Source organism: Pseudomonas sp. BE134, assembly GCF_031456105.1.
Taxonomy (GTDB): domain Bacteria; phylum Pseudomonadota; class Gammaproteobacteria; order Pseudomonadales; family Pseudomonadaceae; genus Aquipseudomonas.
Genome location: NZ_JAVDUA010000035.1, coordinates 1 through 55,412, shown reverse-complemented (window position 1 = coordinate 55,412; position 55,412 = coordinate 1). Strand labels below are relative to the sequence as shown.

54 protein-coding genes and 2 pseudogenes (1 of these 56 running past the window's edge) are annotated in these 55,412 nt (G+C 59.1%); 28 read left to right on the top strand and 28 right to left on the bottom strand.

All coding sequences use genetic code 11. From position 1 onward, the window contains the following. The 13 genes and pseudogenes from J2Y56_RS24695 to J2Y56_RS24635 all read right to left on the bottom strand — a co-directional run. Window positions 1-1,295: the beginning of a hybrid sensor histidine kinase/response regulator gene (locus J2Y56_RS24695; RefSeq protein ID WP_007945220.1), read on the bottom strand. Its footprint begins 1,483 nt before the window's first position; only the first 1,295 of its 2,778 coding nucleotides appear in the window; its start codon is at window positions 1,293-1,295; its stop codon lies beyond the left edge, outside the window. Between the two features lie 100 nt (window positions 1,296-1,395). Beyond that, window positions 1,396-2,691, bottom strand: coding sequence for a phosphoribosylamine--glycine ligase (purD, locus tag J2Y56_RS24690; protein WP_007945219.1), 1,296 nt, complete (start codon window positions 2,689-2,691; stop codon window positions 1,396-1,398). Between the two features lie 169 nt (window positions 2,692-2,860). Beyond that, window positions 2,861-4,468 carry a bifunctional phosphoribosylaminoimidazolecarboxamide formyltransferase/IMP cyclohydrolase gene (purH, locus tag J2Y56_RS24685; protein WP_007945217.1) on the bottom strand — a complete coding sequence of 536 codons (1,608 nt, stop codon included), beginning with the start codon at window positions 4,466-4,468 and terminating at the stop codon, window positions 2,861-2,863. A gap of 82 nt (window positions 4,469-4,550) precedes the next feature. Beyond that, window positions 4,551-4,871 carry a DNA-binding transcriptional regulator Fis gene (gene fis, locus J2Y56_RS24680; RefSeq protein WP_007945216.1) on the bottom strand — a complete coding sequence of 107 codons (321 nt, stop codon included), beginning with the start codon at window positions 4,869-4,871 and terminating at the stop codon, window positions 4,551-4,553. Next, window positions 4,868-5,878 carry a tRNA dihydrouridine synthase DusB gene (dusB, locus tag J2Y56_RS24675; protein WP_007945215.1) on the bottom strand — a complete coding sequence of 337 codons (1,011 nt, stop codon included), beginning with the start codon at window positions 5,876-5,878 and terminating at the stop codon, window positions 4,868-4,870. The genes fis and dusB overlap by 4 nt, the downstream gene beginning before the upstream one ends. Window positions 5,879-6,062: 184 nt before the next feature. Next, a complete protein-coding gene (locus J2Y56_RS24670) occupies window positions 6,063-7,280 on the bottom strand; it encodes a DUF3426 domain-containing protein (RefSeq protein WP_007945214.1) in 1,218 nt (405 codons plus the stop codon). 30 nt (window positions 7,281-7,310) lie between these two features. Next, a complete protein-coding gene (gene prmA / locus J2Y56_RS24665; protein WP_007945213.1) occupies window positions 7,311-8,189 on the bottom strand; it encodes a 50S ribosomal protein L11 methyltransferase in 879 nt (292 codons plus the stop codon). Between the two features lie 328 nt (window positions 8,190-8,517). Beyond that, on the bottom strand, window positions 8,518-9,876 hold the full coding sequence (gene accC, locus J2Y56_RS24660; protein WP_007947647.1) for an acetyl-CoA carboxylase biotin carboxylase subunit: 1,359 nt from the start codon (window positions 9,874-9,876) through the stop codon (window positions 8,518-8,520). A gap of 17 nt (window positions 9,877-9,893) precedes the next feature. After that, complete coding sequence (gene accB, locus J2Y56_RS24655) at window positions 9,894-10,358, bottom strand: acetyl-CoA carboxylase biotin carboxyl carrier protein (RefSeq protein WP_007947648.1); 465 nt, start codon at window positions 10,356-10,358, stop codon at window positions 9,894-9,896. A 24-nt stretch (window positions 10,359-10,382) separates the two neighbouring features. Further along, on the bottom strand, window positions 10,383-10,838 hold the full coding sequence (aroQ, locus tag J2Y56_RS24650) for a type II 3-dehydroquinate dehydratase (protein ID WP_007947649.1): 456 nt from the start codon (window positions 10,836-10,838) through the stop codon (window positions 10,383-10,385). Between the two features lie 131 nt (window positions 10,839-10,969). Beyond that, window positions 10,970-12,715 (bottom strand): protein-disulfide reductase DsbD, encoded by a 1,746-nt coding sequence (locus J2Y56_RS24645; protein ID WP_310353257.1) that lies wholly within the window; start codon window positions 12,713-12,715, stop codon window positions 10,970-10,972. 190 nt (window positions 12,716-12,905) lie between these two features. Then, window positions 12,906-13,412 (bottom strand): annotated as a pseudogene (locus tag J2Y56_RS28565) (methyl-accepting chemotaxis protein); the annotation flags it as partial. Between the two features lie 1,492 nt (window positions 13,413-14,904). Further along, window positions 14,905-16,575, bottom strand: coding sequence for a PleD family two-component system response regulator (locus tag J2Y56_RS24635; RefSeq protein ID WP_007947652.1), 1,671 nt, complete (start codon window positions 16,573-16,575; stop codon window positions 14,905-14,907). Between the two features lie 323 nt (window positions 16,576-16,898). Between J2Y56_RS24635 and J2Y56_RS24630 the strand changes: the two genes are divergently transcribed. The 10 genes from J2Y56_RS24630 to J2Y56_RS24585 all read left to right on the top strand — a co-directional run bounded on the left by J2Y56_RS24630 (window position 16,899) and on the right by J2Y56_RS24585 (window position 26,539). Then, window positions 16,899-18,050, top strand: coding sequence for a DUF2515 family protein (locus tag J2Y56_RS24630; RefSeq protein ID WP_310353252.1), 1,152 nt, complete (start codon window positions 16,899-16,901; stop codon window positions 18,048-18,050). Continuing rightward, a complete protein-coding gene (locus J2Y56_RS24625; RefSeq protein ID WP_310336669.1) occupies window positions 18,047-18,730 on the top strand; it encodes a hypothetical protein in 684 nt (227 codons plus the stop codon). The genes J2Y56_RS24630 and J2Y56_RS24625 overlap by 4 nt, the downstream gene beginning before the upstream one ends. Window positions 18,731-18,744: 14 nt before the next feature. Further along, window positions 18,745-19,251 (top strand): Hcp family type VI secretion system effector, encoded by a 507-nt coding sequence (locus J2Y56_RS24620; RefSeq protein WP_007947655.1) that lies wholly within the window; start codon window positions 18,745-18,747, stop codon window positions 19,249-19,251. 65 nt (window positions 19,252-19,316) lie between these two features. Further along, entirely contained in the window at window positions 19,317-19,724 is a 408-nt protein-coding gene (locus J2Y56_RS24615) for a hypothetical protein (RefSeq protein ID WP_310353250.1), read from the top strand. Window positions 19,725-19,876: 152 nt separating this feature from the next. Next, complete coding sequence (locus J2Y56_RS24610; RefSeq protein ID WP_007947658.1) at window positions 19,877-20,944, top strand: DUF2333 family protein; 1,068 nt, start codon at window positions 19,877-19,879, stop codon at window positions 20,942-20,944. Between the two features lie 3 nt (window positions 20,945-20,947). After that, window positions 20,948-21,505 (top strand): NUDIX hydrolase, encoded by a 558-nt coding sequence (locus J2Y56_RS24605; protein WP_310336678.1) that lies wholly within the window; start codon window positions 20,948-20,950, stop codon window positions 21,503-21,505. A gap of 177 nt (window positions 21,506-21,682) precedes the next feature. Next, a complete protein-coding gene (locus J2Y56_RS24600; protein WP_310353246.1) occupies window positions 21,683-22,054 on the top strand; it encodes a translation initiation factor Sui1 in 372 nt (123 codons plus the stop codon). 221 nt (window positions 22,055-22,275) lie between these two features. Beyond that, a complete protein-coding gene (gene speA / locus J2Y56_RS24595) occupies window positions 22,276-24,189 on the top strand; it encodes an arginine decarboxylase (protein ID WP_007947661.1) in 1,914 nt (637 codons plus the stop codon). A 233-nt stretch (window positions 24,190-24,422) separates the two neighbouring features. Beyond that, complete coding sequence (locus J2Y56_RS24590; RefSeq protein WP_310353242.1) at window positions 24,423-25,745, top strand: contractile injection system protein, VgrG/Pvc8 family; 1,323 nt, start codon at window positions 24,423-24,425, stop codon at window positions 25,743-25,745. Continuing rightward, window positions 25,742-26,539, top strand: a complete 798-nt coding sequence (locus J2Y56_RS24585; RefSeq protein WP_310336681.1) for a DUF4123 domain-containing protein — start codon at window positions 25,742-25,744, stop codon at window positions 26,537-26,539. Before J2Y56_RS24590 ends, J2Y56_RS24585 begins: the two co-directional genes overlap by 4 nt. 24 nt (window positions 26,540-26,563) lie before the next feature. On the opposite strand, the gene J2Y56_RS24580 is transcribed toward J2Y56_RS24585, so the two are convergent. Next, complete coding sequence (locus tag J2Y56_RS24580; RefSeq protein WP_310336683.1) at window positions 26,564-27,904, bottom strand: MATE family efflux transporter; 1,341 nt, start codon at window positions 27,902-27,904, stop codon at window positions 26,564-26,566. Between the two features lie 96 nt (window positions 27,905-28,000). Then, on the bottom strand, window positions 28,001-28,294 hold the full coding sequence (locus J2Y56_RS24575) for a hypothetical protein (protein ID WP_007947665.1): 294 nt from the start codon (window positions 28,292-28,294) through the stop codon (window positions 28,001-28,003). 241 nt (window positions 28,295-28,535) lie between these two features. Here J2Y56_RS24575 and J2Y56_RS24570 point away from each other — a divergent pair, with 241 nt between their 5' ends. The 4 genes from J2Y56_RS24570 to J2Y56_RS24555 are packed head-to-tail and all read left to right on the top strand — an operon-like array spanning window position 28,536 to window position 30,834. Next, complete coding sequence (locus J2Y56_RS24570; RefSeq protein WP_150779746.1) at window positions 28,536-28,838, top strand: MazG-like family protein; 303 nt, start codon at window positions 28,536-28,538, stop codon at window positions 28,836-28,838. After that, window positions 28,838-29,587: a methyltransferase domain-containing protein gene (locus J2Y56_RS24565; RefSeq protein WP_007947667.1), complete on the top strand. Its 750-nt coding sequence runs from the start codon at window positions 28,838-28,840 to the stop codon at window positions 29,585-29,587. Before J2Y56_RS24570 ends, J2Y56_RS24565 begins: the two co-directional genes overlap by 1 nt. 12 nt (window positions 29,588-29,599) lie before the next feature. Next, window positions 29,600-30,223 (top strand): DUF4136 domain-containing protein, encoded by a 624-nt coding sequence (locus J2Y56_RS24560; protein WP_007947668.1) that lies wholly within the window; start codon window positions 29,600-29,602, stop codon window positions 30,221-30,223. Window positions 30,224-30,267: 44 nt separating this feature from the next. Further along, window positions 30,268-30,834 carry a DUF4136 domain-containing protein gene (locus J2Y56_RS24555; RefSeq protein WP_310353237.1) on the top strand — a complete coding sequence of 189 codons (567 nt, stop codon included), beginning with the start codon at window positions 30,268-30,270 and terminating at the stop codon, window positions 30,832-30,834. A gap of 105 nt (window positions 30,835-30,939) precedes the next feature. Here the strand turns inward: J2Y56_RS24555 and J2Y56_RS24550 are convergent, their stop codons facing one another. Both J2Y56_RS24550 and J2Y56_RS24545 read right to left on the bottom strand, forming a co-directional pair. Then, window positions 30,940-31,809, bottom strand: coding sequence for a MaoC/PaaZ C-terminal domain-containing protein (locus J2Y56_RS24550; RefSeq protein ID WP_007947670.1), 870 nt, complete (start codon window positions 31,807-31,809; stop codon window positions 30,940-30,942). A gap of 2 nt (window positions 31,810-31,811) precedes the next feature. After that, window positions 31,812-33,164 (bottom strand): 3-oxoacyl-ACP reductase, encoded by a 1,353-nt coding sequence (locus J2Y56_RS24545; RefSeq protein WP_007947671.1) that lies wholly within the window; start codon window positions 33,162-33,164, stop codon window positions 31,812-31,814. Between the two features lie 275 nt (window positions 33,165-33,439). On the opposite strand from J2Y56_RS24545, the gene J2Y56_RS24540 reads away from it, so the two are divergent. The 3 genes from J2Y56_RS24540 (at window position 33,440) to J2Y56_RS24530 (ending at window position 36,946) form a co-directional block, all read left to right on the top strand. Then, on the top strand, window positions 33,440-34,717 hold the full coding sequence (locus J2Y56_RS24540; protein WP_310353235.1) for an acetyl-CoA C-acetyltransferase: 1,278 nt from the start codon (window positions 33,440-33,442) through the stop codon (window positions 34,715-34,717). 192 nt (window positions 34,718-34,909) lie between these two features. Beyond that, the gene (locus J2Y56_RS24535; protein WP_310353233.1) at window positions 34,910-35,701 is read left to right on the top strand and encodes a helix-turn-helix transcriptional regulator; all 792 of its coding nucleotides are present in this window, start codon (window positions 34,910-34,912) and stop codon (window positions 35,699-35,701) included. Window positions 35,702-36,052: 351 nt separating this feature from the next. Next, window positions 36,053-36,946, top strand: a complete 894-nt coding sequence (locus J2Y56_RS24530; protein ID WP_310353231.1) for a PA4780 family RIO1-like protein kinase — start codon at window positions 36,053-36,055, stop codon at window positions 36,944-36,946. 106 nt (window positions 36,947-37,052) lie between these two features. Here J2Y56_RS24530 and cueR read toward each other — a convergent pair whose 3' ends face one another. The 3 genes from cueR to J2Y56_RS24515 form a co-directional block, all read right to left on the bottom strand. Further along, the gene (cueR, locus tag J2Y56_RS24525) at window positions 37,053-37,466 is read right to left on the bottom strand and encodes a Cu(I)-responsive transcriptional regulator (protein WP_007947676.1); all 414 of its coding nucleotides are present in this window, start codon (window positions 37,464-37,466) and stop codon (window positions 37,053-37,055) included. Next, window positions 37,463-39,856, bottom strand: coding sequence for a heavy metal translocating P-type ATPase (locus J2Y56_RS24520; RefSeq protein ID WP_007947677.1), 2,394 nt, complete (start codon window positions 39,854-39,856; stop codon window positions 37,463-37,465). Before J2Y56_RS24520 ends, cueR begins: the two co-directional genes overlap by 4 nt. Before the next feature lie 203 nt (window positions 39,857-40,059). Then, complete coding sequence (locus tag J2Y56_RS24515) at window positions 40,060-40,443, bottom strand: hypothetical protein (RefSeq protein ID WP_007947678.1); 384 nt, start codon at window positions 40,441-40,443, stop codon at window positions 40,060-40,062. A 147-nt stretch (window positions 40,444-40,590) separates the two neighbouring features. Here J2Y56_RS24515 and J2Y56_RS24510 point away from each other — a divergent pair, with 147 nt between their 5' ends. Continuing rightward, the gene (locus J2Y56_RS24510) at window positions 40,591-40,788 is read left to right on the top strand and encodes a cation transporter (RefSeq protein WP_007947679.1); all 198 of its coding nucleotides are present in this window, start codon (window positions 40,591-40,593) and stop codon (window positions 40,786-40,788) included. Between the two features lie 123 nt (window positions 40,789-40,911). Continuing rightward, window positions 40,912-42,108 (top strand): multidrug effflux MFS transporter, encoded by a 1,197-nt coding sequence (locus J2Y56_RS24505; protein WP_007947680.1) that lies wholly within the window; start codon window positions 40,912-40,914, stop codon window positions 42,106-42,108. Between the two features lie 8 nt (window positions 42,109-42,116). Here J2Y56_RS24505 and J2Y56_RS24500 read toward each other — a convergent pair whose 3' ends face one another. The 3 genes from J2Y56_RS24500 to J2Y56_RS24490 form a co-directional block, all read right to left on the bottom strand. Continuing rightward, on the bottom strand, window positions 42,117-42,287 hold the full coding sequence (locus J2Y56_RS24500; RefSeq protein ID WP_007947681.1) for a hypothetical protein: 171 nt from the start codon (window positions 42,285-42,287) through the stop codon (window positions 42,117-42,119). Window positions 42,288-42,437: 150 nt separating this feature from the next. After that, a complete protein-coding gene (locus tag J2Y56_RS24495; protein ID WP_310336701.1) occupies window positions 42,438-43,451 on the bottom strand; it encodes a zinc-binding alcohol dehydrogenase family protein in 1,014 nt (337 codons plus the stop codon). Between the two features lie 33 nt (window positions 43,452-43,484). Then, the gene (locus tag J2Y56_RS24490) at window positions 43,485-43,778 is read right to left on the bottom strand and encodes a putative quinol monooxygenase (protein WP_007945919.1); all 294 of its coding nucleotides are present in this window, start codon (window positions 43,776-43,778) and stop codon (window positions 43,485-43,487) included. A gap of 118 nt (window positions 43,779-43,896) precedes the next feature. On the opposite strand from J2Y56_RS24490, the gene J2Y56_RS24485 reads away from it, so the two are divergent. Both J2Y56_RS24485 and J2Y56_RS24480 read left to right on the top strand, forming a co-directional pair. Then, complete coding sequence (locus J2Y56_RS24485) at window positions 43,897-44,826, top strand: LysR family transcriptional regulator (RefSeq protein WP_310353226.1); 930 nt, start codon at window positions 43,897-43,899, stop codon at window positions 44,824-44,826. 315 nt (window positions 44,827-45,141) lie between these two features. Next, window positions 45,142-45,876, top strand: coding sequence for a helix-turn-helix transcriptional regulator (locus J2Y56_RS24480; RefSeq protein WP_007945917.1), 735 nt, complete (start codon window positions 45,142-45,144; stop codon window positions 45,874-45,876). Between the two features lie 64 nt (window positions 45,877-45,940). On the opposite strand, the gene J2Y56_RS24475 is transcribed toward J2Y56_RS24480, so the two are convergent. From J2Y56_RS24475 to J2Y56_RS24465, 3 genes are all read right to left on the bottom strand, one after another. Further along, on the bottom strand, window positions 45,941-46,894 hold the full coding sequence (locus J2Y56_RS24475) for an adenosine deaminase (protein ID WP_310353224.1): 954 nt from the start codon (window positions 46,892-46,894) through the stop codon (window positions 45,941-45,943). A gap of 81 nt (window positions 46,895-46,975) precedes the next feature. Further along, the gene (locus J2Y56_RS24470; protein ID WP_310353222.1) at window positions 46,976-47,941 is read right to left on the bottom strand and encodes a 2-oxoglutarate and iron-dependent oxygenase domain-containing protein; all 966 of its coding nucleotides are present in this window, start codon (window positions 47,939-47,941) and stop codon (window positions 46,976-46,978) included. 136 nt (window positions 47,942-48,077) lie between these two features. Then, on the bottom strand, window positions 48,078-49,160 hold the full coding sequence (locus tag J2Y56_RS24465) for a BMP family ABC transporter substrate-binding protein (RefSeq protein WP_310353221.1): 1,083 nt from the start codon (window positions 49,158-49,160) through the stop codon (window positions 48,078-48,080). Between the two features lie 298 nt (window positions 49,161-49,458). Between J2Y56_RS24465 and J2Y56_RS24460 the strand changes: the two are divergent. Beyond that, window positions 49,459-49,785, top strand: a pseudogene (locus tag J2Y56_RS24460) (calcium:proton antiporter); the annotation flags it as partial. A 551-nt stretch (window positions 49,786-50,336) separates the two neighbouring features. Continuing rightward, window positions 50,337-51,257 (top strand): DUF808 domain-containing protein, encoded by a 921-nt coding sequence (locus J2Y56_RS24455; protein ID WP_310353219.1) that lies wholly within the window; start codon window positions 50,337-50,339, stop codon window positions 51,255-51,257. Window positions 51,258-51,331: 74 nt separating this feature from the next. Here J2Y56_RS24455 and J2Y56_RS24450 read toward each other — a convergent pair whose 3' ends face one another. Continuing rightward, on the bottom strand, window positions 51,332-51,835 hold the full coding sequence (locus J2Y56_RS24450) for a helix-turn-helix domain-containing protein (RefSeq protein ID WP_310353216.1): 504 nt from the start codon (window positions 51,833-51,835) through the stop codon (window positions 51,332-51,334). A gap of 322 nt (window positions 51,836-52,157) precedes the next feature. Between J2Y56_RS24450 and J2Y56_RS24445 the strand changes: the two genes are divergently transcribed. The 5 genes from J2Y56_RS24445 to J2Y56_RS24425 all read left to right on the top strand — a co-directional run bounded on the left by J2Y56_RS24445 (window position 52,158) and on the right by J2Y56_RS24425 (window position 54,714). Then, complete coding sequence (locus J2Y56_RS24445) at window positions 52,158-52,628, top strand: hypothetical protein (RefSeq protein WP_301157951.1); 471 nt, start codon at window positions 52,158-52,160, stop codon at window positions 52,626-52,628. Between the two features lie 17 nt (window positions 52,629-52,645). After that, window positions 52,646-53,374 (top strand): metallophosphoesterase family protein, encoded by a 729-nt coding sequence (locus J2Y56_RS24440; RefSeq protein ID WP_310353211.1) that lies wholly within the window; start codon window positions 52,646-52,648, stop codon window positions 53,372-53,374. A gap of 42 nt (window positions 53,375-53,416) precedes the next feature. Beyond that, window positions 53,417-53,818, top strand: a complete 402-nt coding sequence (locus J2Y56_RS24435; protein ID WP_310353209.1) for a DUF6957 family protein — start codon at window positions 53,417-53,419, stop codon at window positions 53,816-53,818. A 52-nt stretch (window positions 53,819-53,870) separates the two neighbouring features. Next, a complete protein-coding gene (locus J2Y56_RS24430) occupies window positions 53,871-54,227 on the top strand; it encodes a hypothetical protein (protein ID WP_310353206.1) in 357 nt (118 codons plus the stop codon). A gap of 187 nt (window positions 54,228-54,414) precedes the next feature. Further along, window positions 54,415-54,714 (top strand): hypothetical protein, encoded by a 300-nt coding sequence (locus tag J2Y56_RS24425; RefSeq protein ID WP_310353203.1) that lies wholly within the window; start codon window positions 54,415-54,417, stop codon window positions 54,712-54,714. Between the two features lie 50 nt (window positions 54,715-54,764). Here the strand turns inward: J2Y56_RS24425 and J2Y56_RS24420 are convergent, their stop codons facing one another. Beyond that, on the bottom strand, window positions 54,765-54,926 hold the full coding sequence (locus J2Y56_RS24420; RefSeq protein WP_310353202.1) for a type II toxin-antitoxin system CcdA family antitoxin: 162 nt from the start codon (window positions 54,924-54,926) through the stop codon (window positions 54,765-54,767). Window positions 54,927-55,412: the final 486 nt, after the last annotated feature.

Genomic DNA, 55,412 nt, shown 5'->3' with positions numbered 1-55,412 from the left:
TGCTTGACCGACAGTGGCGTGCCCAACAGCAACTCGGTCATGCCCAGAACACCATTCATGGGGGTGCGGATTTCATGGCTGATTTTCGCCAGGAATTCGGCCTTGGCGTTGATCTCTGCGTTGCTGGCGGCCAGGTCGCGACTGACACTGAAGCGATCTTCCGTGATGCTGCGCTGGCGTTCGCTCAGGGCGATGCTCATCAGCAGGCCGCTGATGCAGATGAACACCAGCAGCGTGATGATCAGGCCTTGCGGCGCGACCAGCGTCAGTCCCAGCAGTGCGGGCAGCATGATCAGGGCGCCAATGTTGAATACCACCATCGCCGCGACGAAAAACCGCGCCGGGCGATAACCTTTTTGCCAGTGATAGGCGCTGACGAAAAGCATGCTCAGCCCTGCCAGGGCAACCAGGGCGTAGGTAATGATGTTCAGCGGCAATGTGTTGACGAACAACAACAGCAGGCCACAGGCAACGATGAGCAGAATGTCCGCCAGCAGCAGTTTGTTCAGCGGGTGAGGGCCGAGCGGGGCGAAGAAGCGCCTGGCGAGCATCAGGCCGCTCGGCGCCGTCAGCAATAATGCGAGGTAGGCGCCAGGGGTCTGAACAGCGTGCCAGTTCGGCAACCATGGCCCGGCCAGGTTCAGTAGCAACAGCACACTGAGCATCAACAACCCTTCACACCAGGCTAGCCATAGGCTACTGCGCGAACGCGTGTAGGCGTAGCGCACAAAGTTGTGCAGGATCAGCATGCCCAGGCAACCGAACAGCAGGCCGTAAATCAACGTCTGGTTCTGATCGGCCGCGGTGGTGATTGCCGATTGCAGGGTGATGTAAGGCCGCAAACGATGGTCGGAGACCAGTCGCAGGTAGACGTCGAGGGGCTTGTCACTTTGCGGCAGCGGCAACATGAAGTCGCTGCTGGGCAGAGGGCGGTCAGCCTGTGGCTGTCCGGTACCGGTGTTCATATGCTCGATCAGCGTATCGCCGTCGAGTACATACAGATTGAGCGCCGACAGATCGGGTGCGAACACCCGCAGCAATTGTTCGTGCTTGCCGGGGGCCAGCCTGAAACGCAGCCATAACGCGCCATCGGGCTCGGCTGCCGTGAGGCGATCGAGTTCGATGGGGCTGAATTGATTGGTATAGCGAGCGGAACGGATGTCGTTTAGCTGCAGGTCGCCCTGTTCGTCGAACAATACTGCCCAGCCACTGCCTTGCGCGGCCTGGGCCGGGAGCATGCAGAGCAGGGTCAGCAGAGTGACGGTGAGGCTTATGGCAATCCTGAGCCAGCGCACGGCGAAATCCCTTCGTAGGTTGATGCCAGATTATAACTATGCGCGGTGCCGCAATAGTGCGGCAAGGACCAGCGGCCCTCGCCTCGCCGAATGAATGGCCTTATTCCTGGCTTTCGCCACGTTCACGGGCAATGGCACGGTAGCCAATGTCCTTGCGGTAGAAACAGCCTTCCCAATCAATCTTGTCTGCCAGCTTGTAAGCCTGCTGCTGAGCCGCATCGACACTGGCGCCCATGGCGGTGGCGCAAAGCACACGGCCACCGGCCGTTACCACTTGACCGTCCTTGAGCGCAGTGCCCGCGTGGAAGACTTTGCCTTCCAGTGCGGCGGCTGCATCCAGGCCGTTGATGGCCACGCCTTTGGCGTAGTCACCCGGGTAGCCACCCGCGGCCAGTACGATACCGACGCTCGGTCGTGGATCCCATTGCGCTTCGACCTTGTCCAGCGCCTGAGCCAGAGCGGCTTCAACCAGCAGGACCAGGCTGGACTGCAAACGCAGCATCACCGGTTGGGTCTCAGGATCGCCGAAACGGCAGTTGAACTCGATGACTTTTGGGTTACCAGCCTTGTCGATCATCAGGCCTGCGTACAGGAAGCCAGTGTAGACGTTGCCTTCCTCGGCCATGCCGCGAACGGTCGGCCAGATCACCAGGTCCATGGCTCGCTGATGCACTTCGGCCGTCACGACCGGGGCCGGGGAGTAAGCGCCCATGCCGCCGGTATTCGGGCCGGTGTCGCCGTCGCCGACGCGTTTGTGGTCCTGGCTGGTGGCCATCGGCAGCACGTTCTTGCCGTCGACCATAACAATGAAGCTGGCTTCTTCGCCGTCCAGGAATTCTTCGATGACCACGCGCGAACCGGCATCGCCGAACGCGTTGCCCGCGAGCATGTCGCGCACGGCCTCTTCGGCTTCTGCCAGAGTCATGGCAACAATCACGCCTTTACCGGCGGCCAGGCCATCGGCCTTGATCACGATCGGTGCGCCTTTTTCACGCAGATAAGCCAGGGCTGGCTCGATCTCGGTGAAGTTCTGGTAGTCGGCGGTCGGGATCTTGTGGCGCGCGAGGAAGTCCTTGGTGAAGGCTTTCGAACCTTCCAGCTGGGCCGCGCCAGCGGTCGGACCGAAGCAGTCCAGGCCACGGCTGCGGAACAGATCGACCACGCCTGCCACCAGCGGCACTTCCGGGCCGACGATGGTCAGGGAAACGTTTTTCTCGGCGAAATCTGCAAGCTGCTCAAGAGCCAGTACGTCGATAGCGACGTTCTCGCACTTGGCTTCGATGGCGGTGCCGGCGTTACCGGGTGCCACGAACACTTTCTGTACCCGCGGATCCTGAGCCACTTTCCAGGCCAGAGCGTGTTCACGGCCACCGCTGCCAATGATCAAAACGTTCAAAGAGAGACTCCTTCGGAGAAGCTACAAGCTACAAGCTGCAAGTTGAGAGCAATCTCTATCGCTCTGAAGTGCGGCGTGCGGCTCTGAATTAGTGAGGCTGCAAGTGGCAGCAAGAGCGACGCAGGTCGGCTTTTACTTGTCACTTGCAGCTTGAGGCTTGTCGCTGCACTCAGTGCCTGAAATGGCGCATGCCGGTGAAGACCATGGCGATGCCGGCTTCATCAGCGGCAGCAATCACTTCGTTGTCACGCATTGAGCCGCCCGGCTGGATCACCGCAGTGATGCCGACCTTGGCCGCGTTGTCGATGCCGTCGCGGAACGGGAAGAAGGCATCCGATGCCATGACCGCGCCCTGCACCTGCAAACCGGCGTGTTCGGCCTTGATCGCCGCGATACGGGCGGAGTTCACACGGCTCATCTGGCCGGCGCCGACACCGATGGTCTGACGGTTCTTGGCGTAGACGATAGCGTTGGACTTGACGTACTTGGCCACTTTCCAGGCGAAGATCAGGTCGTTGATTTCCTGTTCGGTCGGTGCGCGCTTGGTCACCACTTTCAGGTCATCGGCGCCGATCATGCCGATATCGCGGCTCTGCACCAGCAGGCCACCGTTGACGCGTTTGTAGTCCCATGCAGCGGCGCGATCAGCCGACCATTCGCCGCAGGCCAGCAAGCGCACGTTGGCTTTGGCTGCAACGATGGCGCGGGCTTCTTCGCTGACGCTTGGGGCGATGATCACTTCGACGAACTGACGCTCGACGATGGCCTTGGCGGTTTCAGCATCCAGCTCGCGGTTGAACGCGATGATGCCGCCGAACGCCGATTCGGTATCGGTTGCATACGCCAGTTCGTAGGCCTGGCGGATACCGCCTTCGGCGTCCGGGCTCACGGCCACGCCGCACGGGTTGGCGTGCTTGACGATCACGCAGGCCGGCTTGACGAAGCTCTTCACGCATTCCAGCGCGGCGTCAGTGTCGGCCACGTTGTTGTACGACAGTTCTTTGCCTTGCAGTTGGGTCGCGGTGGCGATGCCGACTTCGGCCGGCTTGGCTTCCACGTAGAACGCCGCGCTCTGGTGCGGGTTCTCGCCGTAACGCATTTCCTGGGCCTTGACGAACTGGCTGTTGAAGGTGCGCGGGAACTCGCTGCGACCTTCAGTGCTGAGGGTGTCAGCGGCCTGGTTCACGGTGCCCATGTAGTTGGCGATCATGCCGTCGTAGGCGGCAGTGTGTTCGAACGCCTTGAGCATCAGGTCGAAACGCTGAGCGTAGGTCAGGCCGCCGGCCTTGAGGCCTTCGAGAACGCTGGCGTAGTCGCTGGCGTTGACCACGATGGCCACGTCTTTGTGGTTCTTGGCCGCCGAGCGGACCATGGTCGGGCCGCCGATGTCGATGTTCTCGATGGCAGTCGGCAGGTCGCAGCCAGGCTTGTTGATGGTGGCTTCGAACGGGTACAGGTTGACCGCAACCAGATCGATCGGCTTGATGCCGTGCTCGCTCATGATGGCGTCATCGGTACCGCGACGACCGAGGATCCCACCGTGGATTTTCGGGTGCAGGGTTTTCACCCGACCGTCCATCATTTCCGCGAAACCGGTGTAGTCAGCGACTTCCACTGCGGCAACGCCGTTGTCGCGCAACAGCTTGAACGTCCCGCCAGTAGAGAGGATCTCGACGCCCAGGGCTTCTAGCTCCTTGGCGAATTCGAGGATCCCTGTCTTGTCGGAAACGCTGATCAAGGCGCGGCGGATCGGCAGGCGGGTAGTCTGGTCGGTCATCTCAATTTCCATCAAAAGCAAAGGAAGTCAGCAAAAAAGGCGACCGGTTTTACGCGGGCGCCTTTCTGGTTTGATTAAATGCTTACAGCAAATCGTACTGCTTGAGTTTCTTGCGCAGCGTGCCTCGGTTGAGCCCGAGCAGCTCGCTGGCCTTGGTCTGGTTGCCCTTGACGTAGTTCATCACGCACTCGAGCAGGGGAGCCTCGACTTCGGAGAGCACCAGGTTGTACACATCCGTGACGGCAGCGCCCTCAAGGTGGGCGAAATAATTGTGCAGCGCCTTCTCGACACTCCCGCGAAGGGTCTGGCCTTCTTCGCTGGGCGTATTGAGGTGCTGTTTCAAATTTACGTTGTCGCTCACGGGTGCAGTTCCACTCACTAAAGTCTCGGTCATCATCGTCATGCGGCCACCCCTTTTTCGTCCCCTGTCAGGCTCTTGTAACGTTCGGCGAAGAAGCCCTGAACGTTGGCGCATTGTGTTTCCGTATCTTCCAAACGATTGAAGTGGGCGCGAAACTCCCTGGCGCCCGGCAAGGTTGCGAGATACCAGCCCACATGCTTTCGAGCGATACGGACACCCATCACGTCTCCATAGAAAACGTGCAGGGCGGCCAGATGCTCTAGCAGAATGCGTTCCACCTCGATCAGTTCCAGCGCCGGGAGTTTCTCGCCGGTACGCAGGAAGTGCTCGATCTCACGAAAAATCCATGGCCGCCCCTGGGCGGCCCGGCCTACCAACAAACCATCGGCACCGGTCGCGTCGAGCACGTACCGGGCCTTCTCGGGTGAATCGATATCGCCATTGGCGAAGACCGGTATCGACACCGCCTGCTTGATCGCGGCAATGGTGTCGTACTCGGCTTCACCGGTGTACAGATCGGCACGGGTGCGGCCATGGACCGCCAACGCCGTAATGCCTGCCTGTTCGGCGATCTTCGCCACCGTCAAACCATTCTTGTTGTCCCGGTCCCAGCCGGTACGGATCTTCAGCGTCACCGGGACATCAACCGCAGCCACCACGGCCTGCAGGATCTCGGTGACCAATGCTTCATCCTTCAACAGTGCGGAGCCGGCAGCCTTGTTGCAGACCTTCTTCGCCGGACAACCCATGTTGATATCAATAATCTGCGCGCCCAGTTCGACGTTGGCCCGGGCCGCGTCCGCCAGCATTTGCGCATCACCACCGGCGATCTGGACCGAGCGTGGCTCGGGATCACCTTCGTGGATCATGCGCATCCGCGATTTGCGGGTGTTCCACAAACTCATGTCGCTGGTAACCATTTCCGAGACCACCAGTCCCGCGCCCAATCGCTTGCACAGCTGACGAAAGGGTTGGTCGGTGACCCCCGCCATCGGGGCGAGAATCAAGCCGTTTTGCAATGTGTATGGACCGATGCGTACCGCCGACATAGGACTTCCCTGTTGTGGGGCCGGATCATTAGAGTTCGAAAAAGGGTTGGCATGATACCCGCTCTCGATGACTGGATAAAGGCTGAATTGAACAAAATCTGAACAGCTATTCTGTTATTGCCAGCAGTTTGGTGTGGTGACCAAAGTCAAGAATCTGCCGTCAGGCCTGAAACGGTAAAGCGTTTCACTCGGGAGAGTGGAAGCTCAGGCTGTAGTTCACCGCTTTGGCGCCTGGGTCGAGAATATCCAGCGCGATATGGATTGGCGTTTGCGGCGGCATTTCCGCCATGCCTTCGAGGTCGCCATTGAGGTACTCGCCGGGTTTGAAGCGACGGCTGGCGATCAAATGGCCATTAAGGTCGGCAAAGCGCAGTTCCAGCAACGGGAAAGGCTGGGAGAACGGGGCGCGGTTGTAGATGATCGCATCGACCACCAGTGCGCCACTGAATTCCGGGTGGCTGCGGACCACCAGGTTGCTGCTTTTGATTTTGGCAATGTCGACTTTGGACGGCACTGTGCAGCCGATTTTCGGGCACAGTTGCTGGAACCATGGGCGGTACTGGTCCTGCCGAGCCAGTTCGTCGAATTGGTAGGCAATGTATTGGCCCGCGAGCGCGGCGGCGCCGAGCAGTACCAGGAGCAACCAGAACAACCGCCGACCCCAGGGGGATCGACGTTTTTGCCAATCCAGTTGCAGTGGATCGTCGGTCAGGTCTTGCAATACCTCGGCGCGCACGCCCGGCTCACTGCGCTCGCGACGCTTGCGCAACGGTTCGATGGACGGCAGGTTGTCGTCTAGCTCTTCGGTCGCCGTCAGGCGTTCGTGGGGGAGGGGGGCGTCGAGTGGATCGTGCAGGCGCAGATGGGGCACCTGGGGTTCGTCGTCCGGATCAACCGGTTCCAGCGAAAAAGAAGGCTCGGTTCGCGAGTGTTTGTTTGTTTCCGGTTCTGTTTCCTGCTGTTCCGTTTCTGCTGACTGGGCGCGGTCGGCGGCGGACTCGCTAAAGAGGCTGTCGGACCACGGCTCCTCGTCGTTTTCGACAGAGTCGCGGCGAGCACTGAGACCGTCTTCACGGTGCCGGCCAAACTCTGTTGTCGGCTGGATTTCCCGCTGTTCGAGCCGAGCGAGCTCTTCGTCCAGGTCCAGGCTGTCCAGATCCAGTTCGGAGGCCGTCCACTGCTTTTGGCTGATGGCGCGTTGCACCGGCGGTTCAACGATGACCGGGGCGACCGGTTTGACGGCTTCTTTGCCGGCCCGTTGTTCCAGCAATTGTTTGGCGGCGTTGAATACCTGCAAGCAGGAGCCGCAACGAACCACTCCACGGGCCACGCTCAACTGAGCATGGCTGACGCGGAAGCTGGTTTGGCAATGCGGGCACTGGGTGACAAAGCTATCGGTCATGCGGCGATCCGGTTTATGCAGGCGTTCATTCTAGCGCCGACGGCCGGTAATGCGCACCCAGCCATCGCGATTGGCAATCGGGTCCAGATCGAAGTCTTGCGCGTAGGCGGCGGCAACGTCTTCCCCTTGTTCGGCGAGGATGCCGGACAACGCCAGACGCCCGCCCGTTTTCACCAGGCCGGACAGCTGAGGGGCCAGGGCAACCAATGGCCCGGCAAGGATGTTGGCGACCAGCACATCAGCTTTGACCGGCGGCAGATCTTCCGGCAGATACAGAGGGAAGAGTGCGTCGGCAATGTTGTTGCGCCCGGCGTTGTCGCGGGAGGCTTCGAGTGCCTGAACGTCGATGTCGGTGCCGACGGCTTCCTTGGCGCCCAGCAGCAGGGCGGCAATTGCCAGAATGCCCGAGCCGCAGCCGAAATCCAGCACGTTGCAGTCTTTCAGGTCCTGGCCATCGAGCCACTCCAGGCACAGCGCGGTGGTCGGGTGGGTGCCCGTGCCGAACGCCAGGCCCGGGTCCAGCAGCAGGTTCACGGCGTCTGGCTCGGGCGCGGCATGCCAGCTCGGGACGATCCACAGGCGCTGACCGAAACGCATTGGCTGGAAACCGTCCATCCAGCTGCGTTCCCAGTCCTGGTCTTCGATGACTTCGCTGTGATGCTCGGGCAGCGGGCTGCCGGTCAGCAGCTCAAGATGGGCCAATACGCTGGCGGCTTCGGTGCCGCCTTCGAACAGGGCCAGCAGGTGCGTGTGCGACCACAGCGGCGTGGTATTGAGTTCTGGCTCGAAGATCGGCTGATCTTCGGCGTCCATGAAGGTCACCGACACAGCGCCCACTTCAAGGAAAGCGTCTTCGTAGGTTTCGGCTTGTTCTGGGCTGATGGCGAGACGGACTTGCAGCCAAGGCATGGCGGGCACCTTTGAAAAATATTGATTGCAGCCTAGCGGGCTGCGAGAAGCGCGCAAGTTTACGCGAGCGCGCGGCGTTTGTGGGAGTGGGGTGGACAGTCATGTTGCAACACGCACCTGTAGCAGCTGGCGAAGCCTGCGTTCGGCTGCGCAGCAGTCGCAAAACCCGATTGCACCGTAATCCTGAAACACCGCATTGCCGGGATTGACGACTGCTGCGCAGCCGAACGCAGGCTTCGCCAGCTGCTACGGGGACTGTCGTGGATCATAAGAAATACCCAGAAACAACAAAGCCGCCCGAAGGCGGCTTTGTTGATGGGGTCGAAGCTTAGTGCTTCTCGCCAGCGAGCTTGTGCTCAAGGTAGTGAATGTTCACACCACCTTTGCAGAAGCCTTCATCGCGGACCAGGTCGCGGTGCAGCGGGATGTTGGTCTTGATCCCGTCGACAACGATTTCGTCCAGCGCATTGCGCATGCGCGCCATGGCTTCTTCACGGGTTGCGCCGTAGGTGATCAGCTTGCCGATCAACGAATCGTAGTTCGGCGGAACGGCATAGCCACTGTACAGGTGCGAATCGACGCGAACGCCGTTGCCGCCTGGTGCGTGGAAATGCTTGACCGTGCCAGGGCTTGGCATGAAGGTTTTCGGGTCTTCGGCGTTGATACGGCATTCCAGGGCGTGACCGCGGATCACCACGTCGTCCTGGGTGTACGACAATTTGTTGCCAGCGGCGATGCTGAGCATCTCCTTGACGATGTCGATGCCGGTGACCATTTCCGAAACCGGGTGTTCTACCTGGACACGAGTGTTCATCTCGATGAAGTAAAAATGGCCGTTCTCGTAAAGGAACTCGAAGGTGCCGGCGCCACGGTAGCCGATGTCGATGCACGCCTTGACGCAGCGAGCGAGGACTTCCTGGCGTGCTTTCTCGTCGATGCCCGGTGCCGGCGCTTCTTCGAGAACCTTCTGGTGACGACGTTGCAGCGAGCAATCGCGGTCGCCCAGATGGATGGCCTGGCCCTGACCGTCGGAAAGTACCTGGACTTCCACGTGGCGTGGGTTGGTCAGGAATTTTTCCAGATAGACCATTGGGTTACCGAACGCCGCGCCTGCTTCGGTGCGGGTCAGTTTTGCGAAGGAGATCAGGTCTTCTTCGTTATGCACAACGCGCATGCCGCGACCACCGCCGCCGCCAGCGGCCTTGATGATCACCGGGTAACCGACTTCGCGACCAATGCGCAGAGCGGTTTCTTCGTCTTCAGGCAGAGGGCCGTCGGAACCCGGAACGGTTGGAACGCCCGCAGCGATCATGGCGTGCTTGGCCGATACCTTGTCGCCCATCAGGCGAATGGTGTCGGCTTTCGGGCCAATGAAGGCGAAGCCGGAGTTCTCGACCTGTTCAGCGAAATCAGCGTTTTCCGCGAGGAAGCCGTAGCCTGGGTGAATGGCGGTAGCGCCGGTCACTTCAGCCGCGGCGATGATGGCCGGGATGTGCAGGTAAGAGTGCGCGGCCGAGGCCGGACCGATGCAGACGGATTCGTCTGCCAGGCCCAGGTGCATCAGTTCTTTGTCGGCCTTGGAGTAAACGGCGACAGTCTTGATGCCCATCTCTTTGCAGGCACGCAGGATCCGCAGGGCAATCTCACCGCGGTTGGCGATCAGAACTTTTTCCAACTTCGCAGTCATCAAAGTTTCTCCGCGGTTCAAACGATGGTGAACAGCGGTTGGTCGTACTCAACCGGCTGGCCGTCTTCGACGAGGATGGATTCGATCACACCGCTGGTTTCAGCTTCGATGTGGTTCATCATCTTCATGGCTTCGACGATGCACAGGGTGTCACCTTTCTTCACGGTCTGGCCGACTTCAACGAAGGACGGCGAGGATGGCGAAGATTTGCGATAGAACGTACCGACCATCGGCGAACGGGCAACGGTGCCGTTCAGGACAGGCGCGGCCGGAGCAGCCGGTGCGGCAGCAGCGGCAACCGGAGCAGCAGCAACAGGCGCTGGTGCCGGAGCGTGCATTGGAGCCGGCGCGTAGTACTGCTGAGCCGGGGTTTTGCTATGACGGCTGATGCGTACGGACTCTTCGCCTTCCTTGATCTCGAGCTCGTCGATGCCGGACTCTTCCAGCAGTTCGATCAGTTTCTTAACTTTACGGATATCCATGAATCATCAACTCCCAAGGGTCGGTCAGGGGCGTATAGCTTGTTGTTCAAGCTGCTCTAGTGCAGCCTCCAGGGCCAGTCGATAACCGCTGGCGCCAAGGCCGCAGATCACTCCCACCGCTACGTCGGAGAAGTAAGAGTGATGGCGGAAAGGTTCGCGTTTGTGCACGTTAGACAAATGCACTTCGATGAATGGGATGCTCACCGCCAGCAGCGCGTCACGTAATGCGACACTTGTGTGCGTAAAAGCTGCTGGATTGATCAGAATGAAGTCCACACCTTCGCCGCGAGCGGCATGGATGCGGTCGATCAATTCGTACTCGGCGTTGCTTTGCAGGTGCAGCAAATGGTGGCCGGCTTCACGGGCGCGGCGTTCCAGATCCTGGTTGATCTGCGCCAGTGTCGTAGCGCCGTAGGTGCCCGGTTCACGGGTGCCGAGCAAGTTCAGGTTAGGGCCGTGCAGCACCAATAGGGTCGCCATCTGCTGTTCCTTGTTATCTGTGAGCAAGAGTCAGAACTCGGCGACTATGCCGCAAAGGCTTTGTGACTGTCCAGTTCTATGCAATAGCCAGCACGATAGCCGATGTTTGCGCGAAATATGTGACCGGGTGTTTAAATCTGGTCATTTGCCCGTGCAACACGTTCGGCGAAGTCTGCGGCATTGATCTCGCCGATCACTCGCACATCGGCGCGTTCAACGCCGTCCTTGCCAAAAAACATCAAGGCGGGAGGGCCGAACAGTTTGTAACGGTCGAGCAGAGCGCGTTGCTCGGTATTGCTGGCGGTGATGTCGAAACGGACCAGTCGATAGCCTTGCAGGCGTTCGACGACTTTGGCGTCGTTGAGGACTTCGCGCTCGATGACTTTGCAGCTGATGCACCAGTCGGCATACCAGTCGAGCAGCAGCGGGGTGCCGGAAGCTTGAGCATCGGCGAGTACTCGGTCCAGCTCTGAAGGCGTGCTGACTGTTTGCCAGGTTCCGGTGTTTTGCGCCGGTTCGTTACTCGCAATCGCCCGCGATTGGCCAATGGGATTGAACGGATCGGTCTGGCCGCTGAAAGCCCCAAACCAGCACGACAACGCGTAAAACAGCAGGAACATCCCGAGCAACTGGCCGAGGCGTTTGCGAGGGGGTTTGTAGACGAACTCCAGAGCGCCCATGAACAACCCGACACCCGCGGCCAGCAAACCGATCAGCAACAAGGTGATCTGGCCCGGCAATACACGGCTGAGAAGGCCGATCGCCAATCCCAGCAACAACACCCCGATCGCGTTTTTCACATAGACCAGCCAAGGCCCGCTTTTGGGCAGCCAGGCCGCGCCACCGGTGGCGACCAGCAACAGCGGCGCGCCCATGCCCAGACCAAGCATGAACAGTTTCAGGCCACCACCCAACGCATCGCCGCTGGCGCTGATGTACAGCAGCGCACCGGCCAGCGGGGCAGAAACGCAGGGCGAAACCAGCAGGCTGGACACCACGCCCAACACAGCGGCGCCCCACAGCGAACCGCCTTCAGTGCGGCCGGCGATGCGATCCAGGCGACTGCTGATGGCCTGCGGCAGCTTGAGTTCGAATACGCCGAACATTGCCAGGGCAAATATTGCAAAGAACGTCGCAAACGGCACCAGCACCCAGGCCGATTGCAGGCGCGCCTGAAGATTGAGCTGCGCGCCGAACATCCCCATCAGTGCGCCGAGCAGGGCGAAGCAGGTGGCCATCGGCAGCACGTAGGCCAGGGACAGGTTGAAGCCGCGCAAACCACCGACCTGGCCACGCAGCACCACGCCGGAAAGGATGGGCAGCATGGGCAGTACGCAAGGGGTGAACGTCAAACCCAGGCCGGCGAGGAAGAACAGTGCAAGTTCGCGCCAGCCGACGCTTTGCGCCAAGGTCGGGGTGCCGATGCCATCAATGCTCAGGCGCTCGGTTTCCGGCGGATAGCACAGGCCTTTGTCCGCGCAGCCCTGATACGTCACGACCAGTGTGAAGGCGCGTTGGTCGGTGCGCGGTATTTCTACGTCAACAACGCCGTGATAAACCTCGACATCGCCGAAGTACTCGTCGTGCTTCTGCTCGCCCTTGGGCAGTATTGCGGCGCCCAGGCTTACATCGGCCGGCTCAGCCCGAAACTGGAAGCGATGGCGATAGAGGTAATACCCCTCGGTGGCGACGAAACGCAGCTTGATCGATTGCGGTGTGCTGGCTACCAGGCTCAATTGAAAGGCTTCGCGCACCGGCAGGAAGTCGGCGCTGTTGTTGATCGCGCCCAAGGTGGAACTGGGTCGGGTGTCCGGCAACCCGCCGGCGGTGGCCGGCAGGGCGAGCACTAAAAGCAGCAGGCAGAGCAAACGGCGCATGACAATCTCGCGTATCGGAATAGGGGGCATGATAGCGGACAGTTGCGTTAGTTGCCTTGATCGTTCCTACGCTCCGCGTGGGAATGCAGTCCGGGACGCTCTGCGTCCCAAAAGCGGACGCAGAGCGTTCATTGAGGCATTCCCACGCGGAGCGTGGGAACGATCACTATCCCCCTATGGGAGCGGGTTTTCAGACGCGAAAGGCCTGAACGGCGGTACGCAGCCGTCCGCCCAGCACCAAAAGGTTCTCCCCTTGTTCACGCCCCTCACCAATGCGCAGCAAGTTATCCCCGCCCAATTGATGAATTCGCTCACTGTGGTGGCGAATCTCGCTGACCGCGCCGCTCTGCTGGGCGGTAACATCGGCGATGCGCACGGCGGTGTCGGAAATGGTCTGGATGGCCCCGACGATTCTATCCAGCGCCCCGTCGGCCGCTTGCGCCTGGTTCGCCGTGGCTTCGGCATGCTCAACCTGCGCGCGCATGCCCTCCACTGATTGACGCGCGGCGGTTTGCAGGCCAGCTATTAATGTCTGAATTTCTGCCGTAGCCCCGGCGGTGCGTTGCGCCAGTGAGCGAACCTCTTCCGCGACCACCGCAAACCCTCGCCCCATTTCCCCGGCGCGAGCCGCTTCGATGGCGGCGTTCAGGGCCAGCAGGTTGGTCTGGTCGGCAATCGAGCGGATCACCGTCAGCACGCCGCCGATGGTTGCCGATTCTTCGGCCAGGTGCTCGATCATCTGCGCGTTACCCTGCACTTCACCCACCAGCGCATGCAAGCCGGTAAGGCTCAAGCCGATGACTTTCTGGCCATGCTCAACGGCCAGGCCCGCATGACGACTGGCATCGGCTGCCTGGCTGGCATCGCCGGCGACCTGTTGGATGGTCGCCTCCAGTTCACCGAGAGAGTCGCGGATCAGTGCCGTGTCGCCTGCCTGATGTTCGGCGCCGCTGTGCAGGTCATTACTCAAATCGGCCAGGGTCCGGCTGCTGCCGGCGACTTGCTCGGCGTTGAGACGAATGGTCCCGACCAGATCCACCAGGTAGGCGCGCAAGCGATTGAGCGACGCCTGAATATCGTGCAATTCGCGATTGGTGTTACCCAGTTCGATGTCCCGGCTGAAGTCACCTTCTGCCCAGGTGGACAGGGCCGGCGCCAGGTTGGTCAGGGTTCGGGCCAGGCGCCGCTGCAGGGTGTCGATGAGTAAGGCGATCAGCAGGATGAGGCCGATCATCAGACCCTGCATCAATCGTACTTCGCCCTGGATTTGTCCGTGCTGGGCACGGACCACGGGTTCGAGTCGGGCAATGGCTTGCTGTACATCGGCGATTTTCAGGTGGGTGGCCACGCTTAGATCGGTGCGTTTCTGGATCTGATCGCGCGTGCGGGACAGTTCGGCCGGGTAGCGCGAGAGCAGGCTGTTGAGTTCACGCTTGAGACCGACTCCCGCGTCTTCGGCGGCCGCTTTCTCGTTGCTCTCCAGGCCCATCATCGAGGCGAAATCATCGGTGTTCGACTCGCCCTTGGCGGTGACGCCTAGCAATGGCAAACGGCCCAGCAGGTCCGCCTGCGTACGGATGTTGGCCACTTCGCGTTCGACGTCGGCGGCCAGTTCGCTGCGGCCGCTGCTCACCAGTTTGTCTCGGGCCAGAGACAATTTGCCCAGGTGTTGAGAGGCGGTGAGTAGCGGCGTCAGGTAAGTCGCGTCGCCGCTCGCGTAATGGCTGAGTTGGTCGAGGCTGGCGCCGAGTTCGCGTTCGGCTTGCAGCAGCAGCGCTTGTGGGTCGCCCGCGAGTTTGCCGGCGGCCAACAGATCGGTTTTGCTGAATTCATCGAGGTTCGACAGGCTTGGGCGCAAGGTGTCGGCCAGCGCCGGCGGCAACTCGCCAAGCTCCTTTTGCAAGTCATCAGTGGCCTGACTGGCGCTGCTCAGACGCAGGGCATCGCCGCTGGCGAGGTAGTCCCCGATATTGCGCGCAACGTCATTCTGAAACTGCCGGGACAGGCCCAGATAGCGCTCCATCAGAAGATAAGGGCGCTCCAGGGCTTTTTGCGACCACCACAGCGTGGCGCCGAGGGCCACGCATACGGCGACTAAAAGGAGGGTGTTGAGATTGGTCAGCAATTTCAGGCGCATAGCGGATCTACCAAGGGCAGAATGGTAAGCGCCTGAATTTATTGCGTTTGTGTTACAGGGTTGTGACCGAATCAGTGGATTCTGATAAAAAAGTGGCACTTTGCCGTGATGTTCGTGCGGCCTGAACACGATTCCGTCCGGCGTCCTTGGCACGGTATAGCGCCTCATCCGCCTGGCTGGCCATCATCAGGCTGTCGGAGTGCTCGCACAGCTCCACCACGCCGGCACTGAACGTGCACCAAAGGTCTTGAGGCTGGGCGGGGTAGTGAATTTCGGCAAAGCGCTGACGAATTTCATCCAGCACCGAGTAAGCCGATGCGAGGTCGGTATCGGGCATGACGATCGCGAACTCTTCGCCGCCGTAACGGCCGATGAAGTCGGTCTTGCGCAAGCGTTGCTTCAAGAACAGCGCCAGGCTTTTGATCACCCGGTCGCCCATGGGGTGGCCGTGGCTGTCATTGACGCGTTTGAAGTGGTCGATGTCGAGCATTGCAAAGCACAGCGGCTTATTCTCGCGGCGGGAGCGGAAGCTGCAGTCTTCAAGCAATTGCAAAATGTGCGTGTGGTTGTACAGGCCGGTAAGGCTGTCGCGGACCATCCGGGCTTTCAGATTGCGCGCCCGTGCCGCGCGGTTGCGCACGGTGGTAATCAGGTGGCGCGGCTTGATTGGCTTGGTCAGGAAGTCGTCGCCGCCCTCGCTCATGGCGTCGAGCTGCTTGTCCAGATCGTCTTCGGCCGACAGGTAAATGATCGGCACGCTGACGTAGCGGTCGTTGTGACGGATCACCTTGGCCAGTTCCGTACCGGTGCAGGTAGGCATGTACATGTCGAGGATGATCAGGTCAGGTTGAAAGTCCGAGAGCTCGGCCATGGCCTGAATTGGATCGATCAATGTGCGCGTGACGATCCCGGCGCTGTTCAACAGGCGTTCGGTGTGCAGGGCCTGGGCGCGGGAGTCATCGATGATCAGCACTTTATAAGGCTCGTACTGCGCGACACAGGTCAGGACTTCGATTTTCTCCAGCAGGCTCGAAGCCTCCAGGGTGCCGGTGAGAAATTCCTGGCCACCGGCACGCACGGCGGCGAGGCGGGTCGGAGTGTCGGTTTCGTGCAGGCTGAAGAATAACAGTGGCAGGCGCTGGTCGAGACCTTCCTGGGCTTCGGCGGCCAGTTTCAGGCCTATACCGGCACCACTGAAATCCACGTCCATGACGATGGCGGCGGGCAGGCGCTCAACCATCGACGCGCGAAAGGCTGCAACGCTGTCCAGGGACTGGGCGCTGAGTCCGAAAAACTCCAGTTGCTTGGCCAGGCGCTCGGCGCGGTCGTGATCTTGCAGCATCACATAGATCGGCTTGCGCAGGGGTGGCAGCAAGGTTTGCTCAAGCTGATCGCCATGTCGCAGGCCGGTGCGCGACAGGCGTTGCATCAAGCGATTGAGATCGGTGATCAGCCCGCTGCTGAGGCGTCCGCGATTGGCGTCGACAGCCTCCAGCGACTGACCGATGTGACGCGCCAGTTGCGTATGTTCCGGTTGCTCGAAACGCTCGGCAAACCGCAGCAGGCGCAGGTTGGCCTCGCTCAGTTCCGATAAGTCGGTGGTGGACCACTCGCTGCGTTGCAGGCGCTGCCAGATCTCAAGAATTTGACGTGCCTGATGAATTACCCGCTGGGCAAAGTGGTGCTTGAGGCGCTCACGGCTGGGGTCTTCTGGCTCGGTCATATCCTGACTACTGTTAGGGTAAATGCTGAGATCGACTGGTGGCCCTATGCTAGCACCTCTTTTCAATGGGATGAGAGTCGTAAGGCAATTATCTGTTAATCAGCCTCATTCAGTTTGTGACTGGCTGGTCTTGTTCGGCGGTTCTGTGTCGACCAGACACCCGAGAATGCGCCACTTGCGATCTTTCCTGTTCGTTTTACGGCAATTTCGTTACGTCCAGCGAACCGCATCTGTCAGGGAATTCTGATTTTTCGTTGGCAGGGTTCAGGCGGGAATTGCGGCTGTTAGGGTTCAGGGATTCCCCTGGAAGCCATCTGTAAATCATGACTCAGTGTTTTGAACAGCACCCTTGCGATGACCAGCGCCTGAACCACAACAACATTCCCGTTGCTGACTGCGAATGCACAGAGGTGCGCCTGTACGGCAGCAAGACCTTGGTCACTGACGTACCGATCCTTACGTGCTCATGCCTTTGGCGTCGCTACCAGCGCGAGGCAGAAGAGATCGTCGCACCGAACGGCGAATTGATAGCGGACCCGGTGGAACGCAACCGTGCGATCAACGCTGCCTACGCCCGGTTGTGGCTGCATGACCCAAGGTTTCAGTGGGCCGGACTGGCGGCGTTTGCTTCCAAGCAGGTTGGCTGCGGGTTGTTGCATGCGGCGCAGAGTGTTGAAAGTATTCGCGAAGAGCATGAGTCACGCCAGCGTTTGCGCGACAGTCGCCGTGAGTCCGGGCTTTTGACCCCGGACAGGATGTCCGAACAGGCAGATGCCTTGCGTGACTATAAGGCTGCGGATGCGCGCAATCCTGTTCCCTCAGTGGATATCCGTTTAGCCGGGGAAGACTTGTCTCTGGTACAGCAGCAGTTCCGGCATGTGCACGACATGATGGCGTTGGGGAATACCACGCTGTTTCTGGATGTTTTTCCGTTGCATGCGTTTTATGCGAAGCGTGGGTGGCAGGAGTTTAAGAATTGCCTGGGCGCCCGGGGAGGAATTTATGGGCATTCGAAGTTTCCGGTGTTGTGGCCCGTGGGCCAGAGAAAGCTTCGTTTCGGACAGGTTTACCCACTGGTACTGCAAGCTTTCGAGGCAATAGAAGCGGGAAGTATCACCGCGAGCGTCGAGTATTTAGCCTGGCACGAGCAGCGCAACATCCTCCAGCCAACTATTTATGAGGATCGGCAATTGGTGACGTTGCTGCGCGGCAACCACGCATCCTACGTGACTGGTTTTCCTTCAGGTGTCGCTCAGGCTATCGAGTTGACGCTCACCAGCCAATGCCAGCGTGTTGAAGATGATCGCACCATCGAGTTTGACAATAGCCCGTTTGCGGATTTGTCGGACATCAACCAGAGAATGGCATTCGTACTCCGAGCAGCAGAACGCTTTGATCACATGCTCAACAATTACAACCGTACTGCATTGGTGCAATCGATCAGCGAGATCGCATCGGGCGGCGCAATCCTGTGAGTCTGTTGCAGCGTCGTCCCTGCTTACGTCATGGTGCAGGCCTGCTGTTTCTGGTTGTTTTGTTGGTGGTCGCCATACGTCAGTTGCAGCAGCCTCTTTGGGATGATCCGGAAATTGCTTTGGAAATAGGCGGGACATATGAAGAGATGCGGAAAAACTCTACGGCCCCTTTCAGTCCACTGATACGCGGACATGTCTGGGGCGGAATTCCCAAGACCGATGCTCGCTTGCGATTTATCGACCCGCAATATGGATTTGATACGCCTTTGGCTCGTTTTTTCACGATTACATTTAATGACAACGTCATTGAAGACGTCCTCATGTCTCCGCAAATCGAGCCATTACTGATCGACGACGCCCTGAAAGTTGTGATCGACCTGCAAGACCAGTTGTTTGCCAAAGGCTGGGTCGCGAAGGGGCTGCGGAACAATCCCACGATCGTCGATACACCTGAATGGCGGGCCTATCTGCAGAAAGGGATTCTGCATGGGCAATCTAATTGGCAAGCGAGCGATAAGTATCAGGTCACGCTCGCTCTGGGGCGTTTCGAGGACTACCGAAATCCGACTGAAGAACGCTACCTCATCACCCTCGCACTCGCCAAACCCTGGACGCCCTTCGACGGAATCGAAGACATGTACGACGAGCCCCAGCACTTCCCCGCCCCGCAACCCAACTAAAAAGGAGCCCCATCATGCCAACCCCCGCTTTCATGACGCTCAAAGGCGAACGACAAGGCCTCATCAGCGCAGGCGCCTTCACTGAAGCGTCAGTGGGCAACGTCTACCAACTGGGTCGTGAAGACCAGATCATGATTCAAGCCCTGAGCCATGGAATTTTTGTGCCCAAAGGGTCAGGAGCAGGGCGCCGGATGCACAAGCCCTTGGTCATTACCAAGTCCATCGACAAGGCGTCCCCATTGATCAACATCGCCTTGTGTTCCGGGGAGCTGCTCAGCAAGTGCCGCGTCGAGTGGTATCGCACCTCGGCACATGGCACGCAGGAGCATTTCTACACGATGGAGCTTGAGGACGCGGTAATCATCGGTGCCGAGGTGCTTTTGCCCCACTGTCAAGATGCGGGCACTGCGCACATTACCCAGCTGGAGAAGGTTCACTTCAGCTACCGACGCATTTACTGGAGACATGAAATCAGCCGGACCATGGGCTCCGACGAGTGGAACGCCGAGACGCTGGCATGAGGCTGGTCCAAGACGTTCATCTGACCACGTGGGAGCGCCAGCATGCTTGTCCAGGCGAGGAAGCGATGGATCATGTTCGTCAGGCGTTGAACGATCGGCAACCCATCGAAGGCCTGAGCGAGTTGCGTGCCGGTTTGCTGATCGATATCGACAGCGAAGTGCTTGACCAGATTGAGCGGGGTGAGAGGTGGCTGGTCAGGGCTGAAGCCGACTACGGTGACTGGCCGATTGCGGCGCAGGCCTTTGACTGCAAGGTCATGGAATTGATGAACAATCCGCCGCCCCAGCCCTCTCGGACACCCAGAATTTTCCGCCTGATCGACAGCTTCACGGGCGAGACGCTGGTGCAGCGCAGCTACATCGCGACCGTGGACGGACAGACTGTCCAGCGCACAACAGACGGCGAAGGTATCGCCCATCTTTTCACGCCGGGAGAGGTGCGGCAGATTTCAATAGTGCTCAGGGGGCATTAAAGCGGGCATGCACACTTGAGTTCATTGGCAAGGGTGGCTGGTCTTTCTACGCCAATTTTCTGGATAAGCCCAACGACGGGTGCCGGCCAAAGGCACGTTGTTGTATGGTTGTGGTCGAACCGATGAACTCAAGTGATTGAAAGGATATCGCCATGCTGGACTGGAAGAACCGCGCGGGCAGCGCGCCTGAACGTGCCGCTGCACCTGAATCGGCCACCCGCAGTTACTTTGGCGGCCTGCTGTTCAGCCGGGCGCTGGCCACACTGATCGGCCTTTACCTGCTTGTGACGATTGCCTTGGGTTGGTACTGGAGTGCAGAGCCTGCGCTCTTCCCGGTCCAGCAAAATGCCCAGGTCGCTGCCGAAAAAGAAGGCAAGCAGATGGTCGTCGGCTACACGACGGTGGAAACCCTCAAGACCGTCGCCGGAACGTTGCTGACCAAGCCGGGTGGCTATATTTCCAACGACCGTTTCCCGCCAGGCCTGTGGATGGACAACATGCCGAGCTGGGAATATGGCGTGCTGGTCCAGGTCCGAGACCTGAGCCGTGCCCTGCGTAAAGACTTCGCCCGCTCCCAGTCGCAATCGGCCGAAGACGCCGATCTGGCCAAGGCCGAACCGCGTTTCAACTTCGACAACAAAAGCTGGGTGCTGCCTTCCAGTGAGTCCGAGTATCAGGAAGGCATCAATTCCCTGAGCCGCTATCAGGCGCGTCTGTCCGATCCGAGCCAGAAAAGCGCACTGTTCTATGCCCGCGCCGACAACCTGAACAACTGGCTGGGTGACGTGGGCACCCGACTGGGTTCGCTGTCACAACGTCTGTCGGCCAGCGTCGGCCGGGTCAAACTCAACACCGCGCTGAAAACCGAAGTCCTCGCGCCGGGGCAAGTGCCACAGGTCGACGAAGAAATTGTCGAGACCCCGTGGATGCAGATCGACAACGTGTTCTACGAAGCCCGTGGACAGGCTTGGGCACTGTCCCATCTGTTGCGCGCCATTGAAGTCGACTTCGCCGATGTATTGGCCAAGAAAAACGCCACGGTCAGCGTGCGTCAGATCATTCGTGAACTGGAAGCCTCGCAAGAGCCGGTCTGGAGTCCGATGATCCTCAATGGCAGCGGTTTCGGTGTGTTGGCTAACCACTCGCTGGTCATGGCCAATTACATTTCCCGGGCCAACGCCGCAGTGATCGATCTGCGTCAATTGCTCAATCAAGGCTGATTTATGGTCGACAACGCCAAAGAGGCCGCCCATCGCGCGGCCTCGGATGCTGAACAGATCGCCTGGGTCGACGAACAGGACAACCTGCTAGGTGCCCTGGTCCGTTCCGACTTGCGTGAGCGCGGGCTGATCGGGCGCGGCACCTACATCATGCTGTTCAATTCAGCGGGTGAACTGTGCGTGCACCGGCGAACCCTGAGCAAAGCCATTTACCCGGGGTACTGGGATGTGGCAGCGGGGGGCATGGTGCTGGCCAGCGAAACCTACGCCGAATCGGCCGCCCGCGAACTCGAAGAAGAGCTGGGTGTGAGCGGTGTGGAATTGATCGCCCATGATCACTTCTTCTTTGAAGACACCGGCAACCGGCTCTGGTGTTCAGCGTTTTCGGCGGTCTGGGACGGGCCGTTGACCCTGCAGCCGGAAGAGGTGCTCGAAGCGCGCTTCATCCCCATCGATCAGGTCCTGTTGGAAATCCAGCAAAAGCCTTATTGCCCGGACTCTCTGGCTGCGTTGAAGCGCTATCTGCGCGCTCAACAGGATGACGTCGCAAAAGAGCTATAAATTGGCGCCGATTGGCTCTTAGCAAGTCGGCTTTTTGCCGTTACACTGCGCGACCTTTTCAAACTGAACCAGCGTGCCCGGTTCAGTAGCGCTGCCCCTGCCTGAGTGGGGCTTCGCGGTCGATGGCCACTTCCCGAGTGGCCGCGACCAGTCTTTGTCCTCCCAAGAGGATTGCCGGTGGCCAAAAAAGCCGCATCCTTCGCCGCCCTTGGTGGCCTGGTATTTTCCACCGACGCAGGTCGTCATTGCCCGGAATGCAGTAAACCGGTGGACGCCTGTATCTGCAAACAGACCGTTATCCCGGCCGGCGACGGCATCGCTCGCGTACGTCGCGAAAGCAAGGGCCGTGGCGGCAAGACGGTGACTACCATCACCGGTGTGCCATTGGCCGAAGACGCGCTCAAGGAACTGGCCACCACGTTGAAGAAGCGTTGTGGTACAGGCGGAGCGTTGAAAGACGGAATTGTGGAAATCCAGGGCGATCATGTCGAGCTACTCTTGGGCGAGCTGATCAAACTCGGTTTCAAAGCGAAGAAGTCCGGCGGCTAGCAGCCTCTGTGAAAACCACCCTCGGCTTGATCCAGTCCTGACAGCAGGTCTGGCGTCGTCTACATGGTTTTCACAGAGCCTGTTCTGATCCGGTTTCTAAACTCAAACCTGAATGTGCGGTCTATCGCCCTTGCATGCAGGCTAATCGTCATTTTCATTCTTTAGACTGCGCCGGCCTGAACTCAAGGCGACGCTCTATGACTTCTTTATAGGGGACTTCAATGTCCGTACGACGCACACGCAAAGACGATGGCAGCCAATGGACAGTTGCGGACAGCCGCAGTGTTTACGGGATTCGCCATTGGGGGGCCGGGTATTTCGCGATCAACGACGCCGGTCGCGTCGAAGTTCGTCCGAACGGTCCGACCAGTTCGCCTATTGATCTGTTCGAGCAAGTCGACCAACTGCGCAAAAGCGGTTTGTCCTTGCCATTGCTGGTGCGTTTCCCGGATATCCTGCAAGACCGCGTGCGTCAGCTGACCGGCGCCTTCGATGCGAACATCGAGCGTCTGGAATACCAGAGCAAGTACACCGCGCTGTACCCGATCAAAGTGAACCAGCAAGAAGCGGTGATCGAAAACATCATCGCCACCCAGGACGTTTCCATCGGTCTGGAAGCCGGCTCCAAACCTGAACTGCTGGCCGTTCTGGCCCTGGCGCCGAAGGGCGGCACTATCGTCTGCAACGGTTACAAGGACCGTGAGTTCATTCGTCTGGCACTGATGGGCCAGAAGCTGGGTCACAACGTCTTTATCGTGATCGAGAAAGAATCCGAAGTCGGCCTGGTGATCGAAGAAGCGGCGGCGCTGAAGGTCAAGCCTCAAGTCGGCCTGCGCGTACGTCTGTCGTCCCTGGCCTCGTCGAAGTGGGCGGACACCGGTGGCGAGAAATCCAAATTCGGTCTGTCGGCGGCGCAATTGCTGTCGGTGGTCGAGCGTTTCCGCGCAGCCGGCCTGGATCAAGGGATTCGCCTGCTGCACTTCCACATGGGTTCGCAGATCGCCAACCTGGCGGACTACCAGCATGGTTTCAAGGAAGCGATTCGTTACTACGGCGAACTGCGCAACCTCGGCCTGCCGGTGGACCACATCGACGTTGGCGGCGGCTTGGGCGTGGACTACGACGGTACGCATTCGCGTAACGCCAGTTCGATCAACTACGACATGGACGATTACGCCGGTGTCGTGGTCGGGATGCTCAAGGAATTTTGCGACGCGCAGAGCCTGCCGCACCCGAACATTTTCTCCGAAAGTGGCCGCTCGCTGACCGCTCACCACGCCATGCTGGTGGTGCAAGTCACCGACGTCGAGAAACACAACGACGACGTGCCGAAGATCGACAACAAGGAAGAGCTGCCGGAAACCGTGCAATGGCTGGTTGACCTGCTGGGCCCGACCGACATCGAGATGGTTACCGAAACCTACTGGCGCGCGACGCACTACATGAGCGACGTGGCTTCCCAGTACGCCGATGGCAAGCTGACCCTGGCGCAAAAAGCCCTGGCCGAGCAATGCTACTTCGCCGTGTGCCGTCGCCTGCACAACTCGTTGAAAGCCCGTCAGCGTTCGCACCGTCAGGTGCTCGACGAACTCAACGACAAACTGGCCGACAAGTACATCTGCAACTTCTCGGTGTTCCAGAGCCTGCCGGACACCTGGGCCATCGGCCAGGTCCTGCCGATTCTGCCGCTGCACCGTCTCGACGAAGAGCCGCTGCGCCGCGCCGTGCTACAAGACCTGACCTGCGACTCCGACGGCAAGATCAAGCAATACGTCGACGAGCAGAGCATCGAAACCAGCTTGCCGGTGCATGCCCTGAACGAAGGTGAAGACTACCTGCTGGGGATCTTCCTGGTGGGGGCTTACCAGGAAATTCTGGGCGACATGCACAACCTGTTCGGTGACACCGATTCGGTGAACATCTACCAGAACGCTGACGGCAGCGTGTACCACGCCGGTATCGAAACCCACGACACCATCGAAGACATGCTGCGTTATGTGCACTTGTCGCCGGAAGAGTTGATGACCCACTACCGCGACAAGTGCGCCAGTGCCCGTATCACCGCTGCCGAGCGCACCCAGTTCCTCGACGCGTTGCGTCTGGGTCTGACCCGTTCGTCTTACCTGTCTTCTTGAGGTAGGGCACTGCTCTCATCAGGCTGTCTGAAAATGTTCCGCACGCTGCGGAAATTTCAGATGACCTGGTGAGACGCGTCTTTGTTTTTCAGCGAAATGACTCACATCCACGTCTATCCATGCGAAGTCGTCTTCTTTTCGCGTAGGCCGTTTCCTAAGTTGTATTTCGGCACTCTACTCGGCCAACTCTCTCGGAGAGAATCCCCGGCCGCCCCTCCTGTAGAGAATCGCCGATGTTCGATCCAGTAAACGAGCCGTCATTTCGTCTGGATGTAGCGGGTCTGCCCGATCCCTTTGAGGTCTTGGCCTTTACCGGCAGTGAAGCGATCAGCGAACCCTTTGAATTCAACGTGGATGTGCTGGTCATTGATCCGGCGCTGGACCTGGCAAGCTTGTTGTACCGGCCAGCCTTTTTGCATTTCGGGCCTGCGGCGCACGGTATTCACGGGCAGTTGCATGAACTCGTCCAGACTGGACATGGCACCCCCTGCAGACTTTGTCGTGTAAGCCTGAGGCCGAAACTGGCGTGCCTGGCCCTGCGGTTCAGCCAGCGAATGTTCAGTAACCGTTCGGTACCGGACATCCTTGCCCAGGTGCTCAAGGAGCATGGCATTGCGGGCAAGGACCGGCGATTCGAGTTGACCTGCGATTACCCTCCTCGGGATTTCTGTGCGCAGTATCAGGAGTCGGATCTGCAATTTTTCCAGCGACTGTGTGCGCAAGAGGGACTTCATTATCACTTCGAGCATCGCAGGCGCGGTCACTGTCTGGTCATTGGTGACGGGCAGGGCCGCGATCCGAGTGGCGCAGAGTTGATCTTTGCGCCCGACACCGGACAACCCGGCGTGCATCAGTTCACGCTCCATGGCAGCCCGCAGGCTGCCGAAGGCCATACGAACCTTGCAACGCTGCGCAGTGGCCAGCGCGTGCCGATGACGGGTCATCCGTGTGCCGACTGGAATCGTCTTTGGTTGCTGACCCATGTCGAGCATCAGGGTGGACAGCTGCCGGAGTTTTCGTATGGCAACCGGATCCGCGCGGTGGCCGCAGTGTTGCCTTATGTGACGATGAACTTGGCCATTGGCCCCAGGATGCACAGCCTGCAGCGGGCTTGGGTAGTCGAGGTCGATGAGCCTCAACCCGACGCTTCCAGACCCGTTGCGGTGCAGTTTGACTGGCTATATCAGGGCGAAGGCGCGGTACCTGGCCATTGCTGGTTGTCCATGGCGTCAGAATTGCGCGACGCGCTCGTCCTGCCGTTGAGTGAAGGTATTGAGGTGCTGGTGAGTTTTATCGACGGCGATCCGGATCAACCGCTGATCACCGGGTTTCTTTGCGGCACGTCCGAGGTTCAGGCGTCAAACTCGCCCGAGCTGCAAGCGGCTGCGGTGGCAGATGACAACGTGTCGATTGACGGATTGTTGCGCTTGTTACAGTCCAGCGAGCCCTTGGTGTTGCTGTGTCTGTTGCCTGGCGGGGGCAGCTTCACTCAATGCACACAAACCTTTTGCACTTGCCGGGCCGCGACGCAGCTTGGCCAGAGCGGTGCGGCATGATTGCCGTACTGGCTCCCGAAGCAACCTCGCAATGGTTGTTGCTCGATGCACCGGGCGAGCCTCGGGCCGTTACAGCGATGCGGCAGCAATTTGCCCACATCCGACAGTTCTGTCTGTTTGACGACACCGAATGGCAGCCGTTGAGGGAGCACGGGCCGGTGTTGGTCGACCTCAGCGAATGCCCTGCACTGGCCGATCGGTGCTACCGCGAACCCCACCTCTGGCGCGGATTGTGGCTGGTCAGTGAGGCATCGCCTGCGCAGTTGCTCGAACATCTGCGCCGCATGCTCACCGTCACCGTTGGCCTGCATCACCGCGCCTTGCTGAGTTACTACAACCCCCACACGGCCAGCTATTTTTTCGATGCGTGCGATGCCCGGGAGCTGAGTCGCTGGCTCGGTCCGATCAGCCAGTTACGCTGGTTCGGTGGAACCTGGGCTGACCGGGCAATTGGCTGTCAGGGCTGGCAGCGGTTGTTCAATCCCGGGCTCGCGGTCAATCCGCTTGGCATCGAGGAAGACCTCAGCGCACGTCAGCGCGACGCGTTGCAAACCTGCCTGCTGGAACAACACGCCTGGCGCTGGAGCCAGTCCACCGGGAGTGATTACATCCGCCTGTGGTCCCATCTGCTGGAGGGGCTGGCGCTGGGTTTCAGCGAACGGCCGGTCCTCGATGACTGGTTATGGCTACGTTTGCAGTACCCCGACGCAGTGCCTTTACAGCCGTTGCCGGGAATCACTCAACAGGAACGTCTCGATAGCCTGCGTGACCAGTGGCAGAACGATCAACCCTGAACGCGTTGACACCCTGGCCTCCCATTATCCAGCGAACCAGCCGTCGCTCTTGCGCAAGTACCAGGCAAACGCACCGAGGGTCAGGCTGCGCAACACCATGAACAGCAAAAACGTGATCCACAGTCCATGGTTGCCCTGGCCTTGCAGTGCCCAGGCGAAGGGCAGCAGCAGAATCAAGGTCAGCAGCATGCCGTTGCGCATTTCCCGGGCGCGAGTGGCACCGATGAACAGCCCGTCGAGCAGGTAACTCCACACGGCAATCAGCGGCAACATAGCGAGGTAGGGCAGGTAGATGAACGCGGTATCGCGCACGCTCTGGATGTCAGTCTGCATCTCGATAAACAGGTGCCCGGCGAACGCAAACAGCACGGCAAAACCCAGGCTTGCCAGCAATGACCAGCCGCAGGCCACCACCAGTGAACGGCGCAACGCCACTCGATCACGCGCGCCGATGGCGTGCCCGCACAAGGCTTCCACGGCATGCGCCAAACCGTCCAGTGCGTGCGCCGTCAGCAGCAGGCCGTTAAGCAGAAGCGCGTTAGCGGCAACGGTGGCATCGCCGAGACGCGCGCCCTGCACGGTGATCAGGAAAAATACCGATTGCAGGGCCAGGCTGCGGATGAAAATGTCGCGATTGACCGCCAGCAATGGCCGCCAGCTCTGCCACAGCGCCAACGCGGCCCAGACGATATGCCCAGGGTAGGCACGCAAGGCTTTGCGCGTCAGCAGCAGGCCAATCAGCGCACCGGTCCATTCGGCAATCACCGACGCCCGGGCCGCACCGACCACGCCCCATTCCAGCCCGAGGACGAACCACAGGTTCAGCGCGATGTTCACCAGGTTGGTGCTCAGCAGAATCGCCAGTGGTGCCCGAGCGTTCTGGGTGCCGAGGAACCAGCCGACCAGAGCATAACTGGCCAGGGCCGCCGGTAGACCGAACAACCGCGTGTGAAAAAACTCGCGGGTCAGTTGATCCAGTTCGGGCGACGGTTGCATGAAGTGCAGCGCGACGCCGCTCAACGGAACGCCGACGGCGCCAAGGACAATCGCCAGGCCCATGGCCAACAACAAACCTTGCAGCAAGATCTGCCGCAACGCCGCGCCATCCCCGCGTCCGGCGGCCTGTGCCGCGAAGCCGGTGGTGCCCATGCGCAAAAATCCCATGGCCCAGGCCAGGAGCGTATACAAGCTGGCACCGACCGCGACGGCACCCAATTGATGGGCGTGGGGCAGGTGGCCGATGACTGTGCTGTCGACCAACGCCACCAGCGGTACGGAAATGTTCGACAGAATCATCGGCGCAGCCAGCGCCCAGACCCGACGATGGGTCGGGCGGTCACGCCAGTCGGCAATCAGGTTGGACATGCAGGCTCCTTGGCGAAGCCGGCATTGTAGCGACAGTTGGTGGTGATCGTTCCCATGCAGAGTGGGAACGATCAGGTACAGGGGGGAAGGGTGGTGTCAGTGAATGATCCAGCTCAGCAACCACAGCCCCAGCACCAGCCAGATGATCCCCATGATGATCGACGCATTCATGAAGGCCCGAATGGCCGACCACAACAGCATCAATCCCAGAATCAGCGCGATGATGCTGATGATCGAAGCGTCCATCCCCAGCGTTCGGGACAAACCTTCGACAAAGTTGCTGCCGGCATGGCTCAGCAGATTGAACAAGCCACTCAGGGCGTCAACGATAAAGCGGATGACCGAACCGAGCGCCTGGCCGAGCCATTCGAAAAAACCTTCTACCTGCATATGGTTAACGTCCTGATGAAAGTGGTTGAGCCTTGGGCCATTGATCACAGTGGCGAGTTCCCCACAAGCATAGAGGGTTGCATTGAACCTGTGGGAGCGAGCCTGCTCGCGATAGCGGTGTGTCAGATAAATATATGTTGAATGTGCCGCCACTATCGCGAGCAGGCTCGCTCCCACAGTAAAAAGCGCCCTTGCCATCCCCGGCCATCCCCCCGAAGCTATACGCCTTCAGGAGAGCCCGATGAACCTTGTTGAACTGACCGAACGCCTGCACGCCATCCGAGATCGCAATGACTGGCGGCAATTTCACAGCCCGAAAAACCTGGCCATGGCGGCCAGCGTGGAAATGTCCGAATTGGTGGAGATCTTCCAGTGGCTGACCGAAGACCAGTCGCGTCAGCTGCCGGCCGACAAGCTGACCCACGCCGGACAGGAAGTGGGCGATATCGTGCTCTATTTATTGCTGCTGTGCAGCGAGTTGGGGTTGGACATGAATGAAGTCGTGCGCAGCAAACTCGCAGACAGCGAAAAGAGGTTCAGCTGATGAGCGATCGTCATTTCGATCAACTGGCGACACGTTTCGCCGAAAAAATCTACGGCGGGGCCAAAGGTGCAATCCGGCTGGCGGTGCTTCAGGCCGACCTGGCTGAAACGCTGCCGGACCGGCCGCTGCGCGTCCTCGACATCGGTGCCGGTCTGGGGCACATGTCGTTGTGGCTGGCTCAACGCGGGCATGACGTCACGCTGGCCGAGCCCGCCGAGCCGATGCTCGAAGGCGCCCGCCAACGCTTCGCCGAAGCCGGGCAGAACGCGACATTCATTCAGGCGCCGTGGCAGGAGCTGCTCGGTCAGCTCACCGAACCCTATGACGTGGTGCTGTGCCATGCCGTGTTGGAGTGGCTGGCCGAGCCGCATGCGATTTTGCCGGTTTTGCATCAACTGACGAAGAAAGACGGCTGGTTATCCCTGGCCTTCTACAACCGCGATGCGCTGATTTACCGCAACTTGCTCAAGGGTCACTTCCGCAAGATGCGCAAGAACGACATGGCCGGCGAGAAGCAGAGCCTGACCCCGCAACAGCCACTGGACCCGCGCGAGTTGGCGGCGCAACTTGAAGGTCTGTGGCAGGTCGAAACCCAAAGTGGTGTGCGGGTTTTTCACGATTATATGCCGGTGGAGTTCCAGGCCCGCGCCGAGCTGGTGGACTTGCTCGAAATGGAGTTGGCCCACCGTCGGCACCCGAGCTTTGCCGGGCTTGGGCGCTATCTGCACTGGATCTGTCGGCCGATCTGAGCGGAATACGAAATGAAAAGTCGTTCAGGGTTGCTGGTGATCTGCCTGGGGCTGGCGGCCTGTGAGGGCAGCAACCCTTATGTGGCATCGTCCAACCCGATACCGCCGGCGCCCCCCGGCGCCGCCACCACCTTCGACCGCAGCGCCTACCCGGCGCCACCGCGTGACTTCGGGCTCTATCGCAGCTGGACGTGGCTTGACGGTCATCTGCCACCGGGCACCACCTGGGCAGACTCGGCACAGGTGGCTGAATTGGTCAGTAATGCGCTCGATCAGCGCGGCTTGCGACCGCAGCACGATGATCGTCCGGCAGACCTGTTTGTCAGCGCCAACCTGTACCTCGAAACCCGCATGCGTCAGGTGCAGGACGACTACGGTTATTACGGCGCCGGCTATGGCGGTTATGGCGGTTACAACCACTACGGCAGCGGTTACGGCCTGTACGGCAGCGTGCCGATTCTGCACACCTATCAGGAACAAGTCGTGGTGGTGCAGGTGGACATGTACGATGCCGGCACCGGTCAGTCAGTGTGGAGCGGCAGCGCTGAAACCATCAATCGCGGCAGCCAGAGCGAGCAAGCCGATGCCCTGCGAGAGGCTGTAGAAAAGGCCATGTCGGCGTATCCTCCCAGTTAGCCTCTGTAGATAAGAAGCATTGCGCATGTCACTGGAGAAACATCATGTTCCGCCGTTTCGCTGTACTGGCTGTGGCCGCGCTGCTCAGTGCCTGCGCCGCCAACCAGGTCAATCACGACTACGACGCCAGCCGCAATTTTGCCGCCTACCGCAGCTGGAGCTGGAAAGAACCCGCCCTGCAATATCGCCCCGATGATCCACGGATCAAGAGTGACCTGACTGAGCAACGCATCCGCCAATCCGTAGCCGCTCAACTGGATCAGCGAGGCTTGCGTCCGGCGTCCGCCGGCACCAAGGGTGACTTGAACGTCCAAACTTATCTGATCGTCGAAGAGCGTCAGCAACAAGTCACCACCAACTATGGCGGCGGTTATGGCAACCCCTGGTACGGTTACTGGGGCGCGCCGATGTACAACGAAACCCGCAACGTCAGCTACAAAGTGGCGACCATCCAGATTGACCTGCTCGATGGCAAGGACGGCAAACTGGTGTGGCGCGGCAGCGACGAACAACTGCTCAGCGGCTCGCCGAACCCGACGGATCGTAGCAATGCAATACATGAGACCGTCGTACGGATCCTGGCCAACTACCCACCTACATTGGCCCACTGACCCCACATTGGCTCGCTCTCACATTGGATTTGCACATCAACACAAATCCCCTGTGGGAGTGACGGTGCGACGATTCGACCTGCTCGCGATAGCCATCTCAAACGCTCAAAGGATTTCTCTGTCAGCCACCGGCCGCCAATCCCCGACCATGTGCTCAAGCTCCCCAACGCCCACCAACCGAAAGTCCCCACTGGACCCCGCCGCGCTCGCCAGCAATGTCACTTCACTGGGCAACCGCACTGGTTTGCGAAACTGCACGGCAATCTCGATGTTTGCCGTAGGCAGGTGATCGGCAAGCGCCGCCAGCGTGCGCGCCTTGTTCCACAATCCATGGGCGATGGCGGTTGGGAAACTGAAGAGTCTGGCGCTCACGGCACTCAGGTGGATCGGGTTGTAATCGCCGGACACTTTGGCGTACCGGCGGCCAATATCGGCGGGGGCTTTCCAGCGGCTCACTTCCATCATCTCCAGTGTGGTTGCCAACACCTCTTCGACCGGCTCGCCGTCCAGATTGACGCCCCGGCACAGCATCTGGCTTTGCGCCTCCCAGAGCGTTCCCAATTGGTCGTTCAGCGTGGTCACCAGATCAAATGTCGCGCCCTTGGCGTGCGGTTGCAGATTTTGCACCTGCACGCCGACGCGTACCCGATGCACGCCGCCCATGGGCCGCAAGACGCGAATGCGGTTGCTCAGGTGAATCAACCCCAGCAAGGGAAACGGAAAATCCTTAGCAGTGAGCAATTGCATCTGCAAGGCAAACGCGAGGATGTGCGGATAGGTTGGCGGCAACAATCCGTTGTCGGCAAACCCGCAGACGTTGCGATACGCCGCCAGACGCTTTGGATCGACATCGACCCAGCAGTGCAAACCCGTATCGGGCAACGTGGTGCCGGTGATTTTGCGCCGTGTCGCCGCTCGCGCGTACAACGCCGGCAGGCTCGGTTCGCGGTCGAGTGTGTGCCAATCAGTGATCATCACTAGGCCCCCAGGACACTTTGTCCACAGACACGCAATGCTTGCCCGGTAAACGCGCCGGTGCCCGGTTGCGCCAGCCAGGCCACGGCTTCGGCGACGTCTTGCGGCAAGCCGCCCTGGCCGAGTGAACTCATGCGGCGGCCCGCTTCACGCAAGCCAAACGGGATGTGCGCGGTCATCTGCGTTTCAATAAACCCCGGCGCGACTGCGTTGATGCTGATCCCACGCTGATCCAGCAACGGCGCCCAGGCTTGCGCCAGCCCGATCAGCCCGGCCTTGCTCGCGGCGTAGTTGGTTTGCCCGCGATTGCCGGCGATACCACTGATGGAGGCCAGCAAAATCACTCGGCCGTTGTCGTGCAAGGTGCCGCTGTCGAGGAGGGCCTTGGTCAGCACTTGCGGCGCATTGAGGTTGACCGCGAGCACCGCGTCCCAGAATTCCGGGGTCATGTTGGCCAGGGTTTTGTCGCGGGTGATCCCGGCGTTGTGGACGACGATGTCCACACCGTCAGGCAGTTGTTCGATCAACTGTGCGGCGGCGTCTTCAGCGCAAATATCCAGAGTGACGCTGCGCCCGCCGAGGCGAGCGGCGAGGGCGTCGAGATCGGTTTTGGCGGGCGGCACGTCGAGCAGGATCACGTCGGCGCCGTCACGGGCCAGGGTCTCGGCGATCGAGGCGCCGATGCCGCGCGCTGCGCCGGTCACCAACGCCTTGCGTCCGGCCAGCGGTCGCGTCCAGTCCTGAACCGGTGTGTCGCACGCCTTCAACCGGATTACTTGCCCGGACACAAACGCGCTTTTAGGTGAAAGGAAAAACCGCAGCGGCCCTTCCAGTTGATCCTCGGCACCGTCGCCGACATGGATCAACTGCAAGGTGCCACCGCTGCGTAGTTCCTTGGCCAGCGAACGGCTGAAACCTTCCAGTGCGCGCTGGGCGCTGGCGGCGAATGGGTCGCTCAAGGTTTCTGGCGCACGGCCCAGAATCACCAGGTGCGCGCAGTGATCGAGGTTTTTCATCAGCGGCTGGAAGAACTCGCGCAGCTGTTTTAGCTGCCCGGTTTGCTCCAGGTCACTGGCATCGAACACCACGGCTTTAAGTTTCGGACCGTGGCCGGGAATCCACGCGGTGGCCAGTGACGGCTCGGTGCCGTAGCTGTAAATCGCGTCGGTCAGGCGATTGGCGAAAGCACTGACTTTCTCAGCCAATGGCCCCCCGCCAATCAACAACGCCCCTTCGACAGGTCGCAGCCGGCCTGCCTGCCAGCGCTCCAGGCGGACCGGCGACGGCAGACCCAGGGCCCCGACCAGGCGATGGCCGATGGACGAATTGGCGAAGTCGATATAACGGTCAGACATGGAACGTGCTCCGGCAGCTGGGGTTCAAAGTGTGGACCACGAATGGCAATCAGTCGTTCGATCCACGAGATAAGGCCTACGCTTGAACATTGCAGAGTAGTTGGAGCTTGGGTTTAGCAGAACTTGCGGGGGGATGCAGAAAACTGTGGGAGCGGGCTTGCCCGCGAAGGGGCCAGCACATCCAACATATTTGTTGGCCGATCTACCGCAATCGCGGGCAAGCCCGCTCCCACAGGGGGCGGTGTTGTTTTCAGACATTTCACAAGGAGCTTTTCATGACTCAGCTGCGCCGCGTCGCGATTATCGGCGGTAACCGTATTCCGTTCGCCCGTTCCAATGGGGCGTATGCCGCCGCCAGTAACCAGGCGATGCTCACCGCAGCGCTCGAAGGTTTGATCGAGCGCTACAATCTGCACGGCCTGCGCATGGGCGAAGTGGTCGCGGGCGCAGTGCTCAAGCTGTCGAGGGACATGAACCTGACCCGCGAGTGTGTGCTCGGGTCGCGGCTGTCACCCGAAACGCCGGCCTATGACATCCAGCAGGCGTGCGGCACCGGGCTGGAAGCGGCGTTGCTGGTGGCAAACAAGATCGCCCTGGGGCAGATCGATTGCGGCATTGCCGGTGGTGTCGATACCACCTCCGATGCGCCAATCAGTGTCAGTGAAGGCCTGCGCCGGATCCTACTGCAAGCCAATCGGGCCAAGACCACCGGCGATAAACTGAAAACATTCCTGCAATTGCGGCCCCGGCACCTGATTCCGGAATTTCCGCGCAATGGCGAACCCCGCACCGGTTTGTCCATGGGCGAACATTGCGAGCTGATGGCGCAGACCTGGCACATTTCCCGGGAAGAACAGGATCAACTGGCACTGGAAAGCCATCGTCATCTGGCCGCGTCCTATGCCGAAGGCTGGCACAACGATCTGATGACACCGTTCCTCGGCCTGACCCGCGACAACAACCTGCGCCCGGACCTGACCCTGGAACAACTCGCCAAGCTGAAACCGGCTTTCGAAAAAAGCGCCAAGGGAACGATGACGGCGGGCAACTCCACGCCCCTCACCGATGGCGCGTCGCTGGTGTTACTGGGCAGTGAAGAGTGGGCCAAAGAACGTGGCCTGCCGATCCTAGCGTACCTGCGTGACGGTGAAGCGGCGGCGGTGGATTTCGTCAACGGTGCAGAGGGCCTGTTGATGGCGCCGGTGTATGCGGTGCCGCGATTGCTGGCGCGTAATGGCCTGACCTTGCAAGACTTCGATTACTACGAAATCCACGAGGCCTTCGCCGCGCAGGTGCTCTGCACGTTGAAGGCCTGGGAAGATCCTGACTATTGCAAAACCCGCCTCGGTCTTGATGCGCCGCTGGGCTCCATTGACCGCAGCCGCCTCAACGTCAAAGGCAGTTCACTGGCGGCGGGGCATCCTTTTGCGGCGACGGGCGGGCGTATTGTCGCCAACCTGGCGAAGTTGCTGGATGCGGCGGGTAAGGGCAGGGGATTGATTTCGATCTGCGCGGCCGGAGGCCAGGGTGTCACCGCGATTATCGAGCGCTGAAGATTGCACTGGCAGAAACCGGAACCTGTCGGAGCGGGCTTGCCCGCGATAGCGGTGTATCTGGCAATAGAGTTGTCGAATGTGCGGCCCCTATCGCGGGCAAGCCCGTTCCCACAGGGAATGTGTTTGTAGAAATTGATGACTTGGCCTAACGTCGGCCCCATCAGCCCTCTTGCGACACAAGGCTACTTGATGCCGACTAACGGACAAATCTCCCTCGAACGAACCATTCCGACACTGTCTGTGCTGCCGCGCCCGCTATTCGCGCGAGTAGAAAGCCTGAATGCCGGCTCATGGACACCGCCGCATCGCCACGATTGGGTGCAGTTTTCCTATGCCATCAGCGGTGTTCTCGGTGTGCACACTGCCGAAGGCAGTTTCTTTGCGCCGCCGCAGTGGGGCATCTGGATTCCGGCGGACCTGGAGCATCAGGTCGTGACGTCGATGCGCGCTGAAATGCGCAGTCTGTACGTGCGCCGTGAGGATTGTGAGTGGGCAGACGGGCGCTGCCGCGTGCTGGAAGTCACACCGCTGGCGCGGGAGCTGATCAAGAGTTTTTGCTTGCTGCCCGTGGAATACTCACAGGGCAACAGCCAGGAAGCGCGGTTGGTGAATGTGTTGCTGGATCAGTTGGCGAACTTGCCCGAGGTAGGGTTTTCCCTGCCGTTGCCACGGCATGAGCGGCTGCTGGGGTTGTGCAACGAGCTGATTGAAAGTCCCGAGCAGAACGTGACATTGCAGCTCTGGGCGGAGCGCTTGGGGACGTCGGAAAAGACCCTGATGCGCCTGTTTCAGCGTGAGACCGGGTTGAGCTTTCGCGGCTGGCGCCAGCGGATGCGGCTGTTGTCTTCGTTGAGTTTGCTGGAGGAGGGCGACAGCGTGACCAATGCTGCGCTGGCGTGTGGGTATGATTCCACGTCGGCGTTTATTGCCGCATTCAAAGGCCTGTTCGGGTTTACCCCCGGCGAACTCTTCAAGCAATAGAGTGTAGCGGCGTGACTGTAGGAACAATTGTCGGATAAATACCTTTGCCCCGATGACTTCGGCTATTCGATGGAGGAAATTGAAGACTGGTTGGAAAATTCCTACGAGTGGGATGGGCATTTATGTAAGCTCCTGTCGTAAATACATTCAAAACCCTTTACCAACAAAGATCGCTGGCTCGGCTATGATCTCGGCCGGTTGTTGACGACCGGCGGCGGATGAGTGATTAATCCGGCACATTGCGTGCTTCACGACGTTCATAGGTCGGCAACCCCTCCCCCGAACGACTGGATTGCCGTATAACGAATGACTTTCGCGTGTTTGGTAATAAAGGACCCACAATAAAAGCTGATGAAGACTCCAAAACGCATTGAACCCCTGATCGAGGACGGTCTGGTCGACGAGGTGCTGCGCCCACTCATGAGTGGTAAAGAAGCAGCTGTTTATGTGGTGCGCTGCGGCAACGAGTTACGTTGCGCGAAGGTTTACAAGGAGGCGAATAAACGCAGTTTCCGTCAGGCGGCCGAGTATCAGGAAGGCCGCAAGGTACGCAACAGCCGACAGGCTCGTGCGATGGCCAAGGGCTCCAAGTTCGGCAAGAAAGAAACCGAAGACGCGTGGCAGAACGCCGAAGTGGCGGCTTTGTTCCGTCTGGCTGGTGCCGGTGTGCGGGTGCCCAAACCGTATGACTTCCTCGAAGGCGTACTGCTCATGGAGCTGGTGGCCGATGAATACGGCGACGCCGCTCCGCGTCTGAACGACGTGGTGCTGGAGCCGGACCAGGCGCGCGAATATCACGCGTTCCTGATCTCGCAGATCGTGCTGATGTTGTGTACCGGCCTGGTGCACGGTGACCTGTCCGAATTCAATGTGCTGTTGACGCCGGACGGCCCGGTCATCATCGACTTGCCTCAGGCGGTAGATGCGGCGGGCAACAACCACGCGTTCAACATGCTGGAGCGGGACGTGGGCAACATGGCGTCTTATTTCGGGCGATTTGCGCCGGAGTTGAAAAAGACCAAATATGCCAAGGAAATGTGGGCGTTGTACGAAGCCGGCACCTTGCACCCGGCCAGTATGTTGACCGGGGAGTTCGACGAGCCGGAAGAGTTGGCCGACGTTGGCGGGATCATTCGCGAAATCGAGGCCGCACGGCTGGACGAAGAGCGTAAGCAAGCGATCCGCGCTGCTGACGACGCGCCACCGAGCAAAGCCGAAGAGTCGCCTCCGCCCTGGATGCAGTGACCCGCTAAACAAAAACCCGGCTTCGGCCGGGTTTTTTGTGCAACACACAATAAATCGATGCGATGCGCAGATTTTCTGTCTGCAGCAAAATTACTGTGGGATCGGATCAGGTACGAACAGGTCCGGCACAGCAACCCGATGCCAGGTTCTTGAGGATCGGGCAGTCGGGGCGATGGTCGCCCTGGCAATGTTCGACCAGGTCTTGCAGGGTGTCGCGCAGTTGGCCGAGTTCGCGGATCTTCTGGTTCAGTTCGTCGATGTGCTGACGGGCCAGGGCCTTCACATCGGCGCTGGCGCGTTGGCGGTCCTGCCAGAGGGTCAGCAGCTTGCCGACCTCTTCCAGTGAAAACCCCAGGTCCCGGGAGCGCTTGATGAAAGCCAAGGTGTGCATATCGTCGTCGCCGTAAACACGGTAGCCGCTGTCGGTGCGATGGGCGGCCTTGAGCAGGCCGATGGACTCGTAGTAACGGATCATCTTCGCGCTCAGGCCGCTTTGCCGGGCTGCTTGGCCGATGTTCATCGATTGTCCTCCAAGTCCTTGGGCTTCCAGGTTTTCAACAGTAACGCATTGCTCACCACACTGACGCTCGACAACGCCATGGCCGCACCGGCCAGCACCGGGTTGAGGAAGCCGAACGCCGCCAGCGGTATGCCGATCAGGTTATAGACGAAGGCCCAGAACAGGTTCTGGCGGATCTTCGCGTACGTCTTGCGGCTGATCTCCAGCGCTGCCGGCACCAGCTGTGGATCACCGCGCATCAGGGTGATCCCGGCCGCGTGCATGGCCACGTCGGTGCCGCCACCCATGGCGATGCCGATGTCCGCCGCCGCCAAGGCCGGAGCGTCGTTGATGCCGTCGCCAACCATCGCCACCACGCCGGTTTTTTTCAGCTCGGCGACGGTGGCGGCTTTGTCGGCAGGCAGCACTTCGGCATGCACATCCGTGATGCCCAATGCCTGGGCAACGACGTTGGCGCTGCCGCGATTGTCGCCGGTCAGCAGGTGGCTGCTGATGTTCCGCGCACTGAGTTGTTGCACGGCTTGCAGGGCGCCGGGTTTAAGGGTGTCGCCAAAGGCAAAGAGGCCGAGCACTTTCGATTCCGGGCTTTGCTCGATCAGCCAGGAGAGGGTTCGGCCCTCGGTTTCCCAGGCTGTTGCCGAGCCCGCCAACGAGCCAGCGTTTAAACCACTTTCTTCCAATAGACGCCGATTACCCAATGCCAGTCGACGACCCTCAAGCGTGCCAGCGATCCCTCGGCCTGTCAGTGATTGACTGTTGCTGACATCGGCCACGGTCAATCCACGTTCGGAGCAAGCGTCCAGCACTGCCTTGGCCAACGGATGTTCGCTGCCACGTTGCAGCGCGCCGGCGTGTTGCAGCAGGGCTTCTTCATCACCGTCGATGGCCGTCAGGTGAGCAATGCGCGGTGCGCCTGACGTCAGTGTGCCTGTCTTGTCGAACACCACCGCACTGACTTCATGGGCGCGCTCCAACGCTTCGGCATCCTTGATCAGAATCCCGTAGCGTGCCGCCACGCCGGTGCCGGCCATGATGGCTGTCGGTGTCGCTAGCCCCAGCGCACACGGGCAGGCAATCACCAACACCGCGACGGCATTGATCAAGGCTGTTTCAATCGGCGCGCCGTACAGCCACCAACCGATGAACGTCGCCAATGCGATCAACAGAACGGCAGGCACGAACACTTGGCTGACTTTATCCACCAGTTTCTGAATCGGTGCCTTGGCGGCCTGGGCATCTTCGACCAGACGAATGATGCGCGCCAACACAGTTTCCGCGCCCAAGGCCTGGGTGCGAACGAGCAATCGGCCTTCACCGTTGATCGCGCCACCGGTGACCTTGTCCCCCGGTTGTTTGGGCACCGGCAGGCTTTCGCCGCTGATCAGCGCTTCGTCGGCGTGGCTCTGACCTTCGACCACTTCGCCGTCCACCGGGAAGCGTTCGCCGGGTTTGACCATGACCAGATCATTGAGACGCAAAGCGCTGATGGCGACGTCCTGCTCGCGACCATCGATCACCTGAATCGCCCGCTCCGGGCGCAAGGCTTCGAGGGCGCGAATGGCGCTGGCGGTCTGGCGTTTGGCGCGGCTTTCCAGGTACTTGCCCAACAGCACCAATGCAATCACCACCGCCGAGGCTTCGAAATACAAGTGCGGCATGCGTCCGGCGGCGGTGGCCCATTCGTAAACACTCAGGCCGTAACCGGCGCTGGTACCGAGGGCGACCAGCAAATCCATGTTCCCGGCCCCGGCGCGCACGGCTTTCCAGGCGGCCACATAAAAGCGCGCACCGAAGATGAATTGCACCGGCGTTGCCAGCGCAAATTGAACCCAGGCAGGAAGCATCCAGTGCACGCCGAACGGTTGCAGCAGCATCGGCAGGACTAGCGGCAAGGCGAGGACGATGGCCATGATCAACGCCCAGCGCTCACGGTGCAGGCGTTGTTGTTGAGTATCGGTTGGCGGGTTTTCGACTTCCCGGACGCTGGCGGAGTAGCCCGCTTTGGTCACCGCCGCGATCAGGCTTTGCGGATCGACGTGGCCAAGCAGTTCGAGGTGGGCGCGTTCGTTGGCCAGGTTGACGCTGACGTTCTTGACCCCCGGCACCTTGGACAATGCACGCTCGACCCGGCCGACACACGAGGCGCACGTCATGCCGTCGATGCTCAGTTCCAGGCTGTGCTGCGGTACGCTGTAACCAGCCTGCTCAACCGCATCCATCAACGCAGGCAAGCTGTCGCTGGGCGCCTGGACGCGGGCCTGTTCGGTGGCCAGGTTGACGCTGACGGCGGAGGCCCCGATGACTTTGCTCAAGGCTCGCTCGACACGCCCGGCGCAGCTGGCGCAAGTCATGCCGGCAATTGGCAGGTCGAATGTGGTGGATTCGGACATCGGTCGCACTCCCTGTAGTAGTTGCCTACAGGATCAACCTTGCCATGCGGGCAAGGTCAAGCGCCAGTCTGCTAATTGCCGCAGACTAAGTGAGGGAACGGCGGTGCGGCGATCCGGTTTGCCCGCGATAGCGGTGCCTCAGTCGATGTGATGTCGAATGTGCCGCCATCATCGCGGGCAAGCCCGCTCCCACAGGATTTTTGTCAGTAGTCGAGAATGGCGGGCTTGAGGTACATCCCTTCCTGCGACATCGCAATCCGGTACTTCAATACATCGCCGGCCTTGAGCACGATGTTCTGCGCGGCGGGTACCAGCATGCCCGGGTTGCATCCCGGCATCTGTCCCGGCAGCAGTTTGAGGCGCAAGGACACATTGCCCGGCGGCAGGTTGAACGAGGTGCTTTGCTCCTGGAACAGTCGTGCAGACAGTTCGTCCTGGATGTACACACCGATCTCGCAGGAGGTTGAAACTTCCAGGCGCTCGCGGGAAATGATCAGTACGCCATAGTTTTCCCCGGCCGCGTGAACCGAAGGTGTCGCGGCAAAGAGGCTGAGGAAGCCAAACAGGCTGAGAGCTGACCAGCGCATGGCTGAATCTCCTGAAGTCGAGTCATTGATGCCCGCAGCTTGGCCGAGCGCGACGCCGATTGCCAGCCCGGCAGATTGTTGAAGAACTTGACCTTGCCATGGTGGCAAGCTCGAGACTGCTCGCAACCTCAATAAAGGAGCCACACCATGCAAGTGTTCAACGTTCAGGGCATGTCTTGCGGTCACTGTGTCAAAGCCATTACCCAGGCGCTGCAAGCCAAAGATCCGGCGGCCAGTGTGCGGGTCGATCTGGCTGCCAGGGAAGTCGGGGTTGAAAGCGCGCTGACGACCGAGCAAGTGATCGCCGCGATCACTGAAGAAGGCTACGAGATCAAAGTCGCCTGACCCAGCGCAAATCCCTGCATCCATTCGGCAGAATTTTGTTAGTTAGCAAGCTATCGTTATGTTCAAGGCGTTCATGCACCGCTAGACTGTCGGCCTGACGACTCATGTCCAACTGGATGCCTGATGAATTTCCGTACCATTTTGATTCTTGGCGCCCTGAGCGCTTTCGGTCCGCTGGCGATCGATTTCTATTTGCCGGCCTTCCCGGCGATGGCGCTCGCCTTCGGCACCGATGAAAAACACGTTCAACTGACGTTGGCGGCGTATTTCCTCGGTTTGTCGATTGGTCAACTGGCCTACGGCCCGGTGGCCGATCGTTTCGGGCGGCGTATTCCGTTGCTGACCGGGGTCGGTTTATTCACCCTGGCTTCGTTGGCCTGCGCCTATGCACCGAACCTTGAATGGTTGATCGGCGCGCGTTTTGTCCAGGCGTTAGGCGGTTGTGCCGGGATGGTGATTTCCCGTGCGGTGGTCAGCGACAAATGTGATGCCGTGGGTTCGGCGAAAGTTTATTCGCAACTGATGCTGGTCATGGGGCTGGCGCCGATTCTCGCGCCGATGCTCGGTGGCGTGTTGGTCAACACCACGGGTTGGCAGTCGATCTTTCTGGTGTTGACCGGTTTCAGCGCTTTGGCGGGATTGGCCGTGGCCCTCGGGTTGCCGGAGAGCCTGCCCGCGCATGTGCCGCGTCAGCCGTTGTCGGGGGCTTTCAGGCAGTACGGTCGCCTGTTGTCAGATCGGGTATTTCTCGGCCACGCCCTGACCGGTGGTATCGCCATCGCCGGGATGTTTTCCTACATCGCCGGTTCACCGTTCGTGTTCATCAAACTCTACGGTGTACCGGCCGAGCATTTCGGCTGGCTGTTCGGCACCAACGCGGCGGGGTTCATTCTGGTGGCGCAAGTCAACGCACGATTGCTGGCCAAGCGTGGCCCGGCATTTTTGCTGGCACGTGCCGTGTGGGTCTACCTGATTGCCGGTCTGACGCTTCTTGCCGTCAGTGCGCTGCGACCCGAGCATTTGTGGCCATTGCTGATTCCGCTGTTTATATGTATTTCCAGCCTCGGCTGTATCCTCCCCAACGCGTCGGCGTGTGCCATGAACGGGCAGGGCGCCCGCGCCGGCAGTGCATCGGCGATGCTCGGCTGCCTGCAATTCACCGTCGCGGCCGGAGCCGCTGCGCTGGTCGGTGTTTTGCACGATGGCAGCGCCATGCCGATGGCGATGGTCATCAGCTTGTGCGCAGTGTTGGTGGTGAGCATGGCGATGCTCACCCGGCGTTTGCAAACTGCCCGGGCGTTGGCGCAAGCCCAGGTCTGAGGGCGGATTCAGCCAGCAGCGCGCTGCTGGTGACCGGGAATTTGATGGGGGGCGTACAGGCGTGCTTCGAGGGTTCGGGTAAAGGCCAGTGCTTCGGCTTCGCTGCGGAATGTCACGGCAAGCTGGTCCAGACGGACCTGCCATTGTGATTTAGCCACTTCTTTTATCAGGATCTTCATTGCTGATCTCTCCTCTCGTAAAAGATGCTACGTAAAGAATATGCCGCAGAGGATTCGATTGTAGACCCGAATACGATCGCTATTGTGACAGCGGTCAACTGTCAGACTGACGGTGTCGTCCATTCCTGAACGACACTGTTTCAACTTGTTTCAGAACCCTTCCAGCACAATTTTTCCCTTGGCCTTGCCACTCTCCAGCAACGCATGTGCACGGCGCAGGTTGGCCGCGTTGATGGTGCCGAAGTGCTCGCCGACCGTGGTTTTCAGTGTGCCGGCGTCGATCAGCCCGGCGATACGGTTGAGCAAACGGTGTTGCTCAATCATGTCCGCAGTTTCGAATAGCGAGCGGGTGTACATGAACTCCCAGTGCAGCGACAGGCTCTTGCGTTTGAGCTTGGTCACGTCCAGCGACTTGGGATCATCGATCAACGCCAGCTTGCCTTGCGGCGCCAGCGCCTCGACCAATTGGTCCAGGTGATGATCGGTTTCGGTCAGGCTGGCGACATGGGTCACGTAATCCACACCGGCACGCTTGAGCTCCTCGCTCAGCGGTTGGCTGTGATCGATCACCAGGTCGGCGCCCAGTTCACGTACCCAGCTCTGGGTTTGTGGACGGGAGGCGGTGCCGATGACATTGAGCCCGGTGAGCTGACTGGCCAGTTGCGTAAGGATCGAACCCACCCCACCGGCCGCGCCGACGATCAGCAGGCGTTGGCCTTCATCGGTGTTGCCTTCGTGCACTTGCAGACGTTCGAAGAGCAGTTCCCAGGCAGTAATCGCGGTCAGCGGCAGCGCGGCGGCATCGGCGAAACCGAGGGTTTTGGGCATGTGGCCAACGATCCGCTCATCCACCACATGGCGTTCGCTGTTACCCCCTGCGCGGGCGATGGAGCCCGCGTAGAAGACCTTGTCGCCGACTTTGAACAAGGTCACTTCGCTGCCGACGGCCTTGACCACACCGGCCACGTCCCAACCCAGCACCTTGGCCGCGCCTTCTTCAGGCTGGACGTTCTGGCGGACCTTGGTGTCCACCGGGTTGACCGAGATGGCTTTGACGTCCACCAACAGGTCGCGGGAACCGGCAACCGGTTCTGGCAGCTCGATGTCTTGCAGTGATTTTTCGTCGCTGATCGGCAACGAGTTGTAGTAAGCAATAGCTTTCATCTAGGGAATTCCTGAGCGAAATAAAGAAAGGAATCAGGCCACGGTACGCAGGCGCTTGAGGTCGAAGTGTTCGAGAAAATCGCCGGCCTTGGCGCGGAAATTCTGGATGTGGGCGCTGGCGTCATGCGCTTGCAGGGCTTCGTCGCTGCTCCACTGCTCGATCATGTAAAAGGCCTGCGGGTTGGCGAGGTCCTGGTGCAGATCGTATTGACCACAACCGGCCTCGGCGCGGGTCGGTTCCACCAGCGCGCGCAGGTGCTGTTCAAGAGTGTCTTGTTGGCCGGCTTTGGCGATGAGCGTGGCAATGGCGGTAAATGGCTGGGACATGGACGACTCCGGGAGTGTGAGGAATTCGATGGGGCAGATGATTGGCTATTTCGCAGCAAGATAAAACCCGCTAAAAGAGCAGTCTCTTTCAATATTTTTTTGATAATCGAGGCTGGAGATGCTGCGTTTTGATGACTTGCAGCTGTTTGTCCGGGCTGCGGATCTGGGGAGCCTGTCGGCGGCGGCGCGGGTGATGGACATGTCGGCGGCAGTGGCCAGTGCGGCGTTGAAGCGCATCGAACAGCAACTTGGCGCACGTTTGCTCGCCCGCTCCACCCGAAGCCTGCGCCTGACGGCCGAAGGCGAGGGCTTTCTGGAATATGCCCGGGCGGCCCTGAGTAATCTAGATGAGGGGCGTCGATTGCTGGCCAGTGGTCAGGATCAAGTCAGCGGGATTTTGCAGCTGTCCGCGCCGTCGGACTTTGGCCGCAACCTGTTGTTGCCGTGGCTGGACGAGTTTCAGCGTGAGCATCCGAAACTGACCGTGCGGCTATTGCTGGGCGACCGTATCGCCGACCTGTTCCGCCAACCGGTCGACATCGCCCTGCGCTATGGCGAACCGGAGGACTCAAGCCTGGTGGCGCTGCCCATCGCCCCGCAGAACCGCCGGGTCCTGTGCGCCGCGCCGGGCTATCTCGCCAGACACGGGGAGCCCCGGCAGCTGGAGCAACTGGCTCAGCACAATTGCTTATTGTTCATGCTCGGCGGCCGGGTCCACGATCACTGGAGTTTTCATGACGGCAAACGTGAAATCGGCCTGACCGTCAGCGGTGACCGTTTCAGTGACGATGCCGATGTGGTGCGGTTGTGGGCGGTTGCAGGCGCAGGGATCGCTTACAAATCCTGGCTCGATGTCGCCGCCGATGTGCTCGCCGGGCGGCTGAAAGTGCTGATGCCAGAGCTGCTCTGTGAGCGCGCACCTCTGAATTTGCTGTGCGCCCATCGCGCACAATTGAGTAAGCCTGTGAACCTGTTACGGGAAATGCTTGCCAGCCGATGTGCTCATTTAAGCAGCCAATTTCCGACGATATCGGGCATCGATCATTAGTCGCAGGTAAATAGCGAAATTTCTGTCAGCAACTATCAGCACCCACGGTTTCCCAGGGGCAGGATCCGGCGGTCAACCCGCTTATACTAGCGCCCGCCTCATGTACGCACCGTCAATCTCGCGATGGCGAGTCCGCGTTACAGTCGGCATGGCCCCCGCTCAATCACCGACCTTCGCCCTGACTGCGAAGCCTTGGCATCGGGGCGTGGAGTGCCTTGCCCGGCTTATGGCGGTTTCCGCGGCTTGGCCGACGACACATTACTGGTCAAGATGTCTCTGAGCAGCAGACGAAACGATTCAACAGGGAGTGAATACATGGAACATGCACCTTGCATCAGCCAGATCGCCACGTTGCTGGCTGACCCAAAGCGCAGCGCAATGATGTGGGCCTTGATGGACGGCACGGCGCGGCAAACCGAAGAGCTGGCATTGTTGGCCGGCCTGTCACCCTCTTCGGCCAGCGCACACCTGGGACGATTGTCCGCAGGCGGTCTGTTGAGAGTTGAAATCCGTGGGCGAAAGCGATTTTTCCGCCTGGCAGCCCCCGAAGTCGGTGCGGCCATCGAGGCATTGGCCAGTGCGACCCTGGCCAGTACACCAAGAGAGGTCCCGGATGTTTTCAAGCGCCCCAACCCTATCGCCAAACCTCAGACCGCGCCTTCGTCACTGCTGCGAGCCAGGCTGTGCGACGACCATTTGGGCGGTACTCTGGCCGCCGACCTTTACCAGCGATTGCTGGATGCAGGCTGGATCGAACAGATCGAAAAGCGGGTCATGATTACCCACAAAGGTTCCACCCAATTGGCGACACGTGGCGTGTTCATCCAGGCGCTGGCGCATCGCAACAGCCGAGTGGCCTGCGCATGTCCCGACTGGAGCGAAAGACGCCCCCACATGGGCGGTTCACTGGGCGCGGCCCTGTTGCAGCTGTTCATGCAATCGGGCTGGCTGAGCCTGCCCAATGAATCCCGCGCCTTGCAGGTCACCGCCGCGGGACAGCGTGAGATCCATCGCTTCGCGAAGGAAACCGAGTTGGAGATGGCGCTTTAGGGATGAAGCATCATCCAGCCGCTGTGGGAGCCAGGCTGCTCCCACAGGGTGTATGCGGTGTGGCTTATGGTTTGATCAATCGCGCATCCAGGCTGTTTTGCGCCAGGCGCTTGGCCTGATCCTGGGTCATGCCCAGGTCGGTGTACAGCGCATGGAAGTTCTCGGTCACATACCCGCCGAAGTACGCCGGGTCATCGGAGTTCACGGTCACTTTCACGCCACGCTCAAGCATGTCGAGGATGTTGTGTTGGGACATGTGATCGAACACGCAGAGTTTGGTGTTCGACAACGGGCACACGGTCAGCGGGATCTGCTCGTCGATGATCCGCTGCATCAAACGCTCGTCTTCGATGGCGCGCACGCCATGGTCGATGCGCTGGATTTTCAGCAGGTCGAGGGCTTCCCAGATGTATTCCGGCGGGCCTTCTTCGCCAGCGTGGGCAACGGTCAGGAAGCCTTCGTGACGTGCACGGTCAAACACGCGCTGGAACTTGCTTGGCGGGTGTCCCATTTCCGAACTGTCCAGGCCCACGGCTACAAACGCATCGCGGAACGGTAGCGCCTGATCGAGGGTTTTCTGTGCTTCTTCTTCGCTCAAGTGGCGCAGGAAGCTCAGGATCAAACCGCTGGTAATGCCCAGTTGTTGCTCGCCGTCCTTCAAGGCGGCAGCGATGCCATTGAGCACCACTTCGAACGGTATGCCACGGTCAGTGTGGGTTTGCGGGTCGAAGAACGGTTCAGTGTGAATGACGTTCTGCGCCTTGCAACGCAACAGGTACGCCCAGGTCAGGTCGTAGAAGTCCTGCGAAGTGCGCAGCACGTCGGCGCCCTGGTAATACAGGTCGAGAAACTCTTGCAGGTTGTTGAAGGCGTACGCTTTGCGCAGGGTTTCGACGTCGCTCCACGGCAGGGCGATCTGGTTGCGTTCAGCCAGGGCGAACAGCAACTCAGGCTCCAGCGAGCCTTCGAGGTGCAAATGCAATTCTGCCTTGGGCAGGGCGTTCAGCCAGTCGTACATAGTCTTTTCTCATCAGGTGCAAATGGGGAGCATTCTGCAGATTCCTGTGGAAACATTTTGCAATAACTGACAGATGGTTGATCACACCCCTTCCTGTTCCCGTCGATAGGCGTAGGTATCGGCGAAGCGCGAAAGCAAAAATTCGGCGCAGGTGGTGGACGGGTATTTCGCCGGGTGCATTTGATCCTGACAACCGGGCAAGCATTCGATGCGTGTGTCGGGGTGCGGCTCGGCAAAGAACGGCATCGAATAACGGTCGACGCCCAGGGGGCTGATCACCCGGTGCGGTGTCGACAGGTACCGGTCGTTGCTCCAGCGCGCCATCATGTCGCCGAGGTTGACCACGAAGGTGCCTTCAATCGGTGGCGCGTCGATCCATTCGCCTTTGACGTTTCGTACTTGCAGGCCGCCGGCGGCGTCTTGATACAGCAGGGTGATGCAGCCGTAATCGGTATGGGCGCCGGCGCCTTGTTGCTCAGCGGAACTGGCGGTGTGGCGCGGCGGGTAATGGATCATCCGCAGGACGCTGACCGGTTCGTTGAAACGGCTGTCGAAAAAATCCCGCTCGATGCCCAGTGCCAGCGTCATTGCCCGCAACAGCGTTTGGGCGAGCGCCTGCATGTCGGCGTAGTGCTGTTCCATCAGCGCCTCCCAGCCGGGTAGCGACGGATGACGGTTCGGGCCGCGCAAGGGTTTTTCCATCAGCACGTCGGGATGATCGGCCGGCAGGTGCAGGCCCATGTCGAAGGTTTCCTTCAGATCGCTGGGTTTGCTCGGGTCGAGTTGTTCGGTGGCGATGGCGCCGTAGCCACGATGGTGGCGGGTTTGGGTGATGTCGATCCTGAGCTTTTCGGCGGTGGGTTGGGCGAAAAAGCGTTGGGCGTGGTCGAGCAGGGCGGCGATGCGTGCTGCGGAAACCGGGTGACCCTTGATGTAGAAAAAGCCCCATTCGCGGCAGGCGTGATCGATTTGGCGGGCGATGGAATGCCAGGCGGTTTGGTCATCGCTGTAGAGCGGGGCGATGTCGATGATCGGGAGTTGGTTCATTTCGTAGACTCTATATTGATCGTTCCCACGCTCTGCGTGGGAATGCCTCAATGGACGCTCTGCATCCGCTCTTGGGACGCGGAGCGTCCCGGGCTGCATTCCCACGCAGAGCATGGGAACGATCATGGAAGGTAGGTTACTTCGGAATATCGGCTTTCATGCCTTCAACGTAGTAGTTCATCGACGCCAGGTCTGCATTGCTTGCCATCGCGCCTGTCGCAAATTTCTCGACCCCCGCCTGATCCTTGATCGGTCCGGTGAAGGGGTGGAACGCGCCGCTCTTGATGTCCGCAATGATCTGCTCGGCTTCGGCTTTCACCGGCGCTGGCACCAGATCACTGATCGGCAGTTCAACCGTGCCTTCTTTCAAACCGCCCCAGTAATCCTGTGACTTCCAGGAGTGATCAAGTTCGCTTTGGGTCGCTTGAATGTAGTGCGGGCCCCAGTCGTTGACGATAGAAGTCAATACCGCTTTCGGCCCGAAGTGCGCCATGTCCGACGCGTAGCCGACGGCAAACACGCCGCGACGTTCAGCCGCCTGGATCGGCGCCGGGCTGTCGGTGTGCTGGAACACCACGTCCACGCCCTGGTCGATCAGCGCGTTGGCGGCGTCAGCTTCCTTGCCCGGATCGAACCAGGAGTTGACCCACACCACCTTGATCTCGGTGCCGGGGTTGTACTTGTTCAGGGCCAGTTGAATGGCGTTGATGTCGCGGATCACTTCCGGGATCGGGAAGGAGGCGACGTAGCCGATCTTTTTGGTCTTGGTCATCTTCGCCGCGAGGAAGCCGCCGACGTAGCGACCCTCATAGGTGCGCGCCAGATAGGTGCCGAGGTTTTTGTCCTGCTTGTAGCCGGTGGCGTGTTCGAAGGTCACCTTGGGAAATTGCTTCGCCACTTTCAGGGTCGGGTTCATGTAGCCGAAGGAGGTGGTGAAGATCAGGTCGTAGTTGTCCTTGGCCATGTTGCGGATCACCCGCTCGGCGTCGGCGCCTTCGGCGACGTTCTCCACATAGTTGGTGATGATCTGGTCGCCGAATTTTTCGGCCAACGCCTTGCGCCCCTGTTCATGCTGATACGTCCAGCCGTGGTCACCGATCGGACCGATGTAGACGAAGCCGACTTTCAGCGGGTCGGCGGCGCTGGCGGTCAGACTGGCGCTCAGGCCGATGGCTGCGGCGACGGCAATCAGCAGCTTCTTCAACGGACGTGTATGCATGAATTCCAACTCCATTTTGTTTTGAGGTTGGAAAGGCCAATGCAAATTGCTGACCAACAAGACAACAAACAGCTTGGGACCGTGTCACGGCCATCGCGAGCAGGCTCGCTCCCACAGGGGACCGCATTCCAATGTGGGAGCGAGCCTGCTCGCGGTGAGGCCAGTGCGGCCAATAAAAGTGCATGGCGTCGCACTGCTGCCATCCACTGGTGCGCTAAGGTGTAACGAAACGTTAGCGCCGCACCGCAGTCTGTAGCTCATCGCACTGATTTCGCTCCACTGCGCAAAAAGGCCCGCAATGCTCTCACTCCTCAAGCAAGAAACATTTCTGCTGTTGGCCGTGCTCGCCGCCGTCGTCGCGTACCCGCTGGAGCACTGGATGCTCCACAGCGGCCAACCGGTCGCGCTGGCTGTCGGCCTGGTGTTGATTGCGTTCATCGTCGCCGCCTCCATGCGCGTCGCCCATCACGCCGAGTTGCTGGCGGAAAAAGTCGGCGATCCTTACGGCACGATGATCCTGACGTTGGCGGCGGTGCTGGTGGAAGTGGTGATCCTGGCGATCATGATGAGCAACGAAGCCTCGTCTACCCTTGTGCGCGACACGATTTACTCGGCGGTGATTTTGTAGACAGTCCCCATTCTGGTATCAAAAAAGAAAGCTCATCTGATGTGGGCAGAATGAATGCTTGGCGCCCATATCTCTAGATACCCCAATGAATCCTGGGTTTGAATCGCTGGTTGCTCTTGAAGGTGTTGCCGAAAACTGGTGAAACGTCGTTTTTCGTTCTGGCGAGAGAAGGTGTCAAAAGGCAGTGTCAAAACCCTCGGACGTCACTCGCTAATACTGCGCATTTCTGAATGCCACCCGCATTAACCGCGAGGCGACTTCTCAAGCGGTAACGGCTTTTTCGAACCTTGGAGGCGTCAATGGGGCTCACCGCCTACCTTGTAAGCTGTGATCCGGAAAGCGATGTAATTCCCATCCGTGCGAAGTCTTGATCGAACGGCATTCGCCACGGGAGGTCTAGTACGAAACGCTGTGAAACTACCGGGCGCTATAGAAGTTCAAGTCAGCTCGTGATCGGAATGAACCCGATCAGCTCTGTTTGGTCGGTTGGGTGATCCCGAATTCGATCTATCTGCTTGTTGATCGTCCGCTCAACTCAAGGATTTCAAATGGCTGGAAGTAGCCTGTTCGCACTTCTTGACGACATCGCCACGCTGCTCGATGACATCTCCCTCATGAGTAAGGTCGCTGCGAAAAAATCAGCGAGCGTCCTCAGCGATGACCTAGCTGTGAATGCTGAACAGGTTATTGGGATGAAAGCTGATCGTGAGCTTCCCGTTGTATGGGCTGTTTTCAAAGGGTCAATGAGAAACAAAGCCATACTTGTCCCTTGTGCTCTGATTCTGAATGCTGTGCTGCCAGGAGCTGTTCACTGGTTGCTTATGGCCGGTGGCGCATACCTTTGCTACGAAGGATTCGAGGCGATAAAGGAAAAGCTGACTCGTAATCGTAGCAATGGGATCGATACGCAAAAGCCTAAGAAGCCCAAAAGCCCAGAAGAGATGGCTGCGTTTGAAAAACGAAAGGTCAGTGGAGCGATTCGTACTGATTTTATTCTCAGCGCTGAAATCATTGTCATAACCCTGAACATCGTCGCTGAGGCATCTCTGCTGCAGCAGATCCTGACATTGGTGATCATCGCTATCGTGATGACTATCGGTGTATATGGTTTGGTCGCGGGTATTGTCCGGATGGATGACGCAGGCCTTGTTCTTGAAAAAACGCGCGCGCAAGGAACATGGGGGACATTCGTCAGAACGCTGGGGGGAATACTTCTCTCTGCTGCGCCTATATTGATGAAATCTCTGTCCTGGATCGGCACCATTGCGATGTTTTTGGTAGGAGGTACTTTCGTTACGGACGGCATCGAGCCTCTCACGCACTTTGTAGATGGAGTCGTAGAGGGTGCGAGAAATTGGGAGCTAGCTGTGACCCTGGGATTTCACTGTGTAATTGGCGCTTTGGTCGGCATGGCGGTTGTTGCGTTGGTTAAAATCATCTCGAACATTTCCAACAAAGCAGCACGCTAGCACATGCACTGACCATTGCATGACTTCCAATATATGGGGCTTTCAGATACCACCCCCTTTCTCCTGCAAATGCGTTACGTAGTTTGCTGCCAGTAGCGAAACACCGTCGATCTTGCCAGCCCAAGTCGCTGCGCTACTTCTGCCTGACTCAATCCTGAAGCCCTAAGCTCTCTGACAGCATCAGCATTCTTGGTATTCCCAGGTTTCCCCGGAGACCTCTTCTTCAGTTCTTTGCCCACAAACTGACTTCTGAAAAGCTCCTCACCTCCCTCAGCTCTGAATGAGTCAAGTTCAGCACGTGCTCGCTTTAGGGTGATGTCAGTGGGTTCATCATTCTGGATGGCGACACAGAGGGCCATCAGAGCAACAGGATCGAACTGAAGTGCTTCTGCGAGTTCGGTCAATTTCGCAAGCGTGATGTTGCTCTTTCCTTGCTCCAGCTTTCCGATGTTTGCTTTTGCACTGACATCAGCCAAGTCACCGTAGTCAAGGCCTCGGATTTTCCTGATTGCCCTGATCGCTCCGGCAATCTCATTTTTGAGCGACATGATCTGCCCTAAAAGCGAGGATAGAGCCATAACGCTGGTGTTCCGATAAACCATGTTTGGTGGTAGTATCGGAAAAACAGGGTGACACCTCCTCAAAGCAGTGCCGCACAGTCATAGGTTTGGAGTCTTTTAGGTAGATAGCAGGCTGCCTCAGCCACCTGAGCACCGAACATATCACATGTATTGTCAGGCGCTTTTTGATTGGGGTTTGTAGCAAGCCCACCACAAAACGAGGATCCCTCCAGCATTGAGGTGGCCTCGATTTGGATCGGCAGAAAGCCAAATCTTGGAAAGGTTGTCAGTGAGTCAACACGAGATTACTCACTGCGCGGGATAGGAAGGAAATCGCGAAATGTTTATTACTCATGAGTCTTACATAGACAGTGAGCCAGACTCTCTTGGCCCTGACCGTATTGCTTGGAGAATGGTGCAGTTTGAATCTGTGGATCCTTTTTATTACGTGACCGTCCGCTTCTATGAAGGGAGCAAGCACCGCACCAAGAAGGTGATGCCCGCGAACGTGTCCATGCTGTCCGATGTGCTCGCGGCGCAAGATTCAACATTCTCAGTGGAGGAGGTTCAGGTCGTGACCTCACCTCGACTGAACGGAAGCAATTCAGTACGTATGGAAAAGCTAATTAGCCTGTTCGTCGGATACGACCAAAACGGTAAGCGCGTCTTGTTGCTTCACAAAGTTGCAAGCGGAGCTGTTTACAGCCGTGCTGCAGATATTCTCGACGCTCGTTCAGTCATCAACACTCGCATGATCTATGAGGATACGAAGACTGCTCATTCACCAGCTCAGGAATGCGCGGAGCACTGAACAAAACGGCGACCTCTATGAAACTCCAAATCTTTTCGGATCTGCACAATGAGTTCTCTCGTTTCGATCCCGCCCCAAGCGATGCGGACGTGGTCATCCTCGCGGGTGACATCGATTTGAAGTCGAGGGGAATGAAATGGGCGAACGAAACGTTCCAGTGTCCGGTGATCTACGTCTGCGGAAATCACGAGTACTACGGTGGCCATATCGATCACACGTTGCGCAAGATGCAGGAGGCGGCATTACCGCATGTGCATGTGCTGGAAAATGAGGCTCTGATTTTGGATCAGACACGTTTTCTGGTTACTACAGGGTGGACGGATTACACCTCGACTGAAGATGTCGAAGCAGCGACCCGCACCGCGCGGGAGTGGATGACGGATTTCCGCGTGATCAGAGCTGACATGAATTATCGCCGCTTGCGTCCTGCTGATCTGATTGCCAGATCGAGGATGGCTTATAGCTGGCTAACTCAAGAATTGGAAAAGCCCTTTGACGGTAAAACAGTGGTGATCACCCATCATGCGCCAACACCGGACTATCTTTCTGAAGACGTTGAGGGCCACTTGGCGGCGTCCTATGCGAACGACTGGTCGGATCTGTTGGAGAAGGCACATCTTTGGGTGTATGGCCACACTCATGTGGCTGCAAGCTTCACCAAAAATGGATGCCGCGTGGTTTCAAATCCACGCGGCTATCCAGGGCAGCGCACCGGCTTCGATCCCCATTTAATTATCGAGGTTTGAATCTGGCGATTTTCCACCACTCCATAATTTTGAGGATCGCAGATGGTGACGTTAGAAGAAATCTCCCAGCTCCTCTACGGAGTTGGGGAGGGATCGGCCGGCTGGCAGGGCTCTCAGGAGGACTTGATTTCCCTGGCAGCGAAAATTTTTCCTGGCAAGGCGTTTTGTGTTGTGCGGCAGTGGATCTTGATTGACCTCACTGTGACACCTGAGGAAATGGAAAAGCTTACGAACCTCGGTCTGCTTCCCATGACGCTATTCGCTCACGAGATAGTCATGGACAGCAGGGGGCGTTTTCAACCCAAGATGTGGGTGCGAAGCAATTTCGGAGTTTCTTTCATTTACGGCTGCATGTTTGAAACCAAAAATACGGTCTACCTGCTTTGGGGTTCGGGTCAGAGAAAAGAGGCCACGGTGGGGGCAGCTTTTTCAATGTCGGCCTGACGCGTGAAACGCGCCAGCAATTCATTTGGATTCGTTTTGGAGCCTTTTTGAGATGTCTGAAATCATCGAGCTCGAATTTCATAGCAAAGAGTTGACCGACTTTCAGTTGTGCCGCCTTGGGCGAGCGAGCATCCGAAAATATTCGGTACCGGTCACTGCATTCATCAGCGATGCCTTCATCGCAAATGACGCATGCCATGGCGTGTCCTTCGATCATGTTGAGCAAGGGGACGCTTTTCGCCCAGCAGATGGCGGTCTACTGCGGACAGGGAAAATTCAGAAAGCATGGAAAGAGGGACGTTTCTGGCTTCTTGAAACTCGAAGTGGCAACTACGTCCTCGGAAGTTTCCTGCGAGGTGTCGGACGGAAAAGTTTTCGTGAGTTTCTTCAGACAGGTGAGCGTTACTGAGGTGTAAATTCAGCAACGCACCAGCGTGGCGATTGTCATGCCCACACTAAATCACCTGTGACCACCTGGATTTTGAAGGCGCTGGCGCGCAGGGGCGATTTCATCGATGGTGCACGCCTATCCAAAGTGTCCTGGGACAACACTTGAGTACTCATTTGCGAGCGGTTTTTTCACCCAGGAGCACGATATGGGACATCTCAGCTTGGAGGACATTTACCCTGATGAAGTGAGGGAATACGGTCACATGCGTGTGGGTATGACTGACCTCTACGTGAAGGAAAATCATGTCATACATGGCGCTACTACGCTCGGGGAATGCCGCGATTTGACTCGCCGCTTGTTGCGCGATGAAACAGTGCAAATGGTCATTAGCGCCAAGCTCGCCACATTGCCCGATGACTACGATCCGTGGATCTGGCAGATCAAACGAAATCGCGCCTTGCATGCCAAGTACGGGGACAAGTTCGATCCTTGGGGAGACGACTGACAGTCCATTTTCAAAGTCGTTTTTGGGGAATCCCAACACTTGCTGAAGCTTCAAAAGCTTCGTACAAAGTCGCTGAAGATGCCGTGGGCCTCCACGAATTCGTTGTAGGCTTTAACGGCCTCGCGGTTCGCTGTCAGCCATTGCTCGAACTGCTTCCGCCTCAGTGCCTCGGCCAGAGCCAGCTCCAATTGAATTTCCTCCTCACTCTGCATGGTGTTGTCTCTTCAGACGCGATAAGCAAGCTTACACTTTAGCGAGCATCCTATTTTATACGGCCAATAACACCGTTTCTGATTGCAATATTTCAGCCTGCACGGCTAGCCGCTTACTCGACCTCAAGATTCAGAGAGTGTCATGAGCGCGTAAGCAGAACGCCACAGAGAGATTAAATGGGTGTAATTGGGTGTGTAATTGGGTGTGGAGGCGCTAACTCTCGATTTAGGTCGACCTTCCACCGGCTGGGAGGTGCAGAGCCTGGTCAATTTCGATTCATGCATCTGGCTGACGTGCTCAATAAAATTTTTGGAGCCTGTTAAAGATTCGTAGGACTCGAGCCGAATGGAGATTTAGTAAACCAATTCTTTGAGAGTGCTATGAGCGTCAATGAACGAGCCCCATGAAAGACAGGACACCGTTTCCCCCTTACGATAAGGGATAGGCAAACGGTTATGTTTATGACTAACAGCAACGATAAGAGT

What these genes read in the sequence shown, in the direction of transcription:
- purH (WP_007945217.1), bottom strand. Translation starts at nt 4,468, where the DNA reads ATGACCGACCAGACTACCCGCCTGCCGATCCGCCGCGCCTTGATCAGC.
- fis (WP_007945216.1), bottom strand. Translation starts at nt 4,871, where the DNA reads ATGACGATGATGACCGAGACTTTAGTGAGTGGAACTGCACCCGTGAGC.
- dusB (WP_007945215.1), bottom strand. Translation starts at nt 5,878, where the DNA reads ATGTCGGCGGTACGCATCGGTCCATACACATTGCAAAACGGCTTGATT.
- J2Y56_RS24670 (WP_007945214.1), bottom strand. Translation starts at nt 7,280, where the DNA reads ATGACCGATAGCTTTGTCACCCAGTGCCCGCATTGCCAAACCAGCTTC.
- prmA (WP_007945213.1), bottom strand. Translation starts at nt 8,189, where the DNA reads ATGCCTTGGCTGCAAGTCCGTCTCGCCATCAGCCCAGAACAAGCCGAA.
- accC (WP_007947647.1), bottom strand. Translation starts at nt 9,876, where the DNA reads ATGACTGCGAAGTTGGAAAAAGTTCTGATCGCCAACCGCGGTGAGATT.
- accB (WP_007947648.1), bottom strand. Translation starts at nt 10,358, where the DNA reads ATGGATATCCGTAAAGTTAAGAAACTGATCGAACTGCTGGAAGAGTCC.
- aroQ (WP_007947649.1), bottom strand. Translation starts at nt 10,838, where the DNA reads ATGGCGACCCTATTGGTGCTGCACGGCCCTAACCTGAACTTGCTCGGC.
- J2Y56_RS24645 (WP_310353257.1), bottom strand. Translation starts at nt 12,715, where the DNA reads ATGCGCCGTTTGCTCTGCCTGCTGCTTTTAGTGCTCGCCCTGCCGGCC.
- J2Y56_RS24635 (WP_007947652.1), bottom strand. Translation starts at nt 16,575, where the DNA reads ATGACCGAGCCAGAAGACCCCAGCCGTGAGCGCCTCAAGCACCACTTT.
- J2Y56_RS24630 (WP_310353252.1), top strand. Translation starts at nt 16,899, where the DNA reads ATGACTCAGTGTTTTGAACAGCACCCTTGCGATGACCAGCGCCTGAAC.
- J2Y56_RS24620 (WP_007947655.1), top strand. Translation starts at nt 18,745, where the DNA reads ATGCCAACCCCCGCTTTCATGACGCTCAAAGGCGAACGACAAGGCCTC.
- J2Y56_RS24615 (WP_310353250.1), top strand. Translation starts at nt 19,317, where the DNA reads ATGGATCATGTTCGTCAGGCGTTGAACGATCGGCAACCCATCGAAGGC.
- J2Y56_RS24610 (WP_007947658.1), top strand. Translation starts at nt 19,877, where the DNA reads ATGCTGGACTGGAAGAACCGCGCGGGCAGCGCGCCTGAACGTGCCGCT.
- J2Y56_RS24605 (WP_310336678.1), top strand. Translation starts at nt 20,948, where the DNA reads ATGGTCGACAACGCCAAAGAGGCCGCCCATCGCGCGGCCTCGGATGCT.
- speA (WP_007947661.1), top strand. Translation starts at nt 22,276, where the DNA reads ATGTCCGTACGACGCACACGCAAAGACGATGGCAGCCAATGGACAGTT.
- J2Y56_RS24590 (WP_310353242.1), top strand. Translation starts at nt 24,423, where the DNA reads ATGTTCGATCCAGTAAACGAGCCGTCATTTCGTCTGGATGTAGCGGGT.
- J2Y56_RS24585 (WP_310336681.1), top strand. Translation starts at nt 25,742, where the DNA reads ATGATTGCCGTACTGGCTCCCGAAGCAACCTCGCAATGGTTGTTGCTC.
- J2Y56_RS24580 (WP_310336683.1), bottom strand. Translation starts at nt 27,904, where the DNA reads ATGTCCAACCTGATTGCCGACTGGCGTGACCGCCCGACCCATCGTCGG.
- J2Y56_RS24575 (WP_007947665.1), bottom strand. Translation starts at nt 28,294, where the DNA reads ATGCAGGTAGAAGGTTTTTTCGAATGGCTCGGCCAGGCGCTCGGTTCG.
- J2Y56_RS24570 (WP_150779746.1), top strand. Translation starts at nt 28,536, where the DNA reads ATGAACCTTGTTGAACTGACCGAACGCCTGCACGCCATCCGAGATCGC.
- J2Y56_RS24565 (WP_007947667.1), top strand. Translation starts at nt 28,838, where the DNA reads ATGAGCGATCGTCATTTCGATCAACTGGCGACACGTTTCGCCGAAAAA.
- J2Y56_RS24560 (WP_007947668.1), top strand. Translation starts at nt 29,600, where the DNA reads ATGAAAAGTCGTTCAGGGTTGCTGGTGATCTGCCTGGGGCTGGCGGCC.
- J2Y56_RS24555 (WP_310353237.1), top strand. Translation starts at nt 30,268, where the DNA reads ATGTTCCGCCGTTTCGCTGTACTGGCTGTGGCCGCGCTGCTCAGTGCC.
- J2Y56_RS24550 (WP_007947670.1), bottom strand. Translation starts at nt 31,809, where the DNA reads ATGATCACTGATTGGCACACACTCGACCGCGAACCGAGCCTGCCGGCG.
- J2Y56_RS24545 (WP_007947671.1), bottom strand. Translation starts at nt 33,164, where the DNA reads ATGTCTGACCGTTATATCGACTTCGCCAATTCGTCCATCGGCCATCGC.
- J2Y56_RS24540 (WP_310353235.1), top strand. Translation starts at nt 33,440, where the DNA reads ATGACTCAGCTGCGCCGCGTCGCGATTATCGGCGGTAACCGTATTCCG.
- J2Y56_RS24535 (WP_310353233.1), top strand. Translation starts at nt 34,910, where the DNA reads ATGCCGACTAACGGACAAATCTCCCTCGAACGAACCATTCCGACACTG.
- J2Y56_RS24530 (WP_310353231.1), top strand. Translation starts at nt 36,053, where the DNA reads ATGAAGACTCCAAAACGCATTGAACCCCTGATCGAGGACGGTCTGGTC.
- cueR (WP_007947676.1), bottom strand. Translation starts at nt 37,466, where the DNA reads ATGAACATCGGCCAAGCAGCCCGGCAAAGCGGCCTGAGCGCGAAGATG.
- J2Y56_RS24520 (WP_007947677.1), bottom strand. Translation starts at nt 39,856, where the DNA reads ATGTCCGAATCCACCACATTCGACCTGCCAATTGCCGGCATGACTTGC.
- J2Y56_RS24515 (WP_007947678.1), bottom strand. Translation starts at nt 40,443, where the DNA reads ATGCGCTGGTCAGCTCTCAGCCTGTTTGGCTTCCTCAGCCTCTTTGCC.
- J2Y56_RS24510 (WP_007947679.1), top strand. Translation starts at nt 40,591, where the DNA reads ATGCAAGTGTTCAACGTTCAGGGCATGTCTTGCGGTCACTGTGTCAAA.
- J2Y56_RS24505 (WP_007947680.1), top strand. Translation starts at nt 40,912, where the DNA reads ATGAATTTCCGTACCATTTTGATTCTTGGCGCCCTGAGCGCTTTCGGT.
- J2Y56_RS24500 (WP_007947681.1), bottom strand. Translation starts at nt 42,287, where the DNA reads ATGAAGATCCTGATAAAAGAAGTGGCTAAATCACAATGGCAGGTCCGT.
- J2Y56_RS24495 (WP_310336701.1), bottom strand. Translation starts at nt 43,451, where the DNA reads ATGAAAGCTATTGCTTACTACAACTCGTTGCCGATCAGCGACGAAAAA.
- J2Y56_RS24490 (WP_007945919.1), bottom strand. Translation starts at nt 43,778, where the DNA reads ATGTCCCAGCCATTTACCGCCATTGCCACGCTCATCGCCAAAGCCGGC.
- J2Y56_RS24485 (WP_310353226.1), top strand. Translation starts at nt 43,897, where the DNA reads ATGCTGCGTTTTGATGACTTGCAGCTGTTTGTCCGGGCTGCGGATCTG.
- J2Y56_RS24480 (WP_007945917.1), top strand. Translation starts at nt 45,142, where the DNA reads ATGGAACATGCACCTTGCATCAGCCAGATCGCCACGTTGCTGGCTGAC.
- J2Y56_RS24475 (WP_310353224.1), bottom strand. Translation starts at nt 46,894, where the DNA reads ATGTACGACTGGCTGAACGCCCTGCCCAAGGCAGAATTGCATTTGCAC.
- J2Y56_RS24470 (WP_310353222.1), bottom strand. Translation starts at nt 47,941, where the DNA reads ATGAACCAACTCCCGATCATCGACATCGCCCCGCTCTACAGCGATGAC.
- J2Y56_RS24465 (WP_310353221.1), bottom strand. Translation starts at nt 49,160, where the DNA reads ATGCATACACGTCCGTTGAAGAAGCTGCTGATTGCCGTCGCCGCAGCC.
- J2Y56_RS24455 (WP_310353219.1), top strand. Translation starts at nt 50,337, where the DNA reads ATGGCTGGAAGTAGCCTGTTCGCACTTCTTGACGACATCGCCACGCTG.
- J2Y56_RS24450 (WP_310353216.1), bottom strand. Translation starts at nt 51,835, where the DNA reads ATGGCTCTATCCTCGCTTTTAGGGCAGATCATGTCGCTCAAAAATGAG.
- J2Y56_RS24445 (WP_301157951.1), top strand. Translation starts at nt 52,158, where the DNA reads ATGTTTATTACTCATGAGTCTTACATAGACAGTGAGCCAGACTCTCTT.
- J2Y56_RS24440 (WP_310353211.1), top strand. Translation starts at nt 52,646, where the DNA reads ATGAAACTCCAAATCTTTTCGGATCTGCACAATGAGTTCTCTCGTTTC.
- J2Y56_RS24435 (WP_310353209.1), top strand. Translation starts at nt 53,417, where the DNA reads ATGGTGACGTTAGAAGAAATCTCCCAGCTCCTCTACGGAGTTGGGGAG.
- J2Y56_RS24430 (WP_310353206.1), top strand. Translation starts at nt 53,871, where the DNA reads ATGTCTGAAATCATCGAGCTCGAATTTCATAGCAAAGAGTTGACCGAC.
- J2Y56_RS24425 (WP_310353203.1), top strand. Translation starts at nt 54,415, where the DNA reads ATGGGACATCTCAGCTTGGAGGACATTTACCCTGATGAAGTGAGGGAA.
- J2Y56_RS24420 (WP_310353202.1), bottom strand. Translation starts at nt 54,926, where the DNA reads ATGCAGAGTGAGGAGGAAATTCAATTGGAGCTGGCTCTGGCCGAGGCA.